This window comes from Citrobacter sp. wls717 (assembly GCF_005280955.1).
Lineage (GTDB): Bacteria > Pseudomonadota > Gammaproteobacteria > Enterobacterales > Enterobacteriaceae > Citrobacter > Citrobacter werkmanii.
Genome location: NZ_SZWW01000021.1, coordinates 1 through 57671, shown reverse-complemented (window position 1 = coordinate 57671; position 57671 = coordinate 1). Strand labels below are relative to the sequence as shown.

Below are 57671 nucleotides of genomic sequence, written 5' to 3'. Positions count from 1 at the left end.
GGTGACGATACCCGGCGTCACAACCTCGACTTCAGCCGACCCGCAAGCCACCCCCGCAAAAGAGCCTGATGTTGAGCAAAAGAAAGCCGCTTACGCCGCGCTGGCTGACGTACTGGACAATGAAGCATCGCGCCAGGAGTTGATTGGTCAATTGCGCAAAGTCGCGGAAACGCCTCCTCCCGAACCCGTGCCGGTGATTGTCCCCCCCACGCTAACTGAAGAAAAAACGGTGTTGGAAAACGTGACAGATGTCAGTCGTCACTATAGTGAAGTTCTTTCCGACCGCTTTGCCCAGCTTTACCGCAACATCACCGACGCCCCGCATAAAACCTTTAACCCGCAAACCTTCACCAATGCCCTGACCCATTTTTTAATGCTGGCAGCGTCAGTGTTTGGGTTTTACTGGCTGATCCGCCTGTGCGCGCTGCCGCTGTATCGCAAAATGGGGCAATGGGCGCGACGGAAAAACCGCGAACGCAGCAACTGGCTACAACTTCCGGCAATGATCGTCGGCGCATTTATTATCGATTTATTACTGCTGGCGCTAACGTTGTTTATAGGGCAGATTCTGAGCGATCGAATGAACGCCGGGAGCCGCACCATCGCTTTCCAGCAAAGTCTGTTCCTCAATGCCTTTGCGCTGATTGAGTTCTTCAAAGCGATTTTACGTCTGATATTTTGCCCGACGGTAGCGGAGCTACGCCCGTTTAACATTCAGGATGACGGCGCGCGCTACTGGAATCGCCGTTTGAGTTCATTAAGCAGCCTGATTGGTTACGGACTGATTGTTGCCGTTCCTATTATCTCAAATCAGGTCAACGTGCAGGTCGGTGCGATGGCAAACGTCATCATCATGCTGTGTATCACGCTATGGGCGCTGTATCTGATTTTCAGAAATAAGAAAGAGATCACGCAGCATTTGCTCAATCTGGCGGAAAGATCGCTAGCCTTTTTCAGCCTGTTTATCCGCGCCTTCGCGCTGGTATGGCATTGGCTGGCCAGCGCTTACTTCATTGTGCTGTTTTTCTTCTCGCTGTTTGACCCTGGCAACAGTCTGAAATTCATGATGGGCGCAACGTTACGCAGCCTGGTGATTATCGGCATTGCCGCCTTTGTTTCCGGCATGCTTTCGCGTTGGATAGCCAAAACGATAACCCTGTCGCCACATACCCAGCGCAGCTACCCGGAATTACAAAAACGGCTGAATGGCTGGCTGTCGACGGCGTTAAGTGTGGCCCGGATCCTGACGGTGTGCGTCGCGGTGATGCTGCTGCTCAATGCCTGGGGATTGTTCGACTTCTGGAACTGGCTGCATTACGGCGCCGGAGAGAAAACGGTGGATATCCTGATTCGTATCGCGCTGATTCTTTTCTTCTCCGCCATTGGCTGGACGATCCTTGCCAGCCTGATTGAAAATCGTCTGGCTTCCGATATTCACGGTCGCCCATTGCCCAGTGCCCGTACCCGCACGCTGTTAACGCTGTTCCGCAATGCGCTGGCGGTGATTATCAGCACTATTACCATCATGATTGTGCTGTCCGAAATTGGCGTCAACATCGCCCCCTTGCTGGCCGGGGCCGGGGCGCTGGGGCTGGCGATCTCTTTTGGCTCGCAAACGCTGGTAAAAGACATTATCACCGGGATCTTCATTCAGTTCGAAAATGGTATGAACACCGGGGATTTAGTCACTATCGGTCCACTCACCGGTACGGTTGAAAGGATGTCCATTCGTTCTGTGGGGGTGCGTCAGGATACCGGGGCGTACCATATCATTCCCTGGTCATCGATAACCACCTTCGCCAACTTTGTGCGTGGCATTGGCTCAGTCGTCGCCAATTACGATGTCGACCGTCATGAAGATGCGGATAAAGCCAATCAGGCGTTGAAAGACGCTGTCGCTGAGCTGATGGAAAAGGACGATATTCGCGGGCTTATTATCGGCGAGCCGTCGTTTGCCGGGATCGTGGGGTTAACCAATACGGCTTTCACGCTACGGGTCTCATTTACGACCCTGCCGCTGAAACAGTGGACGGTACGTTTCGCGCTCGACAGCCAGGTGAAAAAACACTTCGATCTGGCCAACGTACGCGCCCCGGTACAGACGTATCAGGTCTTGCCTGCACCGGTGAATGGCCCTCCGTCGGCGGCAAGCGAACAACTGCCGCCAGGGGAGCCAACGCTCTAGCGTTTACGCGTCATAAAACGACGACGCTGATCGTTATCCATAAAGGTCCAGGCAATAAAGCGGCTCTGCTTTTGCCCCTGGGCCATCTCTTTCTTAACCACTTTCACCGCACCCGCATCCGTTAATGCGTGATACAGCGGAGGTAAATTCTCACCGCGCGAAACCAGCGTGGTAAACCACATCACCTGACGGCCAAAGGCCTGGCTTTCGGCGATCATTTTCTTGATGAACGCCACTTCGCCGCCTTCACACCACAGCTCCTGCTGCTGTCCGCCAAAGTTCAGCGCATCATCTTTGTCCTGACCCAGATTACGACGCTTACGTTCGCTTCCGGCGCGGGCTGAGGCCGCAGAATCATGGAATGGCGGGTTGCATACTGTGGCTTCATACTGCTCATTTTTATGAATGATACCGGTGAAGATTGACGCTGCATCTTTTTGCCGGCGCAAACGAATTGCGCGAGTCAACCCCGGATTGGCGTTAACAATCGCCTGAGCGCTGTTAAACGCTTCGCTACTGGTTTCGCTACCGGTGAATCGCCAGCCGTATTCATGCACGCCAATCAGCGGATAAATGCAGTTTGCCCCAACCCCTACATCCAGCACGCTCGCATTTACCGGAATAGTTCCTGTAGTTTCACCTAACAGGTCGGCCAGATGGTGAATGTAGTCCGCACGACCAGGAACTGGCGGACACAGAAAACCGTCTGGAATATCCCAGTTTTTCACCGCATAAAAATGCGCCAGCAGTGCTTTATTGAGCGCCTTCACTGCCTGCGGATTGGCGAAGTTAACGCTCTGCTCGCCGCCGGGCGTGAGGGTGAGAAATTGCGTCAACTCGGGTGTAACCTGGCATAAAGTCGCAAGATCATAACGGCCATTGTGGCGGTTACGCGGGTGTAATCCCGGTTTCTGGGGGGACATAGCATTCTCCTTTTAACAGCGGCGTAAGATACCCGCATAACGCCACGCGGTAAACACACACAACAAGGATATTTGATTTTTTATGCCTGTACGTTGCCTTACTGATTGTTCAAAAAACAGACATGTTATCACCAGTTTTTTGCGGTTAATGTCTTCCGCTGGCGGCCTAAACTTATCAGGCACCACCTGTTGTTTCTCAGAGGATATCACCATGAAGAAATGCCTCACATTACTTGCCGCTACCGTACTAACCGGTATGACGTTCGCGTCCTTTGCCGCACAGCCCAACACCAGCCCAGCAACCGGTCAGCTCCAGGCCTCAGGTACAGTATTCGCTACCGGCGCCACGAACCTGAGCGATCTCGAAGACAAGCTGGCAGAGAAAGCAAAAGAACAAGGCGCAAAAGGCTTTGTCGTTAACTCTGCAGGCGGTAAAAACCAGATGTACGGTAGCGCCACTATCTATAAGTAACCCCTCCACTTCAGCCCAACTGCATTCATCACGAATGCAGTTTCCTGCGCGAATGGTCTGAAATCTGATACCGCTGATGTGTGGTCGTTTTTCAGCCATCATATTCGCTATACTTATTCTGTAGACAATAACAGGAGGTACATATGGCATCCGGATGGGCAAATGACGACGCAGTTAACGAGCAGATCAACAATACTATTGAAGATGCTGTTGCCCGTGCCCGTGGTGAATTACCGACCGGGGAAAGTCTGTATGAATGCGAAGAGTGCGGTAATCCTATCCCGCAGGCCAGACGTGAGGCAGTGCCAGGCGTACGCTTATGCATAGCCTGTCAGCAGGATAAAGATTCACATAACTCAGCATTTTCAGGATATAATCGCAGAGGTTCGAAAGACAGCCAGCTACGTTGACTTATCTTTACCAAAAGTTTCAGCGCAGATAATTTCCTTTACGAGCACGCTTTTTCGCATGCTGTGTAGCAAAATGTGCCGTTGTCGCTTTCACTGTAAAGCGCAGTGACAAGAACTGTAAATCCCTCTTTCGAATTTATTAATATTCAATAAGTTATTTGTCATTCAATTTTTTTGATTGACGCCGTCAATTCTATTCGATTTTCTCTCGCATAAAAAAACGTGATACTTCTCACATCGACGAAACAACGTCTTCTTACCAGAACACTGACTAACAGAACAAACCTGCGAGAGATTAATCATGAAAAATATTAAATTTGCCGTTGCCGCCATCGCCCTTTCTACCCTGTCATTTGGCGTTTTCGCTGCCGAGCCGGTTTCCTCCACTCAGGCACAAAGCATGAATAAAATTGGTGTGGTATCTGCTGATGGCGCCACCACGCTGGATGGTCTGGAAGCAAAACTGGCTGAGAAAGCCGCCGCTGCCGGCGCAACGGGTTACAACATCACCTCCGCTGTCGGCAACGACAAAATGAGCGGCACCGCGGTTATCTACAAATAACCGAAAGATTACCTGTACGACCCAATGCTCCAACCCTCATTGACCCTGTTTGTTACCCTTTGTTTGCCCGTCCGCCACTGGACGGGCTTTTTTTTGCCTGGTGTTTCAGCCGTTGACGGAATTCCTGTAACACGGTGTCGGGCATCCCTATTTGCAACGCCGCCTCGCAGATTGCCTGCCAGCTTCCGGCATCCAGCGGAATACCTTGTTCCAGCCTTTCCTCACGAGTATTCACCTCCCACTCACCTGGCAACAGGATCGGGGCGTCATCGGCATGTGGGGACGCTTTTACCCACTCAGTAAATGCCGCGACCTGGTTATCGCAATCCGGTGCGCCGAACAGTTCCGGGTTAATAATAATGGTGGTCATACAGTTAATGATGGCGTCCGCACTGGTCTGCAGGCTCTCCTCATGTGTGGTTTTACCACCAGAAAGCGCGCCGCCCATAATTTCGCACATCGCCGCCAACGCATAACCCTTGTGTTGAGCGAAGGTCAGCAACGACCCCAGCGGAGAGACCTGCATCACAGCAGGATCGGTTGTCGGCGCTCCTTCGGCATCAATCAGACATCCCGGAGCCACCGGTTCCCCCTTATGCCATGCCACGCGGGTTTTGCCAAAAGCGATGGCGCTGGTTGCATAGTCCAACAACAACGGGAAAGTATCTTTACGCGGAAAAACGACGCAGAAAGGGTTGGTGCCAAAACGGCTATCGTGGCCGTGGAACGGCGCGACCATCGGTATGCCCACCACATTCACAAAGTGTACCGAGACAAAACCTGCCGCCGCACATTGTTCCGCCCAGTAACCAATGCGTCCGATATGGTGCGAATTGTGTAACGCCACGGCGGCGATACCGTACTGGCGCGCTTTTTCAATCCCAAGCGTCATTGCCTCGTGCGCCGCCACCTGACCAAATGCGCAATCGCCATCAAGCGTAATCACCGCCCCCGCATCTTTAACCACTTTGGCATGACGGTTGATCTGCAGATGTCCCTGCGAGAAGGAGCGAATATAGCTTGGGATCATGCCGATGCCGTGGGAGTCGTGCCCGGCGAGGTTAGAGGCAATCAGATGATCGGCCACCAGCCGCGCTTCCTGCTCGTTACTCCCCATCTGGTGAAAAACGGCCTGAATAAAGGCGTGCAGCGTTGGCACATGGAAGCGATGTCCACTGTTCATTGTTATCTCCTGTTGTGTCGCGTGTTTGTTGTGTTTCTTATTTTTCAACAAACTATGCTGCGCCACGGCAGTCAGGAGATCAATAAACGTGCAGAAATTTCACGTTGATGCAAAGGATGAACCGACAGGCCTGGTAAATGACCTGTCGGGGGGAACAAGAAAATTAGAAGCTTTGCCCGACGCGAGCAAGGCCTTCAGCCAGCGAGGAAGATTCGCCGGTTGCGACCAGGCAGCAGGCCATCTGAATTTTCAACGAGGCCGGAACAGGCTCGCTACCGGCCAGACAACGTTCAATCCAGCGCGCGGTAGTTTCCGGATCTTTTGCCACTGGCAGCGGTACCGGCTCGTCGGGCATCTCACTCTGACGCTCCTGCAACACTCGCACACCGGATGAATCGATCAGGCTTATCTGCGGACAGCGCTGCGGGTTGGCATACACCTCGCCTTCTGTACCGTGCATCAACAGGCCACGGCCACCGATGTCGCTAAAGAATTTCGCCACGCGCGATACATATTCCGGATGCGACACGCTGGCAAGACGCAGCGCGGCATCTTCAGCAAACGGCGTGGCGAGTTTAGCCAGCGTATGCGCGCTGTTACGCACGCCCATTCTCCAGCGCATCGCCAGCTGTTTCTCCAGCGGAGGACACAGCGCGCTCACCGGGATAAACACCGGCTCATGACCATCGAGTTTTGCCTGTGCCTGCCCCGCATGCTGCGTTGGCGTAATGCCCATCAGTTCGAAAATGGTTTCTGTCAGCACGCGGGTTGGATCTTCACTGACGCCGTGCACCACTACCGGGAAGCCCAGCTTGTGCAGTAAAATTGCCAGCAACGGAGTCAGATTCGCCTGCTTGCGTGCGCCATTATAGCTGGGAATAACAATGGGCATGGGTTTAGCAACCGGCGGCGTCAAGCGAATAGTATGATTCTGCATCGCTTCGTAAAAGCCCAGCATCTCCGCTTCACCCTCGCCTTTAATACGTAGCGCAATCAGTACGCCGCCCATCTCAAGCTCTGGTACATCGCCGTTCAGCATATGGGTATACAGTCCGCGAGCAGTATCCTTATCCAGGTCACGCGCGTGATTTTTCCCTCGCCCAATCTCTTTGATGATTTTGCGGTAATCCATCGATAACTCCTTGCTGTTGCTCACATCGTTAACGCCTGCGGCGGCGCGTGGGTTTCGCTTTTTCTTTTGGTTTTACTATAACGTCTGGCACAGCAGGTTGCTCTATCGGAAATATGGGTAACGCATTCAGTAAACGCTTGCCGTAGCTTTTGGTCAATAAACGCTTGTCATAAATAACGACTTCCCCCCAGCAGCCGTGGCTACGGATGAGTCGCCCGACCTGCTGGATTAAATTAAACGATGCGGCCGGTAAACTCTGTACTTCGAAAGGATAACGATTCAGGCTTTTCAGCCACTCACCCTCGGTGATCACTACCGGGCTGTCGATTGGCGGAAAGGCGATTTTATGAATATGCACCTGCGTCAGCAGGTCGCCTTTCAAATCCAGACCTTCGGCAAAAGATTGCAGACCCACCAGCACGCTACGCTCACCGTTTTGTACCCGTTTGCGGTGTAGCTCCACCAGACGATAGCGCGGCTGATCGCCCTGGACCAGCAACAGCAGACGTAGATCGGCGACGTGCTCAAGAAAACGCTGCATCGCCCGACCGCTGGCAAACAGCACCAGCATGCCCTGATGCTTTTTGCTTTCCAGCTGTTCGCGGAAATAGGCAGCCATTTCCGCAATATGCTGCTCTTCGTTCTCTATCAACGGTTCGTAGCGCATCTGAGGAATAACAATTTTGCCTTGCTCAACATGATTAAACGGAGAATCCAGCGCGACGAAGCGGTCACCGGCCTTTTCTTTGAGGCCGCTCATCTCCTGTAGACGCGAAAAGCTGTTGAGCGAGCGCAGCGTGGCGGAGGTAACGATAATATGTGGTACGCTGCGCCACAGCAGTCTTTCCAGTTGATCGCTCACGCGGATCCCCACGCAGTGGAACCAGACGTGGATCTGCCCGTCACGCACTTCACGCGTCGCCCATTTACTCACCGGAGCGCCTGACGACTGCGCCAGCGAGGCCAGCCGCCACAGCTTGCTTTGCGCTTCGAACATACCCAGCGCCCGGTTCATCTGCAAAATAACCCGATGCAGACGCACAATATCGTGAGTGCCGGTTTTTTCGCTGAGATCGTTGAGGAACAGTTCAGCCAGACCGCGCAGCATTTCTGTGAGCTTCGCCAGGCGCTGACATATCTCCATTACTTCCGCTGGCAGTTCACCCATCGCAAAACGGTGTTCTGCTTCCTGGGTGGCAGGCATATACAGATTAAGAATATTGTTAAGTGAAGAAATCAGTTCATACAGTTCTTCGCAGTGGCCGTTCAGACGCTCGGCATTTGCCAACGGCGGCGTGGTTTTGGGGCGAAACTGCTCAAGGCAGGTAGCCACTAACTTACAAAACAGATCCAACTGCAGTCGATACCAGGGGGCGCTGATTTCCGCACTCATCTCCAGCGCATCGCGCGCAACGTCCGGCAAGTGGTGTCCTTCATCAAGCACCAGCAGCAGGTTTTTCGGCTCCGGCAAAACAGCTTCACTTTCCATGGCGGCCATCACCAGCGCATGGTTGGCAACCACCACTTCGGCTTCCTGAATCTCACGGCGGGCGACAAAAAAAGGACATTCACGATAATAGTGACAATTACGATTCAGACAGCTGGCCTTATCGGTGCTCAGGCGTTGCCAAAGTCCGTCATCAATAGCGATATCCGTGTGATCGCGCAGCCCGTCCCATTTATAGGTGTCGAGGTCGCCTTTCAGCCTGGCGCAGCGCTTTTGCTCTTCCTGGTTATTTGGCGTCAGGTCATCGTCGAGAAAAGCCAGCAGATCCTGCTGATTAGGTTCGGTACTGGCAAGCGCCGCTAAGTTACGCGGGCAGACATAGCGCCCACGACCGAACGCGGCGGTAAAACGCAGGTCAGGAATAATTTTGCGCAGTAACGGCAGATCTTTGCTGTAGATCTGATCCTGCAAGGCGACGTTGGCGGTACTCACCACCAGCGTTTTTTGTTCTTCCCGGGTAATGGCGATTCCCGGAATTAAATAGGACAGGGTTTTCCCCACCCCAGTCGGCGCTTCAATCGCCAGATGCCGCCCTTCTTCCCCGGAGAGCGTTTTCGCAACGTCAGCAATCATCTGCCGCTGCGGTGCGCGGGGGATAAAGTCGGGGATCTGTTCCTGAAGCGCCTTGTACCAGGCGGCAATTTGCGCTTTCAGCGCAGCCGTAAGTGCCATGAGAAAACCTGAAATACTGTATAAACAGCCACTATTGTGGCACATTTCAGGCGCTGGATGTACCTTTTTCCCCCATTCTGGAAAGCGCTTCGCAGCGCGGACTTAAATTGCCGGAAGGCGGCTTACACCCTATTCGGCCTACAGTCAGGTACATTGCAGGCCGAATAAACGCGTCGGCTAATAATATCCCAGTAACTTCCACCACAGCATACCCACGGCAAAAATGATAATGACATTTGCCGTCACCACACAGAGGTTGATTTTGTAAAAGCGCGGGCGTTCAAAATAGCCCTGGGCAAAATAGATGGGGCCAGGTCCACCACCGTATTCCGTATTGCCCCACATCAGATTACTGAAGATACCAAAGCAGATCGCCACCATCATCGGCGGTGCGCCAGCAGCGATCGCCGTGGCCGCAAAAGGGGCATACAGCGCAGCGACATGGCCGGTCGCCGTGGCAAAGAGATAGTGGACATAAATATACAGGATCCCCAGCAAAACAAAGGACTCTATCGCGCCAAATCCCTGAATACCGCTGCCCAGTTTGATCGTCATCCATTTAATAAAGCCCAGATCGGCAAGACCGGTCGCCAGGCTAATAATGACGCTAAACCAGATTACCGTGTCCCACGCTGCATGGTCATTGAGCAGGCTTTTCCAACTGACTGCGCCAGAGGCGAAAAGATAAGCGGCCAATCCCAGTCCGACCGAGGTTGCCGATAATCCCGTGATTAAGCTGGTGCCCCAGCCGACCAATGCCAACACAAAGCCAAACGCGACCTTTTTCTCGTTACTGCTCATCGCACCGAGTTCACCGAGCGCCTGCTTACCCATCGCTTTTGCCTCTGGCGTACGTTTAAGCTCAGGATCCAGCAACTTATAGACCAGAAGCGGCATCAAACAGAAACAGACCATCGCAGGAACAACAGCGGAAACAAACCACCCGCCCCAGGTTATCTCGACGCCTAATGAGGATTTAGCCAGACTCGCCACCAGCGGATTTGCCGCCATCCCGGTGAGGAATATCGCCCCGGTAATGGGCGTAAACTGAAAGCACACCATGGTTAAAAAATCACCAATACGCTTGCCGGTTACTCCCGGAGCCGAACCTAATACGTCATTGATTGAACGAGTGATAGGGAAAATAATCCCTCCGGAACGGGCTGTCACTGACGGCATTGCCGGAGCCATAATCAGATCGGATACCCCCAGCGAATAGGCAATACCCAGGCTACTGCCGCCAAATAGCGATAACATTTTATACGCGATACGTTTCCCGAGCCCTGAGGTAACAAACCCCAGAGAAAGAACATAGGCGCAGAAGATGAGCCATACCGTACCGGAAGCAAACCCTGACAGCGCTTTCGCCTCTGGCAAGGTCTTGGTAAAAATCACCACACAAAGCGCAATCAGCATTACCGCCCCCGAAGGGAGCGGTTGGGTAAGAATGGCGGCAATGGTCGCGGCAAAAATAGCAAACATATGCCAGGCCTGAGGCGTCAGACCATCAGGTACGGGATAAAACCAAATTATCCCCCCAATCGCCAGCGGTATCAGGAACGCCAGAATGGATTTTCCCGCGACAGAATTCGTTGACATAAAAATATCCTTATTCCGTTAGCCCGAGAACCTTCATTTCTGCGACATATATTTGGCCAGCACCTGATCGACCATCGCGGGTGCCATTCCCAGGTAGTTTGCCGGGTCGGTCAGTTTCTCAATCAACTGCGGATCCAGTCGTTCTGCAACAGATGGCATCGCATTCAGCACATCAGCCAGTCGCCCCCCCTGTTCGTTGACGATACGGCAGGCGTCGTACACAACATCATGCGCATCCTGACGACCGATGTATGGCGCCAGTCCCATCATGACCGCCTCAGCCACAATCAGGCCGTTGGTCATACCGAGGTTACGTTTCATCGCCGCTTCATCGACTATCAGCCCCGCCAGCATAAAATTGGCCTGATGCAACGCCCCTGCGCTGAGGACGAAACTTTCCGGGATAGCAATCCATTCCGCATGCCACGGCCCGGTCGCCCGTTCCAGGTCCTGCACCATCGCATCCAGCATCAGTCCCGCTTGCTGACGCACGCCTTTAGCACAGGCCAGCATCAGTTCGCTGGAGATCGGGTTGCGTTTCTGCGGCATGGTACTGCTGGCGCCACGCCCTTTAACAAACGGCTCATACAGCTCGCCAAACTCATTGGCTGCCAGCAACATTACGTCGTAGGCAATCTTACCCAGCGAACCAGTAATCACCGCTAACAAGTTAACCGCTTCGGCAAAACCATCACGCGCGACGTGCCAGGTGGACGTTGGAACATTCAGTCCAAGCTCTTCCATCATCGCTTTTTGTACCGCCAGCCCTTTATCCCCCAACGATGCCAGCGTACCAGCTGCACCCGCAAATTCGCCGACCAGAACACGAGGACGCGCCTGGGTAAGACGTTCCGCGTGGCGTTCAAACATATCCAGCCAGATGGCCGCTTTATAACCGAAGGTCACGGGCAAAGCCTGTTGTAAGTGGGTTCTCCCGGCCATTGGCGTATCACGGTAGCGACGTGCGAGGTCTGCGAGCGTCGCACGAAGTTTGTTTATATCGGTCTCAATTAACGTGAACGCATCACGAATTTGTAGGACTACCGCGGTGTCCATAATGTCCTGAGTGGTTGCCCCCCAGTGCACATAGCCGCCGGACTCGCCAGCCTGTTTAGAAATCTGGTGCACCAGCGGTAGGATCGGATACCCCACTATTTCAGTTTCATGGCGCAATAAATCAAAATCGAGCGTGTCGGCATTACATTTCTCGGCAATTTCCTGCGCCGCCGCCTCAGGTATTACGTCACAGCGCGCTTGAGCCTTAGCCAACGCAACTTCTACTTCCACGTATTTGCGCACCAGCTCGCGATCGTCAAACACCGCGCGCATCGCCGGTGTGCCGAAAGAATCCCTGAACAGAACAGAATCAAGTACATTCGAAGCCATAAATCCCCCTGGAAAATCTGATAATGATAAGATGCTTGTTTACGGCGGTTTGTTGGATATTCAAACGCCGCCACAATGTCCAGACATTATCAAATGTCCGTACATTTAAATGTACGGACATTTATAGTATTCATAAGAAATGTAGGGAATAGTCCGTACAAATTTTCGTGATAAAGATCACTAATATTTTGATGAAACTGCGATGAAAGAATCTCTGTACAAGCGAATAGCACGTGAACTGGCACAGCAAATTTCGGTGGGAACCTTTGCCCCCGGCTCGCTGTTTCCTACGGAAATGGAACTGTGCGAAACATGGCAGGTCAGCCGCCACACCATGCGTGAGGCGCTAAGGGAATTAACAGAGCAAGGTTTGATTTCACGGCGTAAAGGCGCAGGAACCCGCGTTTGCGAACCTAAGGCTAACGGCGTCAATCATCCGCTATCGCATCTTGAGGATCTGCTGCTGCTGGCCAGGAACAATCTGCGCGTCATCAAGAAAATCGATGAGATTGTGGCGGACATAGAGTTGTCCCAGTTGATTGGCTGCCCGCCAGGTTCCCGATGGCTGCACATTGCCAGTACCCGTGAAGATGCGCAAAACCCGGACGCGCCAATTTGCTGGACCGACAGTTACGCCAGCACGGACTACGCCAAGCTGCGCACGTACATCCGCGATGATCCGCACTCGTTAATTAGCGATCTGATCGAAACGCACTACGGTATTAAAAGTCATGAAGTTCACCAGACGATTACGGCTGTTGGTGTGCCTAAGAAGATGGCAAAAATCCTTAACGTAGCACCTGATTCTCCGGCGATGAGAATTGTCCGCCGCTATCTGGACAGGGAAGGAAAAGTTTTTGAAACGACGATTTCTGTTCATCCGGCAGGACGCTATACCTGCTCAATCGTGCTGAAATCGCAAAGCTCAGGGGAATGATTGACCTGGCCGGCCTACACAATGTGTAGACCGGATAGCATGTTTATACTGTCATACAGCAGGTAAATTACTGTGCTGAAGACGGTCTGCGCGGACGGCGCGGTGGACGAGGTTTATCGCCTGCCGGTTTGCCTTCGCCGCTACGCGGTTTCCCTTTCGGCGCGCCGCCATCCTGACGACGCGGCTGCTGGCCACGTCCTGCTCCGCCCTGGCCGCGACCGCCGCCACGCTGCTGGCGACCGTTCTGAATCGGCTCAACTTTGATAGACGGGTCTGGCTCGTAGCCCGGCGTTGCAATACGCGGGATCTCTTTTTTCAGCAGCTTCTCGATATCACGCAACAGTTTGTGTTCATCGACGCACACCAGAGACAACGCTTCGCCGGTGGCGGCCGCGCGGCCGGTACGACCAATACGGTGCACGTAATCTTCCGGGACGTTTGGCAACTCGTAGTTCACCACGTGCGGCAGCTCTTCAATATCCAGCCCGCGCGCGGCAATATCGGTCGCCACCAGCACGCGAATATCACCGGATTTAAAATCGGCCAGCGCACGCGTACGCGCCCCCTGAGATTTGTTACCGTGGATCGCCGCGCTGCGAATGCCGTCTTTATTCAGTTGTTCCGCCAGATGGTTCGCACCATGTTTGGTACGGGTAAACACCAGCACCTGCTGCCAGTTGCCCTGACCAATCATCTGCGACAACAGTTCACGTTTGCGTTTTTTATCCACGAAATGCACATGCTGAGTCACCTGCTCGGACGCGGTATTACGACGCGCCACTTCAATTTCCAGCGGGTTATGCAGCAGCTTTTCGGCCAGCGATTTAATATCGTCAGAGAACGTTGCCGAGAACAGCAGGTTCTGGCGTTTTGCCGGCAGTTTCGCCAGAACGCGACGAATGTCATGAATAAAGCCCATATCCAGCATGCGGTCAGCTTCATCCAGCACCAGGATCTCTACCTGATCCAGTTTCACCGCATTCTGGTGTTCCAGATCGAGCAAACGACCCGGGGTGGCAATCAGCACATCTACGCCGCCACGCAGCTTCATCATCTGTGGGTTAATGCTGACACCGCCGAAAACCACCAGCGAGCGAATATTGAGATACTTACTGTAATCACGTACGTTTTCGCCAATCTGGGCCGCCAGCTCGCGAGTCGGCGTGAGGATCAGCGCACGAACCGGACGACGGCTTTTACCATGCGGCTGATGAGTCACAAGATGCTGCAACAACGGCAGGGTAAAGCCTGCTGTTTTCCCCGTACCGGTCTGGGCGCTGGCCATCAGATCGCGGCCTTCCAGCACGGCGGGGATCGCCTGCTGCTGAATAGGGGTAGGTTCACGGTAACCCTGCTCGGCAACGGCACGTAAAATCTCAGGGTTCAAACCAAGGGAATCAAAAGACATAACAACTCCGAACCGCCCTGACCGTTACCGGTGTCGTTTTCAGGGAGATACACACAATAGAGATGACAAAAACCACAATGTCATGAAGGGGCGGAGTGTAGCAGTTTTTGTGATGTACCGCATAAATTATCCCTTCAACAGAAATTAACCTCGCGGACTGGACAAGGTGGCATATCAGTCATAATCTTAATCAATCGATTGATTAAGATCAGAGCCGCGCAATGAATACACCCACCATGACAACCAAAGGCGAACAGGCGAAAAACCAGCTCATTGCCGCCGCGCTGGCGCAGTTTGGCGAGTATGGTCTGCACGCCACAACGCGCGATATCGCCGCGCAGGCCGGACAAAACATTGCGGCCATCACCTACTATTTTGGCTCAAAAGAGGATTTATACCTCGCCTGCGCCCAGTGGATTGCCGATTTTATTGGTTCACAGTTTCGCCCGCATGCGGAAGAAGCCGAGCGTCTGTTTACTCAGCCGGAGCCCGATCGTGGCGCGATGCGCGAACTTATCCTGCGCGCCTGTAAAAATATGATCATGCTGTTAACCCAGGACGACACCGTTAACCTGAGCAAGTTTATCTCACGCGAACAGCTTTCACCCACCGCGGCTTATCAACTGGTACACGACCAGGTTATCAATCCGCTGCATACCCACCTGACGCGCCTGATTGCTGCCTATACTGGTCGCGATGCCAACGACACCCAAATGATTCTGCACACCCACGCCATACTCGGCGAGGTGCTGGCCTTTCGTCTGGGGAAAGAAACTATTCTGTTGCGTACGGGCTGGTCACAATTTGATGAGGATAAAACCGCGCTGATTGAGCACACCGTTACCTGTCACATCGATCTTATTCTGCAAGGTTTAACGCAAAGGAGTCTGGAGTCATGAAAAAACCTGTCGTTCTCGGGCTGGTTATCGCGGCCCTCGTTGCCGTGATTGCTGGTGGAACGTGGTGGTATCAAAGTCGGCAAGATAACGGTCTGACGCTCTACGGCAACGTCGATATCCGTAGCGTCAATCTGAGTTTTCGCGTCGGCGGCAGGCTGGCCTCGCTGGCGGTTGACGAAGGCGACGCCATTACCGCCGGTCAGGTGCTGGGAGAACTGGACCACGCGCCGTATGAAAACGCGCTAATGCAGGCAAAAGCGAATGTTGCCGCCGCCCAGGCACAGTACGATCTGATGCTGGCCGGTTATCGTGAAGAAGAGATTGCGCAAACCGCAGCGGCGGTCAAACAGGCGCAGGCCGCCTATGATTATGCGCAGAATTTCTACAATCGACAGGTAGGACTGTGGAAAAGCCGCACCATTTCCGCTAACGATCTGGAAAACGCCCGTTCATCACGTGACCAGGCGCTGGCCTCACTGAAATCCGCGCAGGATAAACTCGCCCAGTATCGCAGCGGTAATCGTGTGCAGGATATTGAGCAGGCGAAAGCCACGCTCGAACAAGCACAAGCTGAGCTGGCGCAGGCTGAACTGAATTTGCATGACACCACGTTAACCTCTCCGTCTGACGGCACGATTCTCACCCGGGCGGTTGAACCGGGTAGCATGCTGAACGAAGGCGGCACGGTACTGACGCTATCACTCACGCGTCCGGTCTGGATTCGCGCCTACGTTGACGAACGAAATCTAAGCCAGGCGCAGCCAGGACGCGAAATCCTGCTCTACACCGATGGCCGCCCGGACAAGCCTTATCACGGTAAAATTGGCTTCGTGTCGCCTACCGCCGAGTTTACCCCGAAAACGGTCGAGACCCCTGACCTGCGCACCGACCTGGTTTATCGTCTGCGCATTGTGGTGACCGACGCAGACAATGCGCTGCGCCAGGGGATGCCGGTAACAATAAAGTTTGGTGATGAGGCACGGCATGACTGACGCCGTCATTACGCTGAATGGGTTGACGAAAAACTTTGCCGGAATGGAAAAACCGGCCGTCGCCCCGCTCGACTGTACCGTTCATGCCGGCTACGTGACCGGGCTTGTCGGGCCGGACGGCGCGGGCAAAACCACGCTGATGCGGATGCTGGCGGGTTTGTTAAAACCCGACGCCGGAAGTGCTGCGGTAATTGGCTTTGATCCCATCAAAGACGACAGCGCCCTGCACGCCGTGCTGGGTTATATGCCGCAGAAATTTGGCCTGTACGAAGATTTGACGGTCATGGAGAACCTCAATCTCTATGCCGATTTGCGCAGCGTCACCGGCGACGTGCGAGAAAAAACCTTTGCCCGGTTACTGGAATTTACCTCGCTGGGTCCGTTTACCGGACGACTGGCAGGCAAGCTTTCCGGAGGCATGAAACAGAAGCTCGGGCTTGCCTGTACGCTGGTGGGCGAGCCTAAAGTGTTGCTGCTGGATGAGCCCGGCGTGGGCGTCGACCCGATATCCCGCCGCGAGTTGTGGCAAATGGTCCATGAACTGGCGGGCGACGGGATGCTGATCCTCTGGAGTACCTCCTATCTGGATGAAGCCGAACAGTGTCGTGATGTGCTGCTGATGAATGAAGGCGAATTGCTGTATCAGGGCGATCCGACCCAGCTTACGCAGACGATGGCCGGACGCAGCTTTTTAATGAGCAGCCCGCAGGAAAATAACCGCCGACTGTTGCAACGCGTGTTAAAACTGCCGCAGGTCAGCGACGGGATGATTCAGGGGAAATCCGTCCGTTTGATCCTGAAAAAAGAGGCTACGGCCCAGCAGATTCAAGACGCGAACGGTATGCCGGAGATAATCATCAACGAAACCGCTCCCCGTTTCGAGGATGCTTTTATCGATTTACTCGGCGGGGCCGGAACATCAGAGTCACCGCTGGGCGCCATCCTGCATACCGTGGAAGGCACGCCTGGCGAAACGGTGATCGAAGCCAAAGCGTTGACCAAAAAGTTTGGCGATTTTGCCGCTACCGACCATGTAGACTTTGCCGTGCAGCGCGGCGAGATTTTTGGCCTGTTAGGCCCCAACGGCGCCGGGAAATCCACCACCTTTAAAATGATGTGCGGTCTGCTGGTTCCTACCTCCGGCAAAGCGCTGGTGCTGGATATGGATCTCAAGGTTAGCTCCGGCAAAGCGCGTCAGCATCTGGGCTATATGGCGCAGAAATTCTCCCTGTACGGCAACCTGACGGTTGAACAGAATCTGCGTTTTTTCTCCGGCGTCTACGGCCTGCGCGGTCGGACGCAGAAAGAGAAGATCGATCGCATGAGTGAGGCATTTGGCCTGAAAAGCATCGCCTCCCACGCTACCGACGAGCTACCGCTGGGCTTTAAACAACGTCTGGCGCTGGCCTGCTCGCTGATGCATGAGCCAGATATCCTGTTTCTCGATGAACCCACTTCCGGGGTTGATCCCCTTACTCGTCGAGAATTCTGGTTGCATATCAACAGCATGGTGGAAAAAGGCGTCACGGTAATGGTGACGACCCACTTTATGGATGAGGCGGAATATTGCGATCGCATCGGACTGGTGTATCGCGGCAAACTGATCGCCAGCGGCACGCCGGACGACCTGAAAGCAAAGGCTGCCGATAACGACACGCCGGACCCCACCATGGAGCAGGCGTTTATTACGCTCATCAATGACTGGGATAAGGAGCATACGCATGAGTAACTCCGCGCTCTCATGGCGACGCGTACGCGCGCTGTGCGTAAAAGAGACGCGCCAGATCGTCCGCGATCCCAGCAGTTGGCTGATTGCTGTAGTGATCCCGTTGTTGCTGCTGTTTATCTTCGGCTACGGGATCAACCTCGACTCCAGCAAGTTGCGAGTGGGAATTTTGCTCGAACAGCAGAGCGAAGAAGCGCTGGATTTCACCCACACCATGACCGGTTCGCCGTATATTGACGCCACCATCAGCGATAACCGTCAGGAATTGATTGAGAAAATGCAGGCCGGACGCATTCGCGGGCTGGTGGTGATCCCGGTAGATTTTGCCCAACAAATGGCGCGACCTGGCGACACAGCCCCTATTCAGGTGATCACTGACGGCAGCGAACCGAATACCGCCAACTTTGTGCAGGGTTATGTCGAAGGCATCTGGCAGATTTGGCAGCAACAGCGGGCTGAGGATCGCGGGGAATCATTTAAGCCGTTAATCGATGTGCAGACCCGCTACTGGTTTAACCCGGCGGCTATCAGCCAGCACTTTATAATTCCCGGGGCGGTAACCATCATCATGACGGTGATTGGCGCGATCCTCACCTCGTTAGTGGTGGCGCGTGAATGGGAGCGCGGCACCATGGAAGCGCTGTTGTCTACCGAAGTTACCCGCGTCGAGCTGCTGCTGTGCAAACTGATCCCCTATTACTTTTTAGGCATGCTGGCGATGCTGCTGTGTATGCTGGTGTCGGTGTTTATTCTTGGCGTGCCCTATCGCGGCTCGTTGTTAATCCTGTTTTTTATCACCAGCCTGTTCCTGCTCAGTACGCTCGGCATGGGCCTGCTTATCTCCACCATCACCCGTAATCAATTTAACGCCGCGCAGGTTGCGCTGAACGCCGCTTTCCTGCCCTCGATTATGTTGTCGGGGTTTATCTTCCAGATAGACAGCATGCCGGCGATTATCCGCGCGGTGACTTACATTATTCCGGCGCGCTATTTCGTCAGCACCCTGCAAAGCCTTTTTTTGGCGGGCAACATTCCGGTGGTGCTGATTATCAACGTGCTGTTTTTAATCGCTTCGGCGGTAATGTTTATTGGCCTGACGTGGCTTAAAACCAAACGTCGGCTGGATTAAGGGGACGGGCATGTTTCATCGCTTATGGACATTAATTCGTAAAGAGCTGCAATCGCTATTACGCGAGCCGCAGACGCGAGCCATTCTGATTTTACCGGTGCTGATTCAGGTCATTCTGTTCCCGTTCGCCGCGACGCTGGAAGTGACCAACGCCACTATCGCTATCTATAACGAAGACAATGGCAAACACTCGGTGGAGCTTACCCAGCGCTTCGCCCGCGCCAGCGCCTTTACGCATGTCCTGTTACTGAAAAGCCCACAGGAGATCCAGCCCACCATCGACACGCAAAAAGCGCTGCTGCTGGTGCGCTTCCCGGCCAATTTTTCGCGGAATCTGGATACCTTCCAGCAAGCGCCCATGCAAATTATCCTCGATGGACGTAACTCGAACAGCGCGCAAATTGCCGCCAATTACCTGCAGCAGATCGTGAAGGAGTACCAGCAGGAGCTGATGGACGGCAAGCCAAAACCGAACAACAGCGAACTGGTGGTGCGTAACTGGTATAACCCGAATCTGGACTACAAATGGTTCGTGGTTCCGTCGCTGATCGCCATGATCACCACCATCGGCGTGATGATCGTCACCTCGCTGTCGGTGGCGCGCGAGCGCGAACAGGGCACGCTCGATCAACTGCTGGTCTCCCCGCTCACCACCTGGCAGATTTTCATCGGCAAGGCAGTGCCCGCGCTGATTGTGGCCACTTTTCAGGCCACCATTGTGCTGGCGATCGGCATCTGGGCTTATCACATTCCGTTTGCCGGTTCACTGGGGCTGTTCTATTTCACGATGGTGATTTATGGGCTGTCGCTGGTCGGTTTTGGTCTGCTGATTTCATCGCTGTGCGCCACCCAGCAGCAGGCGTTTATCGGCGTATTTGTCTTTATGATGCCGGCGATATTGCTCTCAGGCTACGTCTCGCCGGTCGAAAATATGCCGGTATGGTTACAGAATCTGACGTGGATAAACCCGATCCGCCATTTTACGGACATCACGAAACAGATTTACCTGAAGGATGCGAGTCTGAAGATTATCTGGGGAAGTTTGTGGCCGCTGTTGGTGATCGCGGCCACAACCGGCTCAGCGGCGTATGCGATGTTTCGACGCAAGGTGATGTAGCTTTTTGTCTTTCGCCAGCAGCGACACCACGGCGGGTCCGGCAAGGATCACCAGCCCCGCCAGAGCCAGCAAGACGTTGTTTTGCAGCACGCGCGACAGCAGCCACAGTACAATCATCGCGGCACCGAAATACCACGTCGTAGTGAGTTCTTCCAGCACATCCGCCACGTCGCGCCAGCGCTGTTCATGGTGACGTTGTAAGGCCAGCATTAATAAAACCGTTACGCCGTAAACGACGCATAATCCCAGGCCGACGTGCACCAGCGTGCCGCTCATCCAGCCCATTACCAGCAACACCACTACCAGTAAATGCAACACAATCTGCCAGCAACTTAGACCCGTTGCGACACGAACACGTTGTTGCCACCTCATGGCTTTTCTCCTGAAGGATTTTCGACTAATTGTTCAGAGTACCGGACTTTACGGAAAATTCCGCAACACCGCATCTTTTTGTGACGACGACTACACTATTTTAATCAGGAAAGTGATGCCAACGGGAGAATCATGGCCAGACAAACAGAACGGTTTTCATTCAATGTGCTCACCATTAATACTCATAAAGGATTTACCGCCTTCAATCGGCGTTTTATTTTGCCTGAGCTGCGAGAGGCTGTCAGAACGGTCGGTGCGGACATTGTGTGCCTGCAAGAGGTCATGGGCGCGCACGAGGTGCATCCTCTGCATGTGGAAAACTGGCCGGACACCACGCACTACGAATTTCTGGCGGATACCATGTGGAGCGACTTCGCTTATGGACGTAACGCCGTGTATCCGCAGGGGCATCACGGTAACGCTGTGCTGTCGCGCTATCCTATTGAACATTATGAAAATCGCGATGTGTCGGTCGGCGCGAGTGAAAAACGCGGGGTCCTGTACTGCCGCATCGTGCCGCCGATGCTCTCCCACCCGGTTCACGTGATGTGTGTCCATCTCGGTTTGCGTGAAGCCCACCGTCAGGCCCAACTCGCTATGCTGGCAGAGTGGGTGAATGCCTTACCTGAGGGTGAGCCCGTCGTGGTCGCCGGTGATTTCAACGATTGGCGACAAAAAGCTAATCATCCGTTGAAAGCCAATGCCGATCTTGACGAGATCTTTACCCGCGCCCACGGTCGCCCGGCGCGGACGTTTCCGGTGCAGTTTCCCCTGCTGCGTCTCGACAGGATCTATGTGAAAAACGCGAATGCCAGTACCCCAACGACGCTGGCGCTGCGTCACTGGCGACATTTGTCCGATCATGCCCCTCTGAGTGCGGAGATTCATTTATGAAATTTGGCTGGCGTGAAGGCAATCAAATTCAACTGCTGGAAAACGGCGATCAGTACTACCCCGCCGTGTTTGACGCCATTGAACAGGCGCAGCAAAAAATTATCCTCGAGACCTTCATCTGGTTTGAAGATGCGGTCGGAAAACAGCTGCATGCCGCGCTGCTGAGTGCAGCACGTCGCGGCGTTAAAGCCGAAGTGCTGCTGGATGGCTATGGTTCGCCGGACCTCAGCGACAGCTTCGTTAATGAGCTAACCGCAGCCGGCATTGTTTTCCGCTATTACGATCCGCGCCCGCGTCTGTTCGGCATGCGCACCAATCTCTTTCGCCGTATGCATCGCAAAATTGTGGTCATTGATGACCGCGTTGCTTTCGTCGGCGGCATCAATTATTCCGCTGAACATATGTCTGATTACGGCCCTGAGGCCAAGCAGGATTACGCCGTACGCGTTGAAGGCCCCATCGTGGCCGACATCCTGACATTCGTACTGGAAAACCTGCCGGGCCAGAGCGCCGTACGCCGCTGGTGGCGACGTCATCATCGCGCAGTCGAAAATCATCGGCCTGGCGAAGCGCAGGTGCTGTTTGTCTGGCGCGACAACGAAGAGCATCGCGATGATATTGAACGTCATTATTTGAAAATGCTTACCCAGGCCAGACGGGAAGTGATCATTGCCAATGCCTACTTCTTTCCCGGCTATCGCTTTCTGCATGCCCTGCGTAAAGCGGCCCGACGCGGCGTTCGGGTAAAACTCATCGTGCAGGGTGAACCAGATATGCCGATTGTGAAAGTGGGCGCCCGCCTGCTGTACAACTATCTGGTAAAAGGCGGCGTCCATGTCTATGAATATCGCCGTAAACCTCTGCATGGCAAGGTAGCGCTGATGGACGATCATTGGGCGACGGTAGGCTCCAGCAATCTTGACCCGCTCAGCCTGTCGCTGAATCTGGAAGCGAATCTCATTATTCATGACCGTGCGTTTAACCAGACTCTGCGCGACAACCTGAACCCGATTATTGCGCAGGACTGCAAGCGGGTTGATGAATCCATGCTGCCCAAACGCACCTGGTGGAACCTGACCAAAAGCGTGCTGGCGTTCCACTTTTTACGCCATTTCCCAGCGCTGGTCGGCTGGCTACCCGCACATACACCACATCTGACTGAGGTAGAACCGCCCGCACAGCCTGCCATGGAAACGCAGGATCGCATTCAAACTGAGGATGTCGGAGGAAAATCCTGATGGCCAAAGCACATCCGCGCTGGCGGTTAGCGAAAAAAATACTCACGTGGCTATTTTTCATTGCCGTCATCGTGTTGCTGGTCATTTATGCCAGCAAGGTCAATTGGGAAGAGGTCTGGACGGTAATCCGGGATTACAATCGGACTGCCCTGCTCAGCGCCGTGGGGTTGGTAATCGTCAGTTATTTACTCTACGGCTGCTATGACCTGCTCGGCCGACATTACTGTGGGCACAAGCTGGCAAAACGTCAGGTCATGCTGGTGTCGTTTATCTGTTACGCCTTCAACCTGACATTGAGCACCTGGGTGGGCGGCATTGGGATGCGTTATCGACTCTACTCGCGCCTCGGGTTGCCGGGGAGCACTATTACGCGGATTTTTTCACTGAGTATTACCACCAACTGGCTGGGCTATATTCTGCTGGGCGGCTTTATTTTTACCTTTGGCGTGGTCGAGTTGCCCGCGCATTGGTATATCGATGAAGGTACGCTGCGCATTTTAGGCATTGCGCTACTGCTGATTATTGTCGTTTATCTGTGGTTTTGCGCCTTCGCGAAACATCGCCACATCACCATCAGGGGCCAAAAACTGGTGCTGCCCTCCTGGAAATTTGCCATCGCGCAAATGGTGATATCCAGTACCAACTGGATGGTGATGGGAGCCATTATCTGGCTGTTGCTGGGTCAGGATATCAACTATTTCTTCGTGCTGGGCGTGCTGCTGGTGAGCAGTATTGCCGGGGTTATCGTACATATTCCGGCGGGGATCGGTGTGCTGGAGGCGGTTTTTATGGCGTTGCTGGCGGGAGAAGATACTTCTCAAGGCAAGATTATCGCCGCCCTGCTTGCGTATCGCGTCCTCTATTATTTTATTCCGCTGCTGCTGGCGCTTATTTGCTACCTGTTGCTGGAAAGTCGGGCGAAAAAGCTGCGGGCGAAAAACGAGAAGGCAATGGCGAAATGATTTGCCGGATGCGGCGTAACGCCTTATCCGGCCTACTTTCGATATAAGACGGTAGGCCGGATAAGCCATCCGGCAACAGAGAATTAACGACGATTGCCGAAGATACGCAGCAGCATCAAGAACAGGTTGATAAAGTCCAGATACAGCGTTAGTGCGCCAAGAATCGCGTATTTGCGCAGATTAGAACTGTCACGCAGATCGATCTGCTCACCGATGTTTTTCAGCTTCTGCGTGTCATAGGCGGTCAGACCGACAAACACAATCACCCCAATGTAGGTTACCGCCCACATCAACGCTTCGCTCTTCAGCCAGAAGTTAACCAGTGAAGCCAGCACAATACCGATTAGCGCCATAAACAGCATATTGCCGAAACCGCTGAGATCGCGCTTAGTGGTATAACCGTACAGGCTCATGATGCCAAACATCCCGCCGGTGACCACAAAGGTACTGGCGATAGACGAGTAGGTATAGACGATGAAGATGCTCGACAGCGTTAACCCGGTTAACGCCGAATAGAGCATAAACAGCGTGGTTGCCACACCGGCGCTCAGCTTTTGCACCATGCCGGACAAAACGAACACCAGCGCCAGTTGGGCGATAATCAGGCCAAAGAAGGTGATTTTACTGGAGAAGACAAACATCATCACCGCGGGCGTATTTGCCGCATACCAGGCGATAAACGCCGTCAGCAACAACCCGCAGGTCATCCAGCCATAAACCTGCGCCATATACGTTTGCAGGCCGGAACGCGCCTGCACAATAGAATCGGATCGTGGGAATCGGTCCATGACAATCTCCTGAATCAGTATGAGCCTACAACAATTGTACTCTACCAGCGTTTTGCTGCTAGCTTATCGCTGTCACGAGCATCCACCCAACGTTCACCTTCCGGCGTGGCCTCGCGCTTCCAGAACGGTGCGCGGGTTTTCAGATAATCCATAATGAACTGCCCGGCATCAAACGCGCTACTACGATGCGCGCTGGTCACGCCAACAAAAACGATTTCATCGCCGGGCCATAGTGCGCCAATGCGATGGATCACCGTCACCCGTCCCAGCGGCCAGCGCGTACGCGCCTCGTCGACAATCTCCGCCAGCGCTTTTTCGGTCATGCCGGGATAGTGTTCCAGCGTTAATGCCTGCACACTGTCGCCGAGGTTGTGGTTACGCACTTTACCGGTGAAGGTCACTACGGCGCCGTCTTCATCACGCTCGGCAAGCCAGGGATACTCTTCCCCAACGCTGAACGGCGCATGCCCAACAACAATTCGCGTCTCAGCCATCTTAACCTCCGGTTACCGGTGGGAAGAAAGCCACTTCATCACCTGCGTTAAGGGGATGGTCAAAACTGACCAGCGTCTGGTTCACCGCCGCCAGCAGCTTGCCGTCTTCCAGCGCCAGCGCCCAACGATCGCCTTGCGCCGCCAGATGCTGGCGCAGCGCTTCGACCGTTGGAAATTCAGCGGTGACCTCTAAAGCATCCGTGTTGACCAGTTCACGGACCTGGGCAAAGAAAAGAACCTTAATCATGCACATCCACCTTAAAATCTCCCGACTTGCCGCCGCTTTTTGCCAGCAGGCGCACCGGACCAATCACCATGTCCTTTTGCACCGCTTTGCACATGTCGTAGATGGTCAACGCCGCCACGGAGGCCGCCGTTAACGCTTCCATTTCCACACCGGTTTTCCCGCTCAGGCGACACAGCGTCTCAATGCGTACACGATGGTGTTCCGGTTCGGCATGCAGGTTGACTTCGACTTTGCTCAGCATCAGTGGGTGACACAGCGGGATAAGATCCCAGGTTCGTTTGGCCGCCTGAATACCGGCAATGCGCGCCGTGGCGAAAACGTCGCCTTTATGGTGGCTACCATCGATAATCATCGCCAGCGTTTCGCTGCGCATCGTCACGAAGGCTTCAGCACGCGCCTCGCGTACCGTTTCTGCTTTGCCAGAGACATCCACCATGTGGGCTTCGCCAGCGGCGTTAATATGAGTCAGTTGCGACATACTTATTTCTTCAAATGTGGGTGGAAATTACACGGACGCGTACGGGCATCAAGCTGCGGCGCAATGATATTTTCCCAGGCGGTACGGCACGCTTTGGTCGACCCCGGCATGGCGAAAATCAGCGTTTTATTCGCAACCCCGGCAATTGCCCGGGATTGCAGCGTCGCGGTACCGATCTCTTCAAACGAGAGCATACGGAATACTTCGCCAAAACCTTCAACTTCTCTGTCGAACAGCGGTTGCAACGCTTCCGGCGCCTGGTCACCTTCGGTCAGTCCGGTGCCGCCGGTAATGAGCACAACCTGCACATCGTCACTGGCAATCCAGGCGGAAACCTGGGCGCGGATGGCATAACGGTTCTCTTTGACAATCGCCTTGTCAACAATCTGATGGCCCGCTTCCTGCGCCGAGTCACGCAGGTAGTGACCGGAGGTGTCATCCTCTTCGCCGCGACGGTTGGAAACAGTAAGAATAGCAATGCGTGTCGGGATAAATTCAGCGCTTACCTGACTCATGAAAACTCCTTTTAGCGATCAGCCGCCAATGTAAGATAAGTTTTGCGTAATACCGGTATTGTTCTGATGCAGGAAATGGGTCTGCTTTTTCTCCAGCAGCGCGGTTGAAATGCGTTCTTCCAGCGCGGATTGCTGAGCGTCATCTTCCAGCAAGTCACGCAGGCTTACGCCGCCTTCACCAAATAAACACAGATGAAGCTTGCCGACAGAGGAAACGCGCAGACGATTACAGGTGGCGCAAAAGTCTTTCTCATAAGGCATGATCAGACCAATTTCGCCAGCATAATCAGGATGGCAGAAAACCTGAGCCGGACCGTCGCTGCGCTGGCGAAGCTGGTGGATCCAGCCGCGACGCAGAAGCTCATCGCGCAGTACTTGCCCTGAGATATGATGCTTACGGAAAAGTGCACTGCCCTCCCCCGTTTCCATCAGTTCAATAAAACGCAGTTGAATAGGACGAGGTTGGATCCACGCCAGGAAGGTGTCCAGTTGATGATGGTTTACATCGCGCATCAACACAGTGTTGACTTTGACTTTTTCAAAACCGGCTGCAAAGGCGGCGTCAATGCCCGCCATCACCTGCTGAAATTTGTCCTGCCCGGTAATGGCGTGAAACTGACGGGCATCGAGACTGTCGACGCTGACGTTGAGTGCCGTCAACCCGGCATCGCGCCAGGCGGCGGCATCGCGCGCCAGACGATAACCATTGGTCGTTACCGCAATCTGACGGATAGCGTCGTTTTCACGCACAGCGGCAATAATGTCGGTAAAATCGCGACGTAATGAGGGTTCGCCCCCTGTCAGGCGCACTTTTTCCGTCCCCAGACTGGCGAACGCACGGGTGACGCGGCGAATTTCATCAACGGTCAAAAAGCCGTTATTGGTGACCCCGCCGGGCTTATAGCCATCCGGCAGGCAGTAGGTGCAACGAAAGTTACACACATCGGTAATCGACAAACGTAAGTAGTAAAACTTACGCGCGAAAGCATCGGTAAGTTGAGAGCCCATGTACACCTTTCCAAATACGGGAGACGCAGTCATTTCTTCCTGCGCCCTGGTGACAATCTCGTTCGAGCATTGCCACGGCCAAAGCACCGTATCATTTGACCCAGGTGCAGAGGCTAGAGTGTTTATACTCATCATACTTTGAGTACGTAGTGGTTATGCCGATACTAGCGTGTAAATGGCGATAATGCCAAGCACACTTACGCTGTATAAATACGTATATAGCGACATGATCGTGCAATTTCGCTACAGAATAAGCAAAAACCACAGTTTTGCATTGATATACATCATCTTGCTGTCAGGTGCATGTCGTCAGAAAGGAGTAGATCGCCGAAAATTAATTTCGGCAAATGCCAACTGGATAATTGCTGAAAACACGCTATTTACGGTACTGTAGCGCCGATCAATTGATATCAGGAAACTCTATGCGCACTCGCACGCTGGCAGATTTAGATCGCGTTGTCGCTCTCGGCGGAGGGCATGGATTAGGACGCGTTCTCTCCTCACTTTCCCCTTTAGGTTCACGACTGACGGGTATCGTCACCACCACCGATAATGGCGGCTCCACGGGGCGTATTCGTCGTTCTGAAGGCGGCATCGCCTGGGGGGACATGCGTAACTGCCTGAACCAGTTAATTACCCAACCCAGCGTTGCATCCGCTATGTTTGAATACCGTTTTGGCGGTAATGGCGAGCTTTCCGGACATAACCTCGGAAATTTAATGTTAAAGGCGCTCGATCACCTCAGCGTGCGGCCTCTCGAAGCTATTAATTTAATTCGCAACCTGCTGAAGGTGGATGCGCATTTAATTCCGATGTCTGAGCTGCCGGTGGATCTGATGGCTATTGATGATCAGGGGCATGAAGTCTATGGCGAAGTGAATATCGATCAGCTCACTATCCCACCTCAGGAACTGATGCTGTCGCCAAAAGTCCCTACCACGCGAGAAGCGGTTGAGGCAATCGCCGAAGCAGATTTGATTCTGATAGGACCAGGCAGTTTTTATACCAGCCTGATGCCGATCCTGCTGCTCGACGAACTGGCGCAGGCATTACGGCGTACACCCGCCAGGATGGTCTACATTGGCAATCTGGGTCGCGAATTAAGCCTGCCAGCAGCCAGCCTGACGCTTAACGATAAGCTGGCAATCATCGAACAGTACGTTGGCAAAAAAGTGATTGACGCGGTGGTTGTCGGCCCGAAAGTAGATGTTTCGGCCGTTACCGACCGCATTGTGATTCAGGAAGTGCTGGAAGCCAGCGATATTCCGTACCGTCATGACCGTCAGTTGCTGCACAGCGCGCTGGAGAAAGCGGTACAGGCATTAGGCTGAGTGGATTTGCCTGATGCGCTGCGCTTGTCAGGCCGACAAACGCAAGCACCCCGTAAGCCGGATAAGGGGGTTACCCCGCATCCGGCACAGGATTACGATGCCGCAATAAATAACTCACGCAGCTGATGCAACTGATCGCGGATCGTCGCAGCCTCTTCAAATTCGAGATTCTGCGCATGCTGCATCATCTGCCCTTCCAACTCGTGAATCTTTTGCTGCAGGGCTTTTGGCGTCATATCCAGTTCCACAACGTCAGACTTCGCACCCGCACGTGACTTCCCTTTGCCCTTCGCCTTGGTCTTCGCAATATTCTGACCCAGCGCCAGAATATCGACCACTTTCTTGTTCAGCCCCTGCGGCGTAATACCGTGCTCTTCGTTATAGCGCTGCTGCTTCTCGCGACGACGTTCAGTTTCACCAATCGCCCTGGCCATCGAGGCGGTAATTTTATCGCCGTAGAGTATAGCCTTGCCGTTGATGTTACGCGCCGCGCGACCGATGGTCTGGATAAGTGAGCGTTCAGAGCGCAGGAACCCTTCTTTGTCTGCGTCCAGAATCGCCACCAGCGAGACCTCAGGCATGTCCAGCCCCTCACGTAACAGGTTGATACCCACCAGCACGTCAAACTCGCCCAGGCGCAGGTCACGAATGATTTCCATACGTTCCACGGTATCGATGTCTGAGTGCAGATAACGCACCCGCTCGCCGTGCTCTTCGAGGTATTCGGTGAGGTCTTCCGCCATGCGTTTGGTAAGCGTGGTGACCAGCACACGTTCGTTAATCGCCGCACGCGTGCGGATCTCCGACAGCAGATCGTCAACCTGCGTCGCCACCGGACGCACTTCTATCACCGGATCCAGCAGGCCAGTCGGTCGTACTACTTGATCAACCACGTCATCACCGGATTTCTCCAGCTCATAGTTCCCCGGCGTCGCCGAGACGTAGATGGTCTGCGGAGCCAGTGCCTCGAACTCTTCAAATTTAAGCGGGCGGTTATCCAGCGCCGAGGGCAAACGGAATCCGTATTCGACCAGGGTCTCTTTACGCGCCCGGTCGCCACGGTACATACCGCCAATTTGCGGGATAGTGACGTGAGATTCATCCACTACCAGCAGACCATCAGCCGGCAGGTAATCAAACAACGTCGGCGGCGGCTCGCCTGGACCGCGTCCGGACAGATAGCGGGAATAGTTTTCAATCCCCGAGCAATAACCCAGCTCGTTCATCATTTCCAGATCGAACTGTGTACGCTGGCTTAAGCGCTGCTCTTCCAGCAACTTGTTATTCGCCAGCAGATTTTTACGGCGGTCTGCCAGCTCGACTTTAATTTCTTCCATCGCCTGCACGATACGTTCGCGCGGCGTGACGTAGTGCGTTTTCGGGTAGATGGTATAGCGGGAAATGGTCGATTCAACCTGCCCGGTAAGCGGGTCAAACAGCGACAAACGCTCGACTTCCTCATCAAACAGTTCCACGCGCAGCGCAATGTCGTCGGATTCAGCCGGGAAAATGTCGATAACTTCACCGCGCACGCGGAAGGTACCGCGCTGGAATGCCTGATCGTTACGGGTATATTGCAGCTCCGCCAGACGACGCAGGATCGCGCGCTGGTCAATGATCATCCCCACCGTCAGATGCAGCATCATTTTCAGATACAGGTCCGGGTCGCCCAAACCATAAATGGCGGAAACCGACGCCACCACAACGACATCCCGACGTTCCAGTAGCGCTTTGGTCGCCGACAGACGCATCTGCTCAATGTGTTCGTTGACCGAGGCATCCTTCTCGATGAAGGTATCAGAACTCGGTACGTAAGCTTCCGGCTGATAATAGTCGTAGTAGGAGACAAAATATTCCACCGCGTTTTCCGGAAAGAACTCTTTCATCTCGCCATATAGCTGCGCGGCAAGCGTCTTGTTAGGCGCCAGCACCATGGTAGGACGCTGTAGGTCCGCAATCACATTCGCGATGGTGAATGTTTTCCCCGATCCCGTCACCCCCAGCAGCGTCTGATGCGCCAGACCGTCCTCCAGACCTTCTTCCAGGCGACGTATCGCCTCAGGCTGATCGCCAGAGGGTTTAAAAGCGGAATTTAGTTTGAACGGTTTACTCATGAGCAGCTACCTGAAGCAATGGGCGGGCAGGTGTGTAATTTTACTCGCAGTCGTATATTTTGCCAGTAAAATATACTGGATGAAAAAACAGTAACGCGCCAGAATATTTCTGTTACACCCGCAAAATAGCCGTGACTGCAGGCCAAAATTTGCCCCCAGACAAGATAAAACACCAGCAAAAATGTGTTATCCCCAAACCAATGCCTTTTTTAACATTTGTCAAGCCAGCCGATGAAAGTTTTATGGCAACACATGACACTTCTGCGACAGCCATTGCTTTTATCTAACTGCCTGTAATTTAAACATTATTTTCTCAAGCCGTCTTTCGCATCAATTTAGTCGCAGGCCGCGTCTTCTCTCGCTTACATTGTGTTTTCTAACCCTAATACACAAGGTTATCCACAGGAATAGTGGATAACTGCTTCCAGCCCGTGTGGACTGTAGCCTGGCAAAAACACCCTGACTCTCTTTTCCGCTGGGCTAAAAAAAAATTATCGCTATTTTTTGATATTTATCAGCTAACGAGGCGGCCAGGGAGAGCCGAGATCTTGCTCGCATTTTCACCATTTTCTTGTCCGCGTACTGCAATAGCGACCAGTGTTATTTCCCCTCTCGATTCAACCAGCTGATGCCGTCAAAGACAAAATGCTGAGATCGAGATAACGTCCGGTCGATGCCTGCTCAGGATCTTCTGCCAGCCAGGGAATTTCCCCCAGCAAAGGTACCGGGATCACGCGCTTTAGCGTCGCCATGTATTCAGCATGACGTTTGCCGGGCGGCGTCACATCATTGGCTACCCATCCGGCAAGCGTCAGTCCGGCCTGCTGCACCGCCTGGGCGGTCAGAATGGCGTGATTGATGCAGCCGAGCTTAACGCCAACCACCAGAATCACCGGCAACTGTTCTGTTTTGACCCAGTCTGAAAAACTCAGCGTTGGCGAAAGCGGCGTAAACCATCCACCAGCCCCCTCCACCAGTACCCAGTCAGCCTGCGCTTCAAGCGTGCGTAAACCCGATGACATCACGGAGGCCAAAATGGGGCGACCTTCGTCGGCGCTGATGATATGCGGCGAGGTAGGTTCAGCGAAGCAGTAGGGATTAATCGCCGCATAGTCCGCCGTCACAGCGCTATTGCGCTGTAATGCCAACGCATCGCTGTTTCGCAGGCCATCAGCCGTCATTTCACTGCCTGACGCCACCGGCTTATAGCCAACGGCGCGCAACCCCAGTTGTCCCGCCGCCTGGAGCAGCGCGCAGCTGGCGACAGTTTTACCGACTTCGGTATCTGTCCCGGTGACAAAATACGTTTTAGCCACGTTGAATTACTCCTAAAAAAAGATGGTAGGTCAGCGGATATTTCCCCTGCTGACAGGGCCAGGTTAACTGTAGCTGGCGCAGCTGAGCGCGCGTCAGCACACGTTGCTCGCGCCCATCATGCAAATGCGTCGCGCCAATGCCTTTTAGCGAACGCATGGCGCTCAGCGCATCATCAAACCACAGCGTGACGGCATGAAACTGGTATTCAACATCCCAGCCATACAGGGCGTTTTCCAGTTGCGCCACGGGCAAAAAACGGTTGGCGTGCTCCCGATCGTCAACCGCCTGCCAGGCCTGACGAAGTTCCGGCATCGACCCCTGCGCCAGGGTACTAAACGCCACCGTCCCGCCAGGACGCACCACCCGGTAAAGCTCGCTTAACGCGCCGCGCAGGTCGCCACACCACTGTACGGCCAGATTACTCCAGGCCAGGTCAAAGCTCGCGGTTGCCTGCGGGATGGCTTCGATATCCGCCAGCAGATAGTGGTGGGCGACATCGTGACGCTGCGCTTCAGCCAGCATTTGCGACGACAGATCCAGCGCGCAGACCTCACTCCCCTGCTCACGCCAGTAACGACTCATACGTCCAGGCCCACAGCCCGCATCCAATACCTGCGAGAACGTGCCGCCATCCAGTAACGCCAGTAACGCATCGGCACTTTGCCTCTGTAGCTCTGCGTGTTGCTCATAGTGGGTGGCCGCGCGGCCAAACGCGGCGGCAATCGCCCGTTTATTGACCTGCGCCATGCAACACCTCCAGTAGACGATCGATATCCTGCGCCTCATGCGCCTGGGTCAGCGTCAGCCGTAATCTGGCCGTACCGGCGGGCACCGTCGGCGGGCGAATTGCCGTCACCCAACATCCCTGTTGCCGTAGTGTGTCCGCCAGTTGCAAAGCTTTATGGTTATCGCCAACAATCAGCGGCTGAATAGCACTGGTTGAATTCGCCAGCGTTAAACCCGGCGTATTCACCCCAGCGCGAAAACGCTGGATCAGCATCGCTAACTTTTCCCGGCGTTCATCACCTTCACGGCTGCGGATCACCGCCAGCGCGGCGCGCAGAGCCTGAGCCTGCGCCGGAGGCATACTGGTGCTGTAGATTAGATGACGGGCAAACTGCAACAGATAGTCGGCCACGCTGTCAGAACACAGGATTGCCGCGCCGCTGACGCCAAATCCTTTGCCAAACGTCACCACTAACAGTTCGGGTTTGACCTGCTGTCGCCAGCAGGAGCCGCGTCCTTCTGCACCGGTTACGCCAACGCCGTGCGCATCATCCACCAGTAGCCACGCACCGTGTCGTTCCGCCACCGCGTGGATTTCAGCGAGCGGCGCGCTGTCGCCATCCATGCTGAATACGCCTTCAGTGACCACGAGCTGCTGCCCCGGACAGGGGGCAGTCAGCAGACGCTCCAGATGATGCGGATCGTTATGGGTAAAGCGACGTAGAACAGCCGGGCTAAGGCTGGCGGCCTCCAACAGCGAGGCATGGCTAAGCCTGTCGGCGACAATACGATCGTCTTTTTCCATCAATGCGGCTATCACCGCCTGATTAGCGGCAAAACCGGAGATAAATAACAGCGCCCGCGAATAGCCCAGCCACTGCGCCAGCTCTTCTTCCAGCGCCTGGTGAGCCACGGAATACCCGCTGACATGACCCGAGCCGCCGCTGCCGACGCCAAAACGTTCAGCTCCCTGCTGCCAGGCGCAGATAATCTGCGGATGGTGGCTCAGGCCAAGGTAATCGTTGCTGGAGAAATTCAGATACTGGCGGCCGTCGGCCTGCAGCCAGCGACCGGCGCCCTGGGTCACCGCATAGCGCTGCCGCCACGCATCAGCGCAACGACGCGCCGTGAGCGCATCGCCAATTTTTTGCTGCCAGGTCATACGGTTGCCGCGTTGTAGTAATCATCGGTATCCGGGGTACGCAGCGCCTGCTCGAGACGTTGTTGCTGTTCGTTATCCCCCGCCAGCACCGCCGTTTGCTGCGGGTTGAGACCCAGCTTGCGGAATAACAGCAAATCTTTATCTTCGTTCGGGTTCGGCGTGGTCAGCAGTTTGCAGCCGTAGAAAATCGAGTTAGCGCCGGCCATAAAGCACATCGCCTGGGTTTGCTCGTTCATCTGCTCGCGCCCGGCGGAAAGACGCACGTAAGAGGTTGGCATCATGATGCGCGCCACGGCGATGGTACGGATGAAATCAAACGCGTCGACGTCGTCGTTATCGGCAAGCGGCGTGCCCTTCACCTTCACCAGCATGTTGATCGGCACGCTTTCCGGCGGTGTCGGCAGATTGGCTAATTGCAGCAGCAGACCGGCGCGATCGGTGACCGTTTCGCCTAATCCGACAATACCGCCTGAGCAGACTTTAATCCCGGCTTCACGCACTTTATCCAGCGTATCCAGACGTTCCTGATAAGACCGGGTAGTGATGATATTGCCGTAAAACTCCGGCGAGGTGTCGAGGTTATGGTTGTAGTAATCCAGTCCCGCGTTGGCCAGGCGCTGAGCCTGGGTTTCGTTGAGCGTTCCCAGCGTCATGCAGGCTTCCAGCCCCAACGCTTTCACGCCCTGAACCATCTGTTCCAGGTAAGGCATATCGCGCTCGTGCGGATTCTTCCACGCCGCCCCCATGCAAAACCGCGTTGAACCGGCCTGCTTCGCCTTACGCGCCGAGTCCAGTACCTGTTCCACTTCCATCAAGCGTTCAGTTTCCAGACCCGTTTTATAGCGAGAACTTTGCGGGCAGTATTTGCAGTCTTCCGGGCAGGCGCCAGTCTTAATCGACAACAGCGTACTGACCTGTACCTGCCGCGGATCGAAGTGCTGACGATGAATCTGTTGCGCTTCAAACAGGAGATCAAGCAGTGGTTTTTCAAATAATTCGGTGACTTGCGACATTGTCCAGCGAGAAGAATGAGCCATATTGGTATACGTTTCGTTGTCAGTTTGGTGTAGACTCGTAAACCTAAATCTTTTTAATTTGGTTTACAAGTCGATTATGACAACGGATGATCTTGCGTTTGACCAACGCCATATCTGGCACCCTTACACTTCCATGACCTCCCCATTGCCGGTGTATCCGGTGGCGCGGGCCGAAGGTTGTGAACTGATTTTAGCCAGCGGTGAGCGGCTCATTGACGGTATGTCATCCTGGTGGGCGGCGATCCACGGTTACAATCATCCGCAGTTGAACACCGCAATGAAAACGCAGATTGACGCCATGTCGCACGTGATGTTTGGCGGCATTACCCATGCCCCGGCCATCGCGCTGTGTCGCCAACTGGTGGACATGACGCCAGAAGCGCTGGAGTGCGTTTTTCTCGCGGATTCAGGTTCGGTCGCGGTGGAAGTGGCGATGAAAATGGCGCTGCAATACTGGCAGGCCAAAGGGGAATCTCGTCAGCGTTTCCTGACATTTCGTAACGGCTATCACGGCGATACCTTCGGCGCGATGTCGGTCTGCGATCCCGACAACTCAATGCACAGTCTGTGGAAAGGGTATCTGCCGGAAAACCTGTTTGCGCCTGCGCCGCAAAGCCGCATGGGCGGCGAGTGGGACGAACTGGACATGGTGCCTTTTGCCCGCCTGATGGCCGCGCATCGTCACGAGATTGCGGCGGTGATCCTCGAGCCAATTGTGCAGGGCGCTGGCGGTATGCGCATGTACCATCCTGAGTGGTTAAAGCGTATCCGTAAGATGTGCGACCGGGAAGGCATCCTGCTGATTGCCGATGAGATCGCCACCGGATTTGGCCGCACCGGCAGGCTGTTTGCCTGTGAACACGCCGATATTACGCCGGATATTTTGTGCCTCGGCAAAGCATTAACCGGCGGAACGATGACCCTTTCCGCGACCCTGACCACCCGTCTGGTCGCAGAAACCATCAGCAACGGCGAAGCGGGCTGCTTCATGCACGGTCCGACCTTTATGGGCAATCCGCTGGCTTGTGCCGTCGCCTCCGCCAGCCTGTCGCTACTCAACACCGGCGAGTGGCGCTCGCAGGTCGCGGCCATTGAAGCGCAGTTGCGTGCAGAACTCGCCCCGGCAGCAGACTCCAGTTGGGTCGCCGACGTGCGCGTGCTCGGCGCCATCGGCGTGATAGAAACCACCCAGCCGGTGAATATGGCGGCACTACAGAAGTTCTTTGTCGAACAGGGCGTGTGGGTACGACCGTTTGGTAAGCTAATCTATCTGATGCCGCCGTACATTATCCAGCCCGAGCAGTTGCGCCGCCTTACGCAGGCCGTCAATGAGGCTGTGCGCCATGCAACATTTTTTAGCGATTAAACAGCGGTAAGCTCTACGGTTTCTGGCTACACTTTTTGGCTAACGAGAGGAGTCAGTATGAAACTAATCAGTAACGATCTGCGCGATGGGGAGAAGCTTGGGCATCGTCACGTTTTTAACGGCATGGGATATGACGGGGATAATATTTCCCCGCATCTGGCATGGGATGATGTGCCCGCCGGGACTAAGAGCTTTGTCGTGACCTGTTACGATCCTGATGCGCCCACCGGCTCCGGCTGGTGGCACTGGGTAGTTGTAAATCTGCCCGCCGATACCCGCGTTCTCACGCAAGGCTTCGGTTCCGGTCTGGTTGCACTGCCGGACGGGGTGATTCAGACCCGTACGGATTTTGGTAAAGCCGGTTATGGCGGCGCAGCGCCGCCGAAGGGGGAAACTCATCGCTATATCTTTACGGTTCACGCGCTGGATGTAGAGCGTATTGATGTCGATGAGGACGCCAGCGGCGCGATGGTTGGATTTAATGTTCACTTCCACTCGCTCGCCAGCGCCTCGATTACGGCGATGTTTAGTTAATCTCTGTTGGGCCGGATGTCGGCTTCGCCTCATCCGGCCTACAAAGCAGATCGTAGGCCTGATAAGACGCGTTAGCGTCGCCATCAGGCAATTTTCTACAGAAATTCGGGCAGCAATTTCAACAACGTTCCTTGCGCTAACAGTTCGGTCGCGGACTCAATATCCGGGGCGAAAAAGCGATCCTGCGTATAGTGGGCAACCTGCTCGCGTAGCGCCTGGCGCGCCTGCTCCAGCAATGGACTTGAGGTTAACCCTTCACGTAGATCGATTCCCTGACACGCCGCCAGCCACTCGACGGCAATCACGCCGCGCGTATTCGCCGCCATCTCCCACAGCCTGCGACCCGCCGCCGGCGCCATAGACACATGATCCTCCTGGTTGGCGGAGGTCGGTAAACTGTCTACGCTGTGCGGATGCGCCAGCGCTTTGTTCTCGCTCGCCAGCGCGGCAGCCGTGACTTGCGCAATCATAAAGCCGGAGTTAACTCCGCCATTTTTCACCAGGAAAGGCGGTAGTTGCGACATGTGTTTATCCATCATTAACGCAATGCGTCGCTCCGATAAGGCCCCGATTTCCGCAATCGCCAGCGCCAGGTTATCCGCCGCCATCGCCACGGGTTCAGCATGGAAGTTGCCGCCGGAAATCACATCGCCTTCTTCGGCAAACACCAGCGGGTTGTCGGAAACCGCGTTGGCTTCCACCAGCAGAACATCCATCACATGGCGCATTTGCGTCAGACATGCCCCCATCACCTGCGGCTGACAGCGCAGAGAATACGGATCCTGTACTTTTTCACAGTTATGATGCGACTGCGAAAGCGCGCTGGAATCCGTCAACACATGGCGGTACAGCGCCGCGGCGTCAATCTGTCCGCGTTGTCCTCGCGCGGCATGAATCCGCGCGTCAAACGGACGACGGGAGCCCAAAACGGCTTCGGTGGTCAGCGCCCCGCACACCGTCGCGGACGCAAACAGTTCCTGAGCTTCAATGAGTCCACGCAGCGCAAAAGCCGTCGAAGCCTGAGTCCCGTTAAGCAGCGCCAGCCCTTCTTTCGCCTCCAGCGTTATCGGCTCCAGCCCGGCCTTTTTCAGCGCTTCGGTCGCCGGGAGCCATTCCCCCTGCCAGCGCGCCTTCCCTTCACCCAGCAATGTCAGAGACATATGCGCCAACGGCGCCAGGTCACCCGATGCCCCCACTGAGCCTTTCGCCGGGATCAGCGGATACACCCCGGCATTCACCAGCGCAATCAGCGCTTCAATCACGCTCAGGCGAATACCGGAAAAACCGCGCGCCAGGCTGTTGATTTTCAGCACCATAATCAGACGCACCATCGCGTCGTCCAGCGCCTCGCCGACGCCAGCCGCATGGGAAAGCACCAACGAGCGCTGTAAATTCTGCAAATCTTCTGTGGCGATACGGGTCTGCGCCAGCAGGCCAAAACCGGTATTAATGCCGTATGCCGTACGGCCTTCAGCGACAATGTTATTGACGCAGGCGACGCTTGCATTAATGGCGTCAATTGCGCTGGCATCAAGGCTTAGTTGGATAGGCTGCTGCCAGATGTCACGAAGTTGTGCAAAAGTCAGTTGGCCCGGCGTTAATGTCATGGTATTCATCTCAGCGTTTCCCCTGCGTCGCAGCGACCATCGGCAAATTCAGCCCTTCTTCGACGGCGCATTCCACCGCAATATCATATCCGGCGTCAGCGTGGCGCATCACCCCGGTAGCCGGATCGTTATGCAATACCCGGGCAATACGCGCAGCGGCTTCATCGGTGCCATCACAAACAATGACCATCCCGGCATGCTGGGAGAAACCCATTCCCACTCCGCCACCGTGGTGCAATGACACCCACGTCGCGCCGCTGGCGGTGTTCAGCAGCGCATTCAGCAGCGGCCAGTCAGATACGGCGTCAGACCCGTCGCGCATGGCTTCGGTTTCGCGGTTCGGACTGGCAACGGAGCCGGAGTCCAGATGGTCACGGCCAATAACAATTGGCGCGGACACTTCGCCGCTGCGCACCATTTCATTAAACGCCAGCCCCAGCTTCTGTCGCCATTCCAGGCCGACCCAGCAGATACGCGCCGGTAATCCCTGGAAGTTAATCCGCTCACGCGCCATATCCAGCCAGTGATGCAGGTGTTTATCGTCAGCCACGATCTCTTTCACTTTGGCATCGGTTTTATAAATATCCTGCGGATCGCCGGAAAGCGCCACCCAGCGGAACGGGCCAATGCCACGACAGAACAGCGGTCGAATATACGCTGGCACAAAACCGGGGAAATCAAAGGCGTTTTCCACGCCCATCTCTTTGGCCATCTGGCGAATGTTATTGCCGTAATCAAACGTCGGTACGCCCATTTTGCTAAACGCCAGCATCGCTTCAACATGCGTTGCCATTGAGCGTTTCGCCGCCTGCACCGTACCCTGCGGATCGGACACCGCTTTCGCCTGATACTCTTCCCAGCTCCAACCGGACGGCAGATAACCATGCAGCGGATCATGGGCGCTGGTCTGGTCGGTCACCATATCCGGGCGCACACCACGCTTCACCAGCTCCGGCACAACGTCGGCGGCGTTCGCGCACAGCGCAATGGAAACCGCTTTCCCTTCGCGGGTGTACTTATCGATACGCGCCAGCGCATCGTCCAGCGATGTCGCCTGCTCGTCCACGTAACGGGTACGCAGACGGAAATCAATGCGGCTTTGCTGACATTCAATATTCAGCGAGCATGCGCCCGCCAGCGTCGCGGCTAACGGCTGCGCCCCGCCCATGCCGCCCAGCCCGGCGGTTAACACCCAGCGTCCGCTCAGGTTACCCTGATAATGCTGACGTCCGGCCTCAACGAAGGTTTCATACGTCCCCTGCACGATGCCCTGGCTGCCGATGTAGATCCAACTCCCGGCGGTCATCTGACCGTACATCGCCAGCCCTTTGGCATCCAGCTCGTTAAAGTGTTCCCAGGTTGCCCAGTGCGGAACCAGGTTGGAGTTAGCAATCAGTACGCGCGGGGCGTTGTCATGGGTTTTGAACACACCGACCGGTTTACCCGACTGGACCAGCAGGGTCTCATCGCTCTCCAGTTGCGTCAGCGCATTGACGATGGCGTCGTAACACGCCCAGTCACGCGCGGCGCGACCAATCCCGCCGTATACCACCAGCTCATGCGGATTTTCCGCCACGTCGGGATCCAGGTTGTTCATTAACATGCGCAGCGGCGCTTCAGTCAGCCAGCTTTTGGCCGTTAAGGTAGTGCCACGCGGGGCACGAATATCCTGCTGACGATATTTGCTATGGGACATGACAGAAAACTCCTCGCGAACGTCGGATAGATAAGTAACATATACTTGTCTATACAAGTCGCCGCAAGGGTGATTTTAACAATTAAGATACATTTTTATTATATTGCGTCAGCAATCACGGTTTTGGTATCCCGACATCAGGACATAAACCGTCCTTGCAGGCGATAGCGGGAACCCGGAAACAGCAAACGGGCATGAGAGACAATGGATGATGCGGACCAGGTTTTGCGGCGGATCAGCAAGCAGGGATCGTGTTCTTTGATTTTCAGCAACGCGCACTCTTCCGCACTGGCGCGTACCGCTTCGACAATGTGCTCACCTTCCGTTAAGGGGGCGATCAGCGACAGGTAAGCGTGAGGCGTGGTCTGGCTGTAATCCTGCGCCAGATACTCCGGCACAATCTCCGCATTCACACAGCGATCTTCAATTTGTACCGGCAAATCGTTCTCGTAGTGCACCATGATGGAGTGAAAAATGGGGGTGCCTTCTTTAACGTTTAACACTAAAGCCTGCTGCGCATTTGCCTGGGTTCTTTCCAGCGTCATAACCTCACAGCGGTGCTGATGCTGACGCGCGTTGATTTCATCCGCAATACTGCGAATTTCAAACAGCGCAGACTGGCCTTTTCGCTCGGCGACAAACGTCCCCACCCCCTGCAAACGCACCAGCAACCCCTCATCCGTTAACTCACGCAGCGCCCGATTGATGGTCATGCGGCTAAAACCATACTGTGCCACCAGCTCTGCTTCAGACGGGATACGATCGTGAGCTTGCCAGATACCGCTGGCAATCTTTTCGCTGATCTCCTGTTTTACCTTTTCGTAAAAAGGAGCTGGAGCAGAACGGGATGGGAGCATGCGTGTGCCTTCCTTAAGCTGAAATGTGAATGGGTATAGTTTACAGACATTACCCGAACCTGATAAGCGTAACGCCCTCAGGCATGTCAGCGCCACCAGTGCGCGATTTGCCAGCCTAATCGCGCCGCAACGCGTGCCGCTCTGCCATCATCGTCAAAGCGTGGATTAAATTCAACCATATCCACCGCCTGCAGTTTACCGCTACGACAAAGGGGTTCAATCAGCCCCAACAGCGTCGCCAACGGTACGCCCAGCGCAGCGGGCGCTGACACCGCGGGCATTTCCCAAACCGGCAGTACGTCAAGGTCGATAGTCAGATAGATGACATCCACGCCAGAGGCAAACTGCGCCAGTTGGGCCTGTGCCGAATCACAGTGCAAATCTTCCACCACGGTGACACCAAGCCGCTGCGCTTCATCCCACAGCGCCTGGGTATTTGCCGCCCGACTGACGCCGATACAGGCATAGTGAAATCCGCGTTGCTGTTCATCGCAAAGGTGCGACAGCTGGCGAAACGGCGTACCAGATGTGGCCTGTTCGGCATGACGCAAATCGAGATGCGCGTCGAGATTGATGATGCCCACTTTTGCCTGTGGGAACGCATCCAGCACGCCAGCGCCATGGGCAAACGCGGTTTCGTGTCCTCCCCCCAGTACCAGGGTACGCATTTTCGTCTGCTGACAGCGCTGTACCGCCTTGCGTAGCGCCTGCTGCGCGCCCTCAAGATCGGGGGCCTGCGCCACAATATTTCCCAGATCCACCAGCCGCTGATGCCCGTCGTGACTGGCTAAATTCGCCAGCGCTTTACGTAGCGCATCTGGCGCTCCGGCGGCTCCCGTACGCCCCTGATTACGTTTAACGCCTTCATCACAGGCAAAACCAAGCAGTGCTATCTGCTCAGAGTACATTTCCGGGGAAAACGCCGAACTCAGCGTAATCGTCTGAAACAGGCGCAGCGCAGTCGGCGACTCGGCGCGGTCATCTCGCCCCTGCCATAGTGCAGGAGAAGCAGGTTGCCAGTTAGTCATGCAGGTTGTCCTTTGAATACACGTTGGTAGAGCGGGTTACGCCCTGGCTCATAGAGGATCTCGACCGGGAGTTCGGCATCCCACACCACAAAATCGGCCACAAACCCGGCCTTCAATTGACCGTGAGAGGCATGACGTCCCAGCGCCCGGGCCGCATGACGGGTGACGCCAGCCCACGCTTCTTCCGGCGTTAAGCCAAACTGGACGCAAGCCATATTCATCGCCCAGTGCAGACTGATAAACGGACTGGTGCCAGGGTTGAAGTCGGTCGCCACCGCCATCGGCACCTGATATTGCCGTAACAGCTCTACCGGCGGACGCTGTTGCTCTTTGAGGAAATAGAAAGCGCCGGGCAACAACACTCCAACCGTACCGCTTTGGCTCATCGCCGCCACGCCCGCTTCATCAAGATATTCAATATGGTCGGCGGATAAACCGTGGTAGCGGCTCACCAACTGGGCGCCGCCGAGCAGTGACAGTTGTTCAACATGCGCTTTGATCGGGATGCCCAGCGCCTGTGCTGCCTGGAACACCCGCTCACTCTGCGCCAGCGTAAAACCGACGCTTTCACAGAACAGATCGACGGTCTCGAATAGCCCTTGCTCCCACAACTGCGGCAAAATCGTCTCGCACACCAGCGTAATATAGCCGTCAGGATCGCCCCGGTATTCCGCCGGGGTAGCATGGGCAGCCAACAGCGTCGGGCTTATTTCAATCACATCCTCCGCCGCCAGCGCTGCCACCACACGTAATATTTTCTCTTCTGTCTGCAAATCCAGACCATAACCAGACTTTATTTCCAGTAGCGTAACGCCTTCTTTGATTAACCTCTCCATTCTCTGATGCGCTATATGAAGAAGTTGTTCATCAGTGGCGCTACGGGTCGCCGACACGGTGGCATTAATACCGCCCCCCTGGGCGCTTATCTGCTGATAGGAAACACCGTTAAGCCGCTGCTCCCATTCACCTGCGCGATTCCCGCCAAAGACCAGGTGCGTATGGCAGTCGATCAGGCCAGGCGTCACCAGCCGGCCCTGCATATCAAAAGTATTGTCATGTGTGAGGTATAACGAAGACTCCGGCACAATAGCGCGAATCTTACCCTGGCGGACGATCAACGCATGTCCATCCACCAGCCCATACGGGTTATCACGTTCAGGATCCATGGTCGCCAGGCGAACATTGCGCCAGATAACATCATCAGGGAAGAATTGCTGCATTTGACTCACCACTTGTCATAGGTTGTATAGACATTTATTTTTGATTCGGCGGATGTTGTCAACCTGGATGAGCATAATTGTTATCTATTTGTGATATAAGGTCTCTCCGCGCCGGGCATTACGGCGATAAAAAAGAACTTTTTACCTTTTAACCTTCCCGTTTCGCTCAACTTAGTATAAAAAAGCAGGCTTCAATGGATAACTTTCAAAGCCCGGAGCAACCTGTGAACATATCATCAGTTTCCCGTCTGGCGCTGGCAATGGCTTTTGGCGTGACGCTGACCGCCTGTAGCTCTACACCGCCCGATCAAATTCCTTCCGATCAGACCGCGCCAGGCACCGCTTCGCGCCCGATTCTGTCGGCCAATGAAGCGAAAAACTTCGTCGCCACGCACTATTTTTCCGCGCTGACGCCAAACACCGCGCCGTGGAGCCCTTCTGCTATTACTTTGCCCGCGCAGCCTGACTTTGTGGTTGGCCCGGCAGGTACCCAGGGCGTGACGCATACCAGCATTCAGGCCGCGGTTGATGCGGCAATCATCAAACGTACCAACAAACGTCAGTACATCGCGATCATGCCGGGCGAATATCAGGGCACGGTCTATATCCCGGCAGCGACAGGTAGCCTGACGCTTTACGGTACTGGCGAAAAACCGCTGGATGTGAAAATTGGCCAGGCCATTGACGGTGATATGAGCACCGCTGACTGGCGTCGTACGGTGAACCCGGGTGGTAAATATATGCCGGGCAAACCAGCGTGGTATATGTTTGATAATTGCCAGAGCAAGCGCGGCACCAATATTGGCGTGATGTGTTCTGCGGTCGTTTGGTCGCAAAATAACGGTCTGCAATTGCAGAACCTGACCATTGAAAACAACCTCGGTGATAGCGTTGATGCAGGGAACCATCCGGCAGTCGCACTGCGTACCGATGGCGATAAAGTACAGATCAACAACGTCAACATTCTGGGTCGCCAGAACACCTTCTTCGTGACCAATAGCGGCGTACAAAACCGTCTGGAAAACGATCGTCAGCCGCGTACGCTGGTGACGAACAGCTACATTGAAGGCGATGTGGATATCGTGTCTGGTCGTGGCGCGGTGGTATTCGATAACACCGATTTCCGCGTTGTGAACTCCCGTACCCAGCAGGAAGCGTACGTGTTTGCACCGGCTACCCTGTCAAACATCTACTACGGTTTCCTGGCTATCAATAGCCGCTTCACGGCAAGTGGTGATGGCGTGGCGCAGCTGGGCCGCTCGCTGGATGTTGATTCTAACACCAATGGACAGGTGGTTATTCGCGACAGCGTGATTAACGAAGGCTTTAACATGGCGAAACCGTGGGCTGACAGCGTTATCTCGAAACATCCCTTTACCGGTAATACCGGCACGGAAGATGATAAAGGCGAAATCCAGCGCAACCTGAACGACACTAACTTCAACCGCATGTGGGAATACAACAACCGCGGTATTGGTAGCAAAGTGGTTGCAGAGCCTAAGCAGTAATTGCCATTCTCTGATGTAAACCCGGCAGACTCATGCTCTGCCGGGCAATGTGCCGGATACTCATCCGGCATTAGACGCAATATTAGTACGCGTTAACCACCACCCACATCGGGCCTTGTCCTACCGCGTAACGACCTTTCTCCGTCAGCAACCCTTGTTCGCCAGCAATCTCATACACTGCGATGTGATGAGATTTTTGCCCGGCGGCAATCAGGTATTTACCGCTGTGGTCGATATTAAAACCGCGTGGTTGCGTTTCGGTCGGCTGGAAGCCTTCTTTAGTCAGCACGCTTCCGTCTTCTGAGACGCTAAACACCGTAATCAGACTGGCGGTACGATCGCAGGCATACAAATGACGACCATCCGGCGTAATATGAATATCTGCCGCCCATCGGGTATCGGAGAAATCAGCAGGCATCATATCCAGCGTCTGTACGCATTCAATTTTGCCGTGCGGATCTTTCAGCTCCCAGACGTCAACTGAGCTGTTCAGCTCATTCACGCAATAGGCGTATTGCTTATTCGGATGGAACACCATATGACGCGGACCCGCGCCTTCCACGGTGGTCACTTCTGCCGGCTCCTGCGCGACCAGATGACCATCATCACTGACGTCAAACAGACAGATACGATCCTGTTTCAATGCCGGAACCCACAGAGTACGGTTATCCGGAGAGATGTTGGCCGAGTGGCAACCATCCAGACCGTCAACCACATCCAGGAGCTCCACCGGCAGACCATTTTCCAGACGCGTGACGCTGACGCTGCCCGCATTATAGGAACCGACAAACACGAAGCGCCCCTGATGATCGGTAGAAATATGCGTCGGACTACCCGGCAGCGCAGACTCCGCAACAAAGGTCAGCGCACCATCATCAGGCGCAATACGATATGCCAGAACACGAAACTCCGGACGCACACCGACATAGAGATAGCGCTTATCCGGGCTGACGACCATCGGCTGTACCTGACCCGGTACATCAACCACCTGGGTCAGCGTCAAAGACCCATCGTGATTCAGGCTCCAGACATGAATTTGCTGACTCTCAGGACTGGCGGTATAAACGGTTTGTTTCATGAATACTCCTTTGCTTGTTGGCAGGTGGCTGCAATTGCCTGACACACGCCTAAGGTAGACGCTTTTAACGGTGAATGCTTAATCAAGACTCAGAATTTTGTCCGGCTCCCGTCTCGGTGTACCATTCCAGCAGACACAATTCTCAACCTTAATCTGGAAAAACCTATGACCGCACGCGTGATTGCCCTGGATTTAGACGGTACCTTACTGACCCCGAAAAAAACCTTGTTGCCATCCTCTCTTGAAGCGCTCTCACGCGCCAGAGAAGCAGGCTACCAACTTATCATTGTCACAGGTCGCCATCACGTTGCTATTCATCCTTTTTATCAGGCACTGGCGCTGGATACACCTGCAATTTGCTGCAACGGCACTTACTTGTATGATTATCATGCAAAAAATGTACTGGAATCCGATCCTCTTCCGGTTGACCAGGCATTGCAGCTGATCGAAATGCTGGATGAACATCAAATTCATGGCCTGATGTATGTTGACGAGGCCATGCTGTATGAGCGTCCGACCGGGCATGTGGTGCGTACCGCTAACTGGGCGCAAACGCTACCGCCGGAACAGCGCCCAACCTTCACCCAGGTTCCTTCGCTGGCGCAGGCCGCGCATGATGTCAACGCCGTGTGGAAATTTGCCCTGACCGACGAAGATATTCCAAAACTGCAGCAGTTTGGTAAAGACGTTGAACAACAACTGGGGCTGGAGTGTGAATGGTCCTGGCATGATCAAGTCGACATTGCCCGTAAAGGTAACAGCAAAGGGCGACGTCTTACTCAGTGGATCGAAGCGCAGGGTGGGTCAATGGAAAATGTGATCGCCTTTGGCGACAACTTTAACGATATCAGCATGCTGGAAGCCGCAGGCACCGGCGTGGCGATGGGTAACGCTGATGACGCGGTCAAAGCCCGCGCCAACATCGTGATTGGTGACAATACCACCGACAGCATCGCGAAGTTTATCTACACCCACCTGCTGTAATCAGGCGGTGATCGACACGCTCTTAATTTGCGCGTACAGCCACAGGCCAGGTTTGATGCCAAGCTCATCCCTGGCCCACGGGCTGATCCTCGCCCACAGCGTTTTCCCGCCCACCTCAAGCTGCACTTCCACCTGACCGTTATCGTCATAGCACTGGGCGACCTTCGCACGCAGTATGTTACGAATACTGGTCTGCTGCGGCGGCTGGAGTACCAGCGAAACATCAGACGCCTGAATGCGAATGCGCAGCACGGATTGCAGCGGCTGCTCAAGCTTGTTGACCCACAGATGCTGATCGCCCAGCGCCAGCGCGGTCATCGCATAGTGAGGATGATGCTCCAGCACGCTGACTTTCAGAATGCTGCTCTGCTGTTCTTTCGGCAGCCAGGGATGCATTACGCTACTCCCCCAGACGTCCTCCAGAGAACCAAATGCTTTGACCTGCCCGTTTTCCAGCACCATCACTTTGTCTGCCAGGTGCAAAATTTCATCAAGCGAGTGGCTGACATACAGCATCGGAATATTAATTTCACGCGCCAGACGTTGTAGATAAGGTAGCAGTTCGCGTTTGCGCGGAATATCCAGTGAGGCTAACGGTTCATCAAGCAGCAATAACTCTGGCGCGGTAAGCAGCGCCCGACCAATAGCAACGCGCTGTTTTTCGCCGCCGGAAAGACTTCCCGGTAGGCGATCGAGCAGCGGTTCAATGCCCAGCAGCGCCACCAGCTTATCAAACTGCCCGGCCATGCTTTTCGCCATACCGTAACGCAGATTACCGCGCACCTTATAATGGGGAAACAGACGCGCATCCTGGAATACATAGCCCACCCGACGCTTTTCAGGCGTTAAGCAGATTCCATTTTCAACATCATTTAACACCCGACCGTTAAGCACAATACGTCCGGACTGCGGCTGCGTCAGACCGCTGATGGCGTTAATCAGCGACGTTTTTCCCGCGCCGGAGACACCAAAAATAGCGGTAATCCCACTGGCAGGCAGCGTTTCGTTGAGCGTCAGGCAATGGGTTCCCAACGTCTGGGAGAAGTTAAGTTCCAGCATGATTATCGCCCCGTCCGCTCACGGCTAATACGCGCCAACCATTCAGAAATCAGCAGTGAAATCAGCGCCAACACAATAGAAATAATGCATAACCTTGCCGCTGCGCTTTCGCCGCCAGGCGTTTGGATCAGGGTATACATCGCCGAGGGGATGGTGCGGGTTTCGCCAGGAATATTGGAGACAAAAGTGATCGTCGCGCCGAATTCCCCGAGGGAACGCGCGAACGCCAGCACCGTCCCGACAATAATGCCGGGCAACATCAGCGGTAAGGTAATGGTCATGAATACGCGCCAGCGTCCGGCCCCGAGCGTTCGGGCCGCCTGCTCCAACTTGACGTCGACGCCTTCCAGCGCCAGACGAATTGCCCGTACCATTAAAGGAAACGACATCACCGCCGCGGCCAGCACCGCACCGCGCCAGCTAAAGGCAAAGGTAATGCCAAACCAGTCATACAGCCGCTCGCCGATAAATCCGCGCCGCCCCATGGCGATCAACAGCAGATACCCCACCACCACCGGCGGCAGCACCAACGGCAAATGCAGAACGCTGTCGAGCAGCGCTTTACCCGGGAAGGTGCATCGCACAAGCAGCCAGGCAAAGAAGATCCCAAACGGCAGACTAAACAACACGGCCAGGGAAGAAACTTTCAGGCTCAGTATGACGGCCTGCCATTCAGGATCGGTCAGTATCATTACTTGGTCGTAAATCCATAACGTTTAAAGATTTCAGCAGCCTGCGGTCCTTTCAGGTAATCATAGAACGCGCTGACCGTTGCGTTTTTGTGCCCATCAACAATGGCGATAGGGTATTCCACTTTTTTGTGTGAATCTTCCGGGAAGGTCGCGACAACCTTGACGCCTTTGCTGGCGACAGCATCGGAACCATAGACGATCCCCAGCGGCGCTTCGTTACGTTCCACCAGCGCCAGCGCACCGCGAACGTCTTCCGCAGGTGCCAGTTTCGGCGTCAGAGTATCCCATGCGCCCAATTTTTGCAGTGCTTCCTTGGCATAAATGCCTGCCGGAACATGTTCCGGATCGCCGACAGCCAGGCGTCCACCATTCAGCAAATGGGTCCAGTTGGTTTTACTGTCGATAGTAAAGTCTTGCTGGGCGCTGGCTTTCGGCGCCACCACCACCAGACTGTTGCCTAACAGCGTTGCACGCGTGGCGGTATCCATCGATTTTTTATCGACCGCATAATCCATCCATTTCTGATCGGCAGAAATAAACAGGTCAGCAGGCGCGCCTGCTTCTATCTGACGCGCCAGCGTAGAAGAAGAGGCAAAAGAGGAGACGACGTCAACGTTCTTCTCTTTTTTGTATTGCGTCGCAATATCCTGCATCGCGTTGGTGAGCGAAGCCGCTGCGAATACCGTGATTTTCCCTTCATCCGCCAATGCATGTCCTGCGACAGAAAGAGAAAGCGTCGCCCCTGCAAACAAGCGTAACCATGTGCGTGCCATCTGTAGCTCCTTTGAGTTTCGTTATGTACGCGCAAATATAACGGTTAAGCCAGAATTTTCCCAGCGGTTATTGATACCAATTAGAGGTTACGCCATGAAAATATCGGCACGAGAAGCAGGATCTTGAGAAACTGTTGCCAGAGAAAACGGGCTGAAAGGCAAAAATATAAACGCCCGACTGAGCGGGCGTTTGGGGAATCAATGATTCTGTCTGGACTGGTCTTTCTGACCGATACCGGAAAAAATGTTGAACACTTCACCCAGTCCGTAAATCAGACCCAGAATGATGGCCATCACCACAGGTACCATGATTACGGCGAATACCAGACTTTTCAATAACTCTAACATGGTCAACTCCAGATATAGTCCTTAGTTGTATTCTAACCACATCACGCAGAAAAGCACTCCCCTTTTGTGCGGTTGGCTTTGCGCGCACACGGTTTTCCGTCACAATACCCTTTTTTGCCAGGAGCTTGTGATGCAGGCCGAAATCCTTCTTACGCTGAAACTTCAGCAAAAACTGTTTGCCGATCCCCGTCGCATTTCTCTGCTTAAGCACATTGCGCTTTCCGGCTCCATCAGTCAGGGCGCGAAGGATGCGGGTATCAGTTATAAAAGCGCCTGGGACGCGATTAATGAAATGAACCAGCTCAGTGAGCAAACGCTGGTTGAGCGCGCCACCGGCGGTAAAGGCGGCGGCGGCGCGGTGTTGACGCGTTACGGCCAGCGTCTGATCCAACTGTATGATTTGCTCGCACAAATTCAACAAAAAGCGTTTGATGTGTTGAGCGATGACGATGCGCTGCCGCTCAATAGCCTGCTGGCAGCCATTTCCCGCTTTTCACTGCAAACCAGCACCCGTAACCAATGGTTTGGCACGATTACCGCTCGCGACCACGATCAGGTTCAGCAGCATGTCGACGTCCTGTTGGCCGATGGCGAAACGCGCCTGAAGGTGGCGATTACTGCGCAAAGCGGTGAGCGTTTGGGTCTTGAGGAAGGCAAAGAAGTATTAATTCTGTTGAAAGCACCGTGGGTAGGCATTACCCAGGACGAGGCTATCGCTCAGGCCGCTGATAATCAGTTGCATGGAACGATTAGTCATATCGAACGCGGCGCAGAACAATGTGAGGTGTTAATGACGTTGCCAGACGGCCAGACGCTGTGTGCGACGCTGCCAGTGGAGCAGACTCACGCTTTAGCGGAAGGTGCTAACGCAACAGCATATTTTAATGCTGACAAAGTGATTATTGCGACGCTGTGCTGAGTTAATTGACATTAGCCTGAAGAACACGTATCCCTGTCATTAATTGCTGCAAATAATGGGATACAAAATGTCATCATTGCAAATTTCGCAAGGCACGTTTCGTCTTAGCGACACAAAAACGCTCCAGTTAGATGCGTTGACATTACACGCGGGTGATAGCTGGGCGTTTGTGGGCTCTAACGGCAGCGGGAAATCCGCGCTGGCCCGTGCGCTGGCAGGAGAATTGCCGCTACTGAAAGGTGAGCGGCACTGTCAGTTTACACGTATTACCCGACTCTCCTTCGAGCAGCTACAAAAGCTGGTCAGCGACGAGTGGCAGCGAAACAACACCGATCTTCTCAGCCCCGGTGAAGATGACACCGGGCGTACCACCGCAGAAATCATTCAGGATGAGGTCAACGACCCCACTCGCTGCGCTGCGCTGGCGCAGCAGTTTGGTATTACTTCCCTGCTCAACAGGCGTTTCAAATACCTTTCCACCGGTGAAACACGCAAAACCCTGCTCTGTCAGGCGTTAATGTCCGCACCGGATTTACTGATCCTTGATGAGCCTTTTGACGGGCTGGACGTGGCGTCCCGTCGCCAGTTAGCAGAACTGCTCGCTGAACTGCACCAGACCGGTTTTACGCTGGTACTGGTGCTTAACCGCTTTGATGAGATTCCCGAGTTCGTGCAATTTGCCGGCGTACTTGCCGATTGCACGTTGACTGAAACCGGCGCAAAAGCAGACCTTCTGCAACAGGCATTAATCGCTCAACTTGCCCATAGTGAACGCCTGGAAGGCATCCAATTACCCGAGCCGGACGAGCCTTCGGTCCGTCGCACGCTGTCCGATAACGAGCCGCGTATTGTGCTTAACGATGGCACCGTCTCGTATAACGATCGCCCTATCCTGCATCATCTGAGCTGGCAGGTAAATCCGGGGGAACACTGGCAAATCGTCGGCCCCAACGGGGCGGGAAAATCAACCCTACTGAGTTTAATCACCGGCGATCACCCCCAGGGTTACAGCAACGATTTAACGCTGTTTGGCCGCCGTCGGGGTAGTGGTGAAACTATCTGGGATATTAAAAAACACATCGGCTACGTCAGCAGTAGCCTGCATCTCGATTACCGGGTCAGTACGACGGTACGCAATGTGATTCTCTCCGGCTACTTTGACTCAATCGGCATCTATCAGGCCGTCTCTGACAGACAGCACAAACTGGTCCAGCAGTGGCTGGATATTCTGGGCATGGATAAACGTACCGCGGATGCGCCGTTCCACAGTCTTTCCTGGGGGCAGCAACGGCTGGCGTTGATTGTGCGTGCGCTGGTTAAACACCCGACTCTGTTAATCCTCGACGAGCCTTTGCAAGGCCTGGACCCGCTCAATCGCCAACTGATTCGTCGGTTTGTGGATGTACTGATCGGTGAAGGCGAAACCCAACTGCTGTTTGTCTCCCACCATGCTGAAGACGCCCCGGCCTGCATTACCCATCGACTGGAGTTTGTGCCCGAGGGCGATGTCTACGCCTATCAACAAACCTCTCTGCGTTAATTTTCATTTGAGGGCGTTTAACACGCCCTTTTTTCTGCATTTTTTTCAGATAAACTCCGAGATAACAACTTAACCTGAGGATTTAAAATAAAATAACCAATGCAAACGAGTGAAAACATCACTGTGTAAACGATTCCACTAATTTATTCCATGTCACACTTTTCGCATCTTTGTTATGCTATGGTTATTGCATACCATAGGCTTAACGGAGCGAATTATGAGAGTATTGGTTACAGGTGGTAGCGGTTACATAGGAAGCCACACTTGCGTGCAGTTGCTGAAAAACGGTCACGAGGTGGTGATCCTGGATAACCTCTGCAACAGCAAGCGCAGCGTTCTGCCCGTCATCGAGCGTTTAGGCGGCAAGCACCCGACTTTCGTGGAAGGGGATATTCGTAACGAAGCGCTGATAACCGAAATTCTGCACGATCATGCCATTGACACGGTCATCCATTTTGCCGGGTTAAAAGCCGTTGGCGAGTCCGTTGCCAAGCCGCTGGAATACTATGACAACAACGTCAACGGGACGCTGCGTCTGGTGAATGCCATGCGCGCAGCTAACGTGAAAAACTTCATTTTCAGCTCCTCCGCGACCGTCTATGGCGATCAGCCGCAAATTCCTTACGTTGAAAGTTTCCCCACCGGCACACCACAAAGCCCGTATGGCAAAAGTAAGCTGATGGTTGAACAGATCCTGACCGATCTGCAAAAAGCACAGCCCGACTGGAGTATCGCCTTACTGCGCTACTTCAACCCGGTTGGCGCGCATCCGTCAGGCGATATGGGTGAAGACCCGCAAGGTATTCCAAACAACCTGATGCCTTACATCGCACAGGTTGCCGTTGGCCGCCGCGAGTCCCTTGCCATATTTGGCAATGACTACCCTACCGAAGATGGCACCGGCGTTCGCGACTATATCCACGTCATGGATCTCGCAGATGGCCACGTCGCCGCGATGGAAAAACTGGCGGGCAAACAGGGCGTGCATATTTACAACCTCGGGGCGGGCATCGGCAGCAGCGTGCTGGATGTGGTCAACGCCTTCAGTAAAGCCTGCGGTAAACCGGTGAATTACCATTTTGCCCCGCGTCGTGATGGCGATCTTCCGGCCTACTGGGCAGATGCCAGTAAAGCCGATCGCGAGCTCAACTGGCGCGTAACTCGCACCCTGGATGAAATGGCGCAAGACACCTGGCACTGGCAATCACGCCATCCGCAGGGATATACGGATTAAGGATCAATCATGACGCAATTCAATCCTGTCGATCATCCACACCGCCGTTTTAACCCGCTCACCGGGCAGTGGATCCTCGTCTCACCGCATCGTGCAAAACGCCCCTGGCAAGGGGCGCAGGAAACACCATCTAAGCAGGTTCTACCCGCACATGACCCGGACTGCTTTCTGTGTGCAGGCAATACACGTGTTACCGGCGATAAAAACCCGGATTACACCGGGACCTATGTTTTTACTAACGACTTTGCCGCGCTGATGTCCGATACCCCGGACGCGCCGGACAGCAACGATCCGTTAATGCGCTGTCAGAGCGCGCGCGGTACCAGCCGCGTGATTTGCTTTTCGCCCGATCACAGCAAAACGCTGCCGGAACTCAGCGTGCCTGCGCTAACAGAAATCGTGAAAACGTGGCAGGAACAGACGGCAGATTTAGGCAAAACCTATCCCTGGGTGCAGGTCTTTGAGAATAAAGGCGCAGCAATGGGGTGTTCAAACCCCCATCCGCACGGACAGATTTGGGCCAATAGCTTTCTGCCCAACGAAGCCGAACGTGAAGATCGCCTGCAAAAAGCGTACTTCGCCGAACAGGGCGCGCCGATGCTCCTTGATTACGTCCAGCGTGAACTGGCTGATGGTAGCCGGACGGTCGTTGAAACAGAACACTGGCTGGCAGTCGTGCCCTATTGGGCGGCATGGCCGTTCGAAACGCTGCTGCTGCCAAAAGCGCACGTCCTGCGTATCACCGATTTGACCGACGAACAGCGCGCTGATCTGGCGCTGGCGTTGAAAAAACTGACCAGTCGTTACGACAACCTGTTCCAGTGCTCATTCCCCTACTCCATGGGCTGGCACGGCGCACCGTTTAACGGTGAAGAAAACCAACACTGGCAGTTGCACGCACACTTTTATCCGCCGCTGCTGCGTTCGGCAACCGTGCGCAAATTTATGGTCGGTTACGAAATGCTGGCGGAAACCCAGCGCGACCTGACAGCAGAACAAGCGGCTGAACGACTGCGTGCGGTCAGCGACATCCATTTTCGCGAATCCGGAGTTTAAATAATGAGTCTAAAAGAAAAAACACAATCTCTGTTTGCTGAAACATTTGGCTACCCTGCCACCCATACTATTCAGGCACCGGGCCGTGTAAACCTGATTGGCGAACATACCGATTATAACGACGGATTCGTTCTGCCCTGCGCTATCGACTATCAAACCGTGATTAGCTGTGCGACACGCGATGACAGAAAAGTTCGCGTTATCGCGGCTGACTACGATAATCAAATGGACGAGTTCTCTCTGGACGCGCCGATTATCGCTCATGACAGCCAGCAGTGGTCAAACTACGTGCGTGGCGTGGTGAAGCATCTGCAAAAGCGTAATAACGCCTTTGGCGGCGCGGATCTGGTGATCAGCGGTAATGTGCCTCAGGGCGCAGGCTTAAGCTCTTCGGCTTCGCTGGAAGTGGCGGTAGGCACCGTGTTCCAGCAGCTTTATCATCTGCCGCTCGACGGGGCGCAGATTGCTCTGAACGGCCAGGAAGCTGAAAACCAGTTTGTCGGCTGCAACTGCGGCATTATGGATCAGTTGATCTCCGCGCTTGGCAAGAAAGATCATGCGCTGCTGATCGACTGCCGTACGCTGGGCACCAAAGCCGTTTCCATGCCTGAAGGCGTGGCGGTGGTAATCATCAACAGCAATTTTAAACGTACGTTGGTGGGTAGCGAGTACAACACCCGTCGCGAACAGTGTGAAACCGGGGCGCGTTTCTTCCAGCAACCTGCCCTGCGTGATGTCAGCTTTGAAACCTTTAGCGCAGTTGCTCACGAACTGGATCCGATTGTCGCCAAACGCGTTCGTCACGTGATCACGGAAAACGCGCGTACCGTTGAAGCTGCGAATGCGCTGGAAAAAGGCGACCTGTTACGCATGGGTCAGCTGATGGCGGAATCTCACGCTTCAATGCGCGATGACTTTGAAATTACCGTGCCGCAAATTGATACGCTGGTTGAGATTGTCAAAGCAACCATCGGCGATAAAGGTGGTGTTCGTATGACAGGCGGCGGCTTCGGGGGCTGTATTGTGGCGCTGATCCCGCAAGATCTGGTGCCTGCCGTGCAGCAGGCCGTCGCCGAACAGTACGAAGCTAAAACCGGTATTAAAGAAACATTTTACGTCTGTAAACCTTCACAAGGAGCCGGACAATGTTAAACGAAATTCCCGTAATGGCGCCCGACGGTCAGCCGTTCCGCCTGCTTACCCTGCGTAACGACGCGGGGATGGTGGTCACGCTCATGGACTGGGGCGCAACGCTGCTCTCTGCGCGTATTCCACTTAGCGATGGTAGTGTGCGCGAAGCCCTGCTCGGTTGCGCCAGTCCGGAGCAATACCCGGAACAGGCTGCGTTTCTGGGGGCTTCCATTGGCCGCTACGCTAACCGTATCGCCAACAGCCGCTATACCTTTGACGGCGAAACCATTGAATTGCTGCCAAGCCAGGGTGATAACCAACTGCACGGCGGACCGAACGGTTTCGACAAACGTCGCTGGCAGATAGTGAATCAGAATGACCGTCAGGTGCTGTTTGCCTTAACGTCTGACGATGGCGACCAGGGTTTCCCTGGGAATCTTTGCGCCACCGCGCAGTATCGCCTGACTGACGATAATCGGATTTCGATAACCTACCGTGCCACGGTTGATAAGCCCTGCCCGGTAAATCTGACGAATCATGTCTATTTTAATCTCGACGGTGACAAAACGGATGTGCGCCAGCACAAGCTGCAAATTCTGGCGGACGAGTATTTACCCGTAGACGAAATGGGCATCCCGCATGACGGGCTGAAATCCGTCGCCGGAAGCACTTTTGATTTCCGTTCCCCGAAAATCATCGCCAGCGAATTTCTGGCCGATGACGATCAGCGCAAGGTAAAAGGTTACGATCACGCCTTCCTGCTCCAGGCACAAGGCAATGCGCGTACTCCGGCGGCTCAGGTTTGGTCTCAGGATGAAAAACTGCAGATGGTGGTTTACACCTCAGCCCCGGCATTGCAGTTTTACTCAGGAAACTTCCTTGGCGGTACGCCTTCACGTGGGCCGGAGGCCTATGAAGACTGGCAAGGTCTGGCGCTGGAAAGTGAGTTTCTGCCAGACAGCCCGAACCATCCAGAATGGCCACAGCCGGACTGCTTCCTGCATCCGGGTGAAGAGTATGCCAGCGTGACGGAATATCAGTTTATTCCTGCCTGACAGTTCATCCTGACAGGCCCGATAGCATAAATTTATCGGGCCTGTTGTTTGTTTTCCGCAGTAAACCCGCTCAACCCCACATCATCCAAAGACAAAATCGCAACCTTGAGTTCACAAGAACCTTACACTGTGGCGCTATTTTCGCTATGGTTATGCGTAAGCATTGCCGCTGACTCATTACGGCAATATAATGAGAATTATTATCATTAAATATGATTGATAGGAGTGAGTGTATGGCTGTAACTAAGCTGGTTCTGGTACGACACGGTGAAAGTCAGTGGAACAACGAAAACCGTTTTACCGGTTGGTATGACGTTGATCTGTCCGAGAAAGGCGTAGGTGAAGCAAAAGCGGCCGGTAAACTGCTGAAAGAGGAAGGCTATAGCTTTGATTTTGCCTATACCTCTGTGCTGAAACGTGCCATCCATACCCTTTGGAACGTCCTGGACGAACTGGATCAGGCCTGGCTGCCGGTTGAGAAATCCTGGAAACTGAACGAGCGTCATTACGGCGCGCTACAGGGTCTGAACAAAGCAGAAACCGCTGAAAAATACGGTGACGAGCAGGTTAAGCAATGGCGTCGCGGCTTTGCGGTTACCCCACCGGAACTGACCAAAGATGACGAGCGTTATCCGGGTCACGACCCGCGTTATGCCAAACTGACTGACAAAGAACTACCGCTCACCGAAAGCCTGGCGCTGACCATCGATCGCGTGATTCCTTACTGGAACGAAACCATTCTGCCGCGTATGAAAAGCGGTGAGCGCGTAATTATCGCTGCTCACGGTAACTCCCTGCGCGCGCTGGTGAAGTACCTGGATAACATGAGCGAAGATGAAATCCTCGAACTGAACATCCCGACCGGCGTACCGCTGGTGTATGAGTTTGACGAAAACTTTAAGCCGATTAAACACTACTATCTGGGTAACGCTGACGAGATCGCGGCAAAAGCCGCAGCCGTTGCTAACCAGGGTAAAGCGAAGTAATTTTTTCGCTCCCAATAAAAAAGCGTGGAATGCTCCACGCTTTTTTTATTGCCGGATGGCGGCGTTGCCTTATCCGGC

General features: G+C 54.4%; 54 protein-coding genes and 1 riboswitch (1 of these 55 running past the window's edge). Of the genes, 25 read left to right on the top strand and 29 right to left on the bottom strand.

The genetic code is table 11. The annotated features are described in order from the left end of the window. Positions 1–2185, top strand: the 3' portion of a protein-coding gene (ybiO, locus tag FDX09_RS13930; protein WP_137347381.1) for a mechanosensitive channel protein. 53 nt of this gene lie to the left of the window's left edge; 2185 of the gene's 2238 nt are visible here — the last part of the coding sequence; its start codon lies beyond the left edge, outside the window; its stop codon occupies positions 2183–2185. Here the strand turns inward: ybiO and rlmF are convergent. Beyond that, positions 2182–3108, bottom strand: a complete 927-nt coding sequence (gene rlmF / locus FDX09_RS13925; protein ID WP_137347380.1) for a 23S rRNA (adenine(1618)-N(6))-methyltransferase RlmF — start codon at positions 3106–3108, stop codon at positions 2182–2184. The genes ybiO and rlmF overlap by 4 nt on opposite strands. Positions 3109–3319: 211 nt before the next feature. On the opposite strand from rlmF, the gene mcbA reads away from it, so the two are divergent. From mcbA to ybiJ, 3 genes are all read left to right on the top strand, one after another. Next, positions 3320–3580, top strand: coding sequence for a DUF1471 family periplasmic protein McbA (mcbA, locus tag FDX09_RS13920; RefSeq protein WP_069323210.1), 261 nt, complete (start codon positions 3320–3322; stop codon positions 3578–3580). A gap of 143 nt (positions 3581–3723) precedes the next feature. Then, positions 3724–3990, top strand: coding sequence for a DksA/TraR family C4-type zinc finger protein (locus tag FDX09_RS13915; RefSeq protein WP_003831562.1), 267 nt, complete (start codon positions 3724–3726; stop codon positions 3988–3990). A 301-nt stretch (positions 3991–4291) separates the two neighbouring features. After that, positions 4292–4552: a DUF1471 family protein YbiJ gene (gene ybiJ, locus FDX09_RS13910; RefSeq protein ID WP_006685371.1), complete on the top strand. Its 261-nt coding sequence runs from the start codon at positions 4292–4294 to the stop codon at positions 4550–4552. 52 nt (positions 4553–4604) lie between these two features. On the opposite strand, the gene FDX09_RS13905 is transcribed toward ybiJ, so the two are convergent. From FDX09_RS13905 to FDX09_RS13885, 5 genes are all read right to left on the bottom strand, one after another. Further along, positions 4605–5735 carry a malate/lactate/ureidoglycolate dehydrogenase gene (locus FDX09_RS13905; protein WP_137347379.1) on the bottom strand — a complete coding sequence of 377 codons (1131 nt, stop codon included), beginning with the start codon at positions 5733–5735 and terminating at the stop codon, positions 4605–4607. A 163-nt stretch (positions 5736–5898) separates the two neighbouring features. Next, positions 5899–6867 carry a DNA-binding protein YbiB gene (gene ybiB, locus FDX09_RS13900; RefSeq protein ID WP_137347378.1) on the bottom strand — a complete coding sequence of 323 codons (969 nt, stop codon included), beginning with the start codon at positions 6865–6867 and terminating at the stop codon, positions 5899–5901. Positions 6868–6895: 28 nt separating this feature from the next. Beyond that, positions 6896–9046, bottom strand: coding sequence for an ATP-dependent DNA helicase DinG (gene dinG, locus FDX09_RS13895; RefSeq protein WP_137347377.1), 2151 nt, complete (start codon positions 9044–9046; stop codon positions 6896–6898). 177 nt (positions 9047–9223) lie between these two features. After that, on the bottom strand, positions 9224–10645 hold the full coding sequence (locus tag FDX09_RS13890; RefSeq protein ID WP_121528796.1) for a DASS family sodium-coupled anion symporter: 1422 nt from the start codon (positions 10643–10645) through the stop codon (positions 9224–9226). 33 nt (positions 10646–10678) lie between these two features. Next, positions 10679–12031 carry an adenylosuccinate lyase family protein gene (locus FDX09_RS13885; protein ID WP_137347376.1) on the bottom strand — a complete coding sequence of 451 codons (1353 nt, stop codon included), beginning with the start codon at positions 12029–12031 and terminating at the stop codon, positions 10679–10681. Positions 12032–12233: 202 nt separating this feature from the next. On the opposite strand from FDX09_RS13885, the gene FDX09_RS13880 reads away from it, so the two are divergent. Next, positions 12234–12968 carry a GntR family transcriptional regulator gene (locus FDX09_RS13880; RefSeq protein ID WP_087857599.1) on the top strand — a complete coding sequence of 245 codons (735 nt, stop codon included), beginning with the start codon at positions 12234–12236 and terminating at the stop codon, positions 12966–12968. Positions 12969–13035: 67 nt separating this feature from the next. On the opposite strand, the gene rhlE is transcribed toward FDX09_RS13880, so the two are convergent. Then, positions 13036–14376, bottom strand: coding sequence for an ATP-dependent RNA helicase RhlE (gene rhlE, locus FDX09_RS13875; protein ID WP_137347375.1), 1341 nt, complete (start codon positions 14374–14376; stop codon positions 13036–13038). A 221-nt stretch (positions 14377–14597) separates the two neighbouring features. On the opposite strand from rhlE, the gene cecR reads away from it, so the two are divergent. From cecR to FDX09_RS13850, 5 genes are read left to right on the top strand one after another with little or no spacing between them, the layout of a single operon-like run. Continuing rightward, positions 14598–15275 (top strand): transcriptional regulator CecR, encoded by a 678-nt coding sequence (gene cecR / locus FDX09_RS13870; protein ID WP_121528794.1) that lies wholly within the window; start codon positions 14598–14600, stop codon positions 15273–15275. Continuing rightward, a complete protein-coding gene (gene hlyD, locus FDX09_RS13865) occupies positions 15272–16267 on the top strand; it encodes a secretion protein HlyD (RefSeq protein WP_038639088.1) in 996 nt (331 codons plus the stop codon). The genes cecR and hlyD overlap by 4 nt, the downstream gene beginning before the upstream one ends. Next, a complete protein-coding gene (locus FDX09_RS13860; RefSeq protein WP_038639084.1) occupies positions 16260–17996 on the top strand; it encodes an ATP-binding cassette domain-containing protein in 1737 nt (578 codons plus the stop codon). The genes hlyD and FDX09_RS13860 overlap by 8 nt, the downstream gene beginning before the upstream one ends. Next, entirely contained in the window at positions 17989–19122 is a 1134-nt protein-coding gene (locus FDX09_RS13855; protein ID WP_038639081.1) for an ABC transporter permease, read from the top strand. Before FDX09_RS13860 ends, FDX09_RS13855 begins: the two co-directional genes overlap by 8 nt. Before the next feature lie 10 nt (positions 19123–19132). Continuing rightward, positions 19133–20239, top strand: a complete 1107-nt coding sequence (locus tag FDX09_RS13850; RefSeq protein ID WP_137347374.1) for an ABC transporter permease — start codon at positions 19133–19135, stop codon at positions 20237–20239. Here the strand turns inward: FDX09_RS13850 and FDX09_RS13845 are convergent. Further along, a complete protein-coding gene (locus FDX09_RS13845; RefSeq protein ID WP_137347373.1) occupies positions 20201–20611 on the bottom strand; it encodes a YbhQ family protein in 411 nt (136 codons plus the stop codon). The genes FDX09_RS13850 and FDX09_RS13845 overlap by 39 nt on opposite strands. Positions 20612–20743: 132 nt before the next feature. Here FDX09_RS13845 and FDX09_RS13840 point away from each other — a divergent pair, with 132 nt between their 5' ends. The 3 genes from FDX09_RS13840 to FDX09_RS13830 are packed head-to-tail and all read left to right on the top strand — an operon-like array spanning position 20744 to position 23705. Then, positions 20744–21505, top strand: a complete 762-nt coding sequence (locus FDX09_RS13840) for an endonuclease/exonuclease/phosphatase family protein (protein ID WP_069323204.1) — start codon at positions 20744–20746, stop codon at positions 21503–21505. Beyond that, positions 21502–22743 carry a cardiolipin synthase ClsB gene (clsB, locus tag FDX09_RS13835; RefSeq protein WP_038639075.1) on the top strand — a complete coding sequence of 414 codons (1242 nt, stop codon included), beginning with the start codon at positions 21502–21504 and terminating at the stop codon, positions 22741–22743. The genes FDX09_RS13840 and clsB overlap by 4 nt, the downstream gene beginning before the upstream one ends. After that, positions 22743–23705 carry a YbhN family protein gene (locus tag FDX09_RS13830; RefSeq protein WP_038639070.1) on the top strand — a complete coding sequence of 321 codons (963 nt, stop codon included), beginning with the start codon at positions 22743–22745 and terminating at the stop codon, positions 23703–23705. Before clsB ends, FDX09_RS13830 begins: the two co-directional genes overlap by 1 nt. Positions 23706–23788: 83 nt before the next feature. Here FDX09_RS13830 and FDX09_RS13825 read toward each other — a convergent pair whose 3' ends face one another. The 6 genes from FDX09_RS13825 to moaA all read right to left on the bottom strand — a co-directional run bounded on the left by FDX09_RS13825 (position 23789) and on the right by moaA (position 27235). Continuing rightward, positions 23789–24493, bottom strand: a complete 705-nt coding sequence (locus FDX09_RS13825; protein WP_038639068.1) for a Bax inhibitor-1/YccA family protein — start codon at positions 24491–24493, stop codon at positions 23789–23791. A gap of 41 nt (positions 24494–24534) precedes the next feature. Continuing rightward, positions 24535–24987 (bottom strand): molybdopterin synthase catalytic subunit MoaE, encoded by a 453-nt coding sequence (gene moaE / locus FDX09_RS13820; protein ID WP_038639065.1) that lies wholly within the window; start codon positions 24985–24987, stop codon positions 24535–24537. 1 nt (position 24988) lies between these two features. Next, a complete protein-coding gene (gene moaD, locus FDX09_RS13815; protein WP_038639062.1) occupies positions 24989–25234 on the bottom strand; it encodes a molybdopterin synthase sulfur carrier subunit in 246 nt (81 codons plus the stop codon). Beyond that, positions 25227–25712 carry a cyclic pyranopterin monophosphate synthase MoaC gene (gene moaC / locus FDX09_RS13810; protein WP_038639057.1) on the bottom strand — a complete coding sequence of 162 codons (486 nt, stop codon included), beginning with the start codon at positions 25710–25712 and terminating at the stop codon, positions 25227–25229. Before moaC ends, moaD begins: the two co-directional genes overlap by 8 nt. 2 nt (positions 25713–25714) lie before the next feature. Further along, positions 25715–26227: a molybdenum cofactor biosynthesis protein B gene (moaB, locus tag FDX09_RS13805; protein ID WP_003035187.1), complete on the bottom strand. Its 513-nt coding sequence runs from the start codon at positions 26225–26227 to the stop codon at positions 25715–25717. Between the two features lie 18 nt (positions 26228–26245). Further along, positions 26246–27235 carry a GTP 3',8-cyclase MoaA gene (moaA, locus tag FDX09_RS13800; protein ID WP_137347372.1) on the bottom strand — a complete coding sequence of 330 codons (990 nt, stop codon included), beginning with the start codon at positions 27233–27235 and terminating at the stop codon, positions 26246–26248. Beyond that, a riboswitch (molybdenum cofactor riboswitch) is annotated at positions 27223–27368 on the bottom strand. (Overlaps the previous gene by 13 nt.) 289 nt (positions 27369–27657) lie before the next feature. Between moaA and yvcK the strand changes: the two genes are divergently transcribed. After that, the gene (gene yvcK, locus FDX09_RS13795) at positions 27658–28566 is read left to right on the top strand and encodes a uridine diphosphate-N-acetylglucosamine-binding protein YvcK (RefSeq protein ID WP_038639050.1); all 909 of its coding nucleotides are present in this window, start codon (positions 27658–27660) and stop codon (positions 28564–28566) included. A gap of 92 nt (positions 28567–28658) precedes the next feature. Here yvcK and uvrB read toward each other — a convergent pair whose 3' ends face one another. From uvrB to bioB, 5 genes are all read right to left on the bottom strand, one after another. Beyond that, entirely contained in the window at positions 28659–30680 is a 2022-nt protein-coding gene (uvrB, locus tag FDX09_RS13790; RefSeq protein ID WP_038639047.1) for an excinuclease ABC subunit UvrB, read from the bottom strand. A gap of 617 nt (positions 30681–31297) precedes the next feature. Continuing rightward, positions 31298–31996 (bottom strand): dethiobiotin synthase, encoded by a 699-nt coding sequence (gene bioD, locus FDX09_RS13780; protein ID WP_137347371.1) that lies wholly within the window; start codon positions 31994–31996, stop codon positions 31298–31300. After that, positions 31989–32744 carry a malonyl-ACP O-methyltransferase BioC gene (gene bioC / locus FDX09_RS13775; protein ID WP_137347370.1) on the bottom strand — a complete coding sequence of 252 codons (756 nt, stop codon included), beginning with the start codon at positions 32742–32744 and terminating at the stop codon, positions 31989–31991. Before bioC ends, bioD begins: the two co-directional genes overlap by 8 nt. Next, positions 32728–33885 (bottom strand): 8-amino-7-oxononanoate synthase, encoded by a 1158-nt coding sequence (gene bioF / locus FDX09_RS13770; protein WP_137347369.1) that lies wholly within the window; start codon positions 33883–33885, stop codon positions 32728–32730. The genes bioC and bioF overlap by 17 nt, the downstream gene beginning before the upstream one ends. After that, positions 33882–34922 (bottom strand): biotin synthase BioB, encoded by a 1041-nt coding sequence (bioB, locus tag FDX09_RS13765; protein WP_038639034.1) that lies wholly within the window; start codon positions 34920–34922, stop codon positions 33882–33884. The genes bioF and bioB overlap by 4 nt, the downstream gene beginning before the upstream one ends. 76 nt (positions 34923–34998) lie before the next feature. Here bioB and bioA point away from each other — a divergent pair, with 76 nt between their 5' ends. Together bioA and FDX09_RS13755 are read left to right on the top strand one after the other, a co-directional pair. Beyond that, complete coding sequence (bioA, locus tag FDX09_RS13760; RefSeq protein WP_137347368.1) at positions 34999–36288, top strand: adenosylmethionine--8-amino-7-oxononanoate transaminase; 1290 nt, start codon at positions 34999–35001, stop codon at positions 36286–36288. A 57-nt stretch (positions 36289–36345) separates the two neighbouring features. Further along, entirely contained in the window at positions 36346–36822 is a 477-nt protein-coding gene (locus tag FDX09_RS13755; protein WP_038639028.1) for a kinase inhibitor, read from the top strand. 95 nt (positions 36823–36917) lie between these two features. Here the strand turns inward: FDX09_RS13755 and hutH are convergent, their stop codons facing one another. The 5 genes from hutH to hutI form a co-directional block, all read right to left on the bottom strand. Continuing rightward, positions 36918–38438, bottom strand: a complete 1521-nt coding sequence (hutH, locus tag FDX09_RS13750) for a histidine ammonia-lyase (protein WP_137347367.1) — start codon at positions 38436–38438, stop codon at positions 36918–36920. Position 38439: 1 nt separating this feature from the next. Continuing rightward, the gene (gene hutU, locus FDX09_RS13745) at positions 38440–40125 is read right to left on the bottom strand and encodes a urocanate hydratase (RefSeq protein WP_069323195.1); all 1686 of its coding nucleotides are present in this window, start codon (positions 40123–40125) and stop codon (positions 38440–38442) included. A gap of 137 nt (positions 40126–40262) precedes the next feature. Then, entirely contained in the window at positions 40263–40982 is a 720-nt protein-coding gene (locus FDX09_RS13740; protein WP_137347366.1) for a histidine utilization repressor, read from the bottom strand. An 86-nt stretch (positions 40983–41068) separates the two neighbouring features. Next, positions 41069–42010, bottom strand: coding sequence for a formimidoylglutamase (gene hutG / locus FDX09_RS13735; RefSeq protein ID WP_137347365.1), 942 nt, complete (start codon positions 42008–42010; stop codon positions 41069–41071). Then, on the bottom strand, positions 42007–43230 hold the full coding sequence (gene hutI, locus FDX09_RS13730; protein ID WP_137347364.1) for an imidazolonepropionase: 1224 nt from the start codon (positions 43228–43230) through the stop codon (positions 42007–42009). Before hutI ends, hutG begins: the two co-directional genes overlap by 4 nt. A 224-nt stretch (positions 43231–43454) precedes the next feature. Between hutI and FDX09_RS13725 the strand changes: the two genes are divergently transcribed. Beyond that, positions 43455–44738, top strand: coding sequence for a putative acyl-CoA thioester hydrolase (locus FDX09_RS13725; RefSeq protein ID WP_137347363.1), 1284 nt, complete (start codon positions 43455–43457; stop codon positions 44736–44738). A gap of 82 nt (positions 44739–44820) precedes the next feature. Here FDX09_RS13725 and pgl read toward each other — a convergent pair whose 3' ends face one another. Further along, entirely contained in the window at positions 44821–45816 is a 996-nt protein-coding gene (gene pgl / locus FDX09_RS13720; protein WP_038639009.1) for a 6-phosphogluconolactonase, read from the bottom strand. A 165-nt stretch (positions 45817–45981) separates the two neighbouring features. On the opposite strand from pgl, the gene FDX09_RS13715 reads away from it, so the two are divergent. Further along, positions 45982–46800 carry a pyridoxal phosphatase gene (locus FDX09_RS13715; RefSeq protein WP_137347362.1) on the top strand — a complete coding sequence of 273 codons (819 nt, stop codon included), beginning with the start codon at positions 45982–45984 and terminating at the stop codon, positions 46798–46800. Here the strand turns inward: FDX09_RS13715 and modC are convergent, their stop codons facing one another. The 4 genes from modC to FDX09_RS13695 all read right to left on the bottom strand — a co-directional run bounded on the left by modC (position 46801) and on the right by FDX09_RS13695 (position 49672). Continuing rightward, positions 46801–47859, bottom strand: a complete 1059-nt coding sequence (gene modC, locus FDX09_RS13710) for a molybdenum ABC transporter ATP-binding protein ModC (RefSeq protein WP_038638999.1) — start codon at positions 47857–47859, stop codon at positions 46801–46803. A gap of 2 nt (positions 47860–47861) precedes the next feature. After that, the gene (modB, locus tag FDX09_RS13705) at positions 47862–48551 is read right to left on the bottom strand and encodes a molybdate ABC transporter permease subunit (protein ID WP_137347361.1); all 690 of its coding nucleotides are present in this window, start codon (positions 48549–48551) and stop codon (positions 47862–47864) included. Continuing rightward, positions 48551–49324, bottom strand: a complete 774-nt coding sequence (gene modA / locus FDX09_RS13700; RefSeq protein WP_137347360.1) for a molybdate ABC transporter substrate-binding protein — start codon at positions 49322–49324, stop codon at positions 48551–48553. The genes modB and modA overlap by 1 nt, the downstream gene beginning before the upstream one ends. Before the next feature lie 198 nt (positions 49325–49522). Further along, the gene (locus FDX09_RS13695) at positions 49523–49672 is read right to left on the bottom strand and encodes an AcrZ family multidrug efflux pump-associated protein (protein ID WP_003023026.1); all 150 of its coding nucleotides are present in this window, start codon (positions 49670–49672) and stop codon (positions 49523–49525) included. Between the two features lie 130 nt (positions 49673–49802). On the opposite strand from FDX09_RS13695, the gene modE reads away from it, so the two are divergent. The 7 genes from modE to gpmA all read left to right on the top strand — a co-directional run bounded on the left by modE (position 49803) and on the right by gpmA (position 57593). After that, positions 49803–50591: a molybdenum-dependent transcriptional regulator gene (modE, locus tag FDX09_RS13690; protein WP_137347359.1), complete on the top strand. Its 789-nt coding sequence runs from the start codon at positions 49803–49805 to the stop codon at positions 50589–50591. A 67-nt stretch (positions 50592–50658) separates the two neighbouring features. Further along, positions 50659–52131: a molybdate ABC transporter ATP-binding protein ModF gene (gene modF, locus FDX09_RS13685; RefSeq protein WP_137347358.1), complete on the top strand. Its 1473-nt coding sequence runs from the start codon at positions 50659–50661 to the stop codon at positions 52129–52131. A 217-nt stretch (positions 52132–52348) separates the two neighbouring features. Continuing rightward, on the top strand, positions 52349–53365 hold the full coding sequence (galE, locus tag FDX09_RS13680; protein ID WP_038638984.1) for a UDP-glucose 4-epimerase GalE: 1017 nt from the start codon (positions 52349–52351) through the stop codon (positions 53363–53365). Between the two features lie 9 nt (positions 53366–53374). Further along, entirely contained in the window at positions 53375–54421 is a 1047-nt protein-coding gene (gene galT, locus FDX09_RS13675) for a galactose-1-phosphate uridylyltransferase (protein ID WP_069323188.1), read from the top strand. Positions 54422–54424: 3 nt separating this feature from the next. After that, on the top strand, positions 54425–55573 hold the full coding sequence (gene galK, locus FDX09_RS13670; RefSeq protein WP_038638977.1) for a galactokinase: 1149 nt from the start codon (positions 54425–54427) through the stop codon (positions 55571–55573). Then, entirely contained in the window at positions 55567–56607 is a 1041-nt protein-coding gene (gene galM, locus FDX09_RS13665) for a galactose-1-epimerase (protein WP_069323186.1), read from the top strand. The genes galK and galM overlap by 7 nt, the downstream gene beginning before the upstream one ends. Before the next feature lie 233 nt (positions 56608–56840). After that, the gene (gene gpmA, locus FDX09_RS13660) at positions 56841–57593 is read left to right on the top strand and encodes a 2,3-diphosphoglycerate-dependent phosphoglycerate mutase (RefSeq protein ID WP_038638971.1); all 753 of its coding nucleotides are present in this window, start codon (positions 56841–56843) and stop codon (positions 57591–57593) included. Positions 57594–57671: the final 78 nt, after the last annotated feature.

What these genes read in the sequence shown, in the direction of transcription:
- rlmF (WP_137347380.1), bottom strand. Translation starts at nt 3,108, where the DNA reads ATGTCCCCCCAGAAACCGGGATTACACCCGCGTAACCGCCACAATGGC.
- mcbA (WP_069323210.1), top strand. Translation starts at nt 3,320, where the DNA reads ATGAAGAAATGCCTCACATTACTTGCCGCTACCGTACTAACCGGTATG.
- FDX09_RS13915 (WP_003831562.1), top strand. Translation starts at nt 3,724, where the DNA reads ATGGCATCCGGATGGGCAAATGACGACGCAGTTAACGAGCAGATCAAC.
- ybiJ (WP_006685371.1), top strand. Translation starts at nt 4,292, where the DNA reads ATGAAAAATATTAAATTTGCCGTTGCCGCCATCGCCCTTTCTACCCTG.
- FDX09_RS13905 (WP_137347379.1), bottom strand. Translation starts at nt 5,735, where the DNA reads ATGAACAGTGGACATCGCTTCCATGTGCCAACGCTGCACGCCTTTATT.
- ybiB (WP_137347378.1), bottom strand. Translation starts at nt 6,867, where the DNA reads ATGGATTACCGCAAAATCATCAAAGAGATTGGGCGAGGGAAAAATCAC.
- dinG (WP_137347377.1), bottom strand. Translation starts at nt 9,046, where the DNA reads ATGGCACTTACGGCTGCGCTGAAAGCGCAAATTGCCGCCTGGTACAAG.
- FDX09_RS13890 (WP_121528796.1), bottom strand. Translation starts at nt 10,645, where the DNA reads ATGTCAACGAATTCTGTCGCGGGAAAATCCATTCTGGCGTTCCTGATA.
- FDX09_RS13885 (WP_137347376.1), bottom strand. Translation starts at nt 12,031, where the DNA reads ATGGCTTCGAATGTACTTGATTCTGTTCTGTTCAGGGATTCTTTCGGC.
- FDX09_RS13880 (WP_087857599.1), top strand. Translation starts at nt 12,234, where the DNA reads ATGAAAGAATCTCTGTACAAGCGAATAGCACGTGAACTGGCACAGCAA.
- rhlE (WP_137347375.1), bottom strand. Translation starts at nt 14,376, where the DNA reads ATGTCTTTTGATTCCCTTGGTTTGAACCCTGAGATTTTACGTGCCGTT.
- cecR (WP_121528794.1), top strand. Translation starts at nt 14,598, where the DNA reads ATGAATACACCCACCATGACAACCAAAGGCGAACAGGCGAAAAACCAG.
- hlyD (WP_038639088.1), top strand. Translation starts at nt 15,272, where the DNA reads ATGAAAAAACCTGTCGTTCTCGGGCTGGTTATCGCGGCCCTCGTTGCC.
- FDX09_RS13860 (WP_038639084.1), top strand. Translation starts at nt 16,260, where the DNA reads ATGACTGACGCCGTCATTACGCTGAATGGGTTGACGAAAAACTTTGCC.
- FDX09_RS13855 (WP_038639081.1), top strand. Translation starts at nt 17,989, where the DNA reads ATGAGTAACTCCGCGCTCTCATGGCGACGCGTACGCGCGCTGTGCGTA.
- FDX09_RS13850 (WP_137347374.1), top strand. Translation starts at nt 19,133, where the DNA reads ATGTTTCATCGCTTATGGACATTAATTCGTAAAGAGCTGCAATCGCTA.
- FDX09_RS13845 (WP_137347373.1), bottom strand. Translation starts at nt 20,611, where the DNA reads ATGAGGTGGCAACAACGTGTTCGTGTCGCAACGGGTCTAAGTTGCTGG.
- FDX09_RS13840 (WP_069323204.1), top strand. Translation starts at nt 20,744, where the DNA reads ATGGCCAGACAAACAGAACGGTTTTCATTCAATGTGCTCACCATTAAT.
- clsB (WP_038639075.1), top strand. Translation starts at nt 21,502, where the DNA reads ATGAAATTTGGCTGGCGTGAAGGCAATCAAATTCAACTGCTGGAAAAC.
- FDX09_RS13830 (WP_038639070.1), top strand. Translation starts at nt 22,743, where the DNA reads ATGGCCAAAGCACATCCGCGCTGGCGGTTAGCGAAAAAAATACTCACG.
- FDX09_RS13825 (WP_038639068.1), bottom strand. Translation starts at nt 24,493, where the DNA reads ATGGACCGATTCCCACGATCCGATTCTATTGTGCAGGCGCGTTCCGGC.
- moaE (WP_038639065.1), bottom strand. Translation starts at nt 24,987, where the DNA reads ATGGCTGAGACGCGAATTGTTGTTGGGCATGCGCCGTTCAGCGTTGGG.
- moaD (WP_038639062.1), bottom strand. Translation starts at nt 25,234, where the DNA reads ATGATTAAGGTTCTTTTCTTTGCCCAGGTCCGTGAACTGGTCAACACG.
- moaC (WP_038639057.1), bottom strand. Translation starts at nt 25,712, where the DNA reads ATGTCGCAACTGACTCATATTAACGCCGCTGGCGAAGCCCACATGGTG.
- moaB (WP_003035187.1), bottom strand. Translation starts at nt 26,227, where the DNA reads ATGAGTCAGGTAAGCGCTGAATTTATCCCGACACGCATTGCTATTCTT.
- moaA (WP_137347372.1), bottom strand. Translation starts at nt 27,235, where the DNA reads ATGGGCTCTCAACTTACCGATGCTTTCGCGCGTAAGTTTTACTACTTA.
- yvcK (WP_038639050.1), top strand. Translation starts at nt 27,658, where the DNA reads ATGCGCACTCGCACGCTGGCAGATTTAGATCGCGTTGTCGCTCTCGGC.
- uvrB (WP_038639047.1), bottom strand. Translation starts at nt 30,680, where the DNA reads ATGAGTAAACCGTTCAAACTAAATTCCGCTTTTAAACCCTCTGGCGAT.
- bioC (WP_137347370.1), bottom strand. Translation starts at nt 32,744, where the DNA reads ATGGCGCAGGTCAATAAACGGGCGATTGCCGCCGCGTTTGGCCGCGCG.
- bioF (WP_137347369.1), bottom strand. Translation starts at nt 33,885, where the DNA reads ATGACCTGGCAGCAAAAAATTGGCGATGCGCTCACGGCGCGTCGTTGC.
- bioB (WP_038639034.1), bottom strand. Translation starts at nt 34,922, where the DNA reads ATGGCTCATTCTTCTCGCTGGACAATGTCGCAAGTCACCGAATTATTT.
- bioA (WP_137347368.1), top strand. Translation starts at nt 34,999, where the DNA reads ATGACAACGGATGATCTTGCGTTTGACCAACGCCATATCTGGCACCCT.
- FDX09_RS13755 (WP_038639028.1), top strand. Translation starts at nt 36,346, where the DNA reads ATGAAACTAATCAGTAACGATCTGCGCGATGGGGAGAAGCTTGGGCAT.
- hutH (WP_137347367.1), bottom strand. Translation starts at nt 38,438, where the DNA reads ATGAATACCATGACATTAACGCCGGGCCAACTGACTTTTGCACAACTT.
- hutU (WP_069323195.1), bottom strand. Translation starts at nt 40,125, where the DNA reads ATGTCCCATAGCAAATATCGTCAGCAGGATATTCGTGCCCCGCGTGGC.
- FDX09_RS13740 (WP_137347366.1), bottom strand. Translation starts at nt 40,982, where the DNA reads ATGCTCCCATCCCGTTCTGCTCCAGCTCCTTTTTACGAAAAGGTAAAA.
- hutG (WP_137347365.1), bottom strand. Translation starts at nt 42,010, where the DNA reads ATGACTAACTGGCAACCTGCTTCTCCTGCACTATGGCAGGGGCGAGAT.
- hutI (WP_137347364.1), bottom strand. Translation starts at nt 43,230, where the DNA reads ATGCAGCAATTCTTCCCTGATGATGTTATCTGGCGCAATGTTCGCCTG.
- pgl (WP_038639009.1), bottom strand. Translation starts at nt 45,816, where the DNA reads ATGAAACAAACCGTTTATACCGCCAGTCCTGAGAGTCAGCAAATTCAT.
- FDX09_RS13715 (WP_137347362.1), top strand. Translation starts at nt 45,982, where the DNA reads ATGACCGCACGCGTGATTGCCCTGGATTTAGACGGTACCTTACTGACC.
- modC (WP_038638999.1), bottom strand. Translation starts at nt 47,859, where the DNA reads ATGCTGGAACTTAACTTCTCCCAGACGTTGGGAACCCATTGCCTGACG.
- modB (WP_137347361.1), bottom strand. Translation starts at nt 48,551, where the DNA reads ATGATACTGACCGATCCTGAATGGCAGGCCGTCATACTGAGCCTGAAA.
- modA (WP_137347360.1), bottom strand. Translation starts at nt 49,324, where the DNA reads ATGGCACGCACATGGTTACGCTTGTTTGCAGGGGCGACGCTTTCTCTT.
- FDX09_RS13695 (WP_003023026.1), bottom strand. Translation starts at nt 49,672, where the DNA reads ATGTTAGAGTTATTGAAAAGTCTGGTATTCGCCGTAATCATGGTACCT.
- modE (WP_137347359.1), top strand. Translation starts at nt 49,803, where the DNA reads ATGCAGGCCGAAATCCTTCTTACGCTGAAACTTCAGCAAAAACTGTTT.
- modF (WP_137347358.1), top strand. Translation starts at nt 50,659, where the DNA reads ATGTCATCATTGCAAATTTCGCAAGGCACGTTTCGTCTTAGCGACACA.
- galE (WP_038638984.1), top strand. Translation starts at nt 52,349, where the DNA reads ATGAGAGTATTGGTTACAGGTGGTAGCGGTTACATAGGAAGCCACACT.
- galT (WP_069323188.1), top strand. Translation starts at nt 53,375, where the DNA reads ATGACGCAATTCAATCCTGTCGATCATCCACACCGCCGTTTTAACCCG.
- galK (WP_038638977.1), top strand. Translation starts at nt 54,425, where the DNA reads ATGAGTCTAAAAGAAAAAACACAATCTCTGTTTGCTGAAACATTTGGC.
- galM (WP_069323186.1), top strand. Translation starts at nt 55,567, where the DNA reads ATGTTAAACGAAATTCCCGTAATGGCGCCCGACGGTCAGCCGTTCCGC.
- gpmA (WP_038638971.1), top strand. Translation starts at nt 56,841, where the DNA reads ATGGCTGTAACTAAGCTGGTTCTGGTACGACACGGTGAAAGTCAGTGG.